Here is a 57,671-nt window from a genome sequence, read left to right as displayed (position 1 = left end):
CAGAGAGGTTTTTATCAGCCATATAATATTGCTCCTGTGGCATACCCGGATTCAATATAAATAATTGACAATCGGGTAAGGTTTGCGTATTATTTAAAAATGACGGTCTTGTAATGGGTGCATGCATCCGTGCGGATTTGGGTCTTATGCAATGAGAACCCACGAACCGTGTCAGGTCGGGAACGAAGCAGCACTAAGAGGAATTTCTCATGTGTTGTAAGGTAGCCTGGGTTCGCCGCATGCATCCTTTACAGGATCGTTTTTCTTAAAGGACAAGCCTTTAAGAAAACACTCCGTGAGGATGCGCATCGGCGCATTAGGAAATTGTTGCTTTCAGCAACTGCGCCTCGCGCACGAATTTCGCAAGCGAAATTCGATTCTATTATTTGACAATCCTGCTCCGATTTATCTTTCTACGTCTGTCATGTCGACGCCGCTCATCTGATCGAGAAGCTTCATCTTTGTATCATAGAGTCTCTTTGAAAGGTCAACGTGTACCGAGTGAGGATTGAAGAGACGTCTTGTGGCATCCCATAAGGTTTCCTGCTCTTCAAGGCAGTACTTACGAATATCCATAGTCTTGGGAGATTCATATACACATTCACCATTTTTGAAAATAGGAACCATGATCTCGCGAAGAGTAAATGAGCCAGCGGGAAGAAGTGTCTTTTTCCAGGGCTCAAGGGGATCAAAGAGAAGAAGCTGCTTGTCCTCTGTAAAGGTCTCATTCTCGAGACAGATAAGGTCAGCCTTTACCTTGCCGTTTGCCTTTTCATAAACCCTGTAAATCTTCTTGTTTCCGGGATTTGTAATCTTCTCGGAATTCTCTGAAAGCTTGATCTTGGGCTCAAAATTGCCATCCTCACCCATTACGGCAGCAAGCTTATAAACACCTCCAAAGGACGGGTTATCTTTAGCTGTGATAAGGTGAGTACCAACACCCCAGGAAGTGATTGCAGCGCCTTGAGTTTTAAGAGAAGTGATCAGATACTCATCAAGGTCATTGGATGCGGAAATAACTGCATCGGGGAAGCCGGCTTCATCAAGCATTTTTCTTGCTTCCTTAGAAAGATAAGCAAGGTCGCCGCTGTCGAGACGGATTCCGTAGAAGCTGAGGTCGATTCCTTCTTCCTTCATTTCCTTAAATACTCTGATAGCATTGGGAACACCTGATTTTAATGTGTCATAGGTGTCAACGAGAAGGATGCATGCTGAAGGATAAAGCTTTGCGTAAGTCTTGAAAGCTGTGTACTCATCAGGAAAGCTCATGATCCAGCTATGAGCATGGGTGCCCTTAACGGGAACATCGAAGAGCTGGCCGCAAAGAACGTTACTTGTTCCCACACAGCCGCCGATAACTGCTGCTCTTGCACCGTAGGTACCTGCATCGGGACCCTGTGCGCGTCTTAAACCAAATTCCATTATGCCGTCACCCTGTGCAGCGTAGCAAATACGGGCTGACTTTGTAGCAATAAGGGACTGGTGATTAATGATGTTAAGGATAGCAGTCTCAATGAGCTGTGCTTCCATGATAGGAGCGATTACCTTTACAAGGGGCTCTCTTGGGAAAATGATGGTTCCCTCAGGGATTGAATAAATATCTCCGCTGAATTTGAAGTCTCTGAGGTAGTCAAGGAAATCCTCATCGAAAATGCCTACGCTTCTTAAATATTCGATATCTTCGTCATCGAAATGAAGCTCCTTAATATATTTTATCAATTGCTCTAAGCCGGCCATGATTGAATAGCCGCCGCCAAAGGGATTGTTTCTGAAAAAAGCATCGAAGATAACAGTCTCGTTCTGAGACTTGTTCTTGAAGTAGCCCTGCATCATTGTGAGTTCGTACAGGTCAGTGAGTAGAGTCAGATTCTGTCTGTCCATAATTACCCCCGTTTGCAAAATATGTCAGAAAATTATGTGACTTAGTTCGCAAATCCTTTTTTATTTTGATTTTTCGGATAAAATATCCAAATACAATAATACTACCAGAATGCATTAACTGTCATTGTTTTTTCATTATAGTTATATTAAAATTAATAGGCTTTTGATATAATGTCAGATAGTGGTTTAGTCTGATTAATCATGAGGTTTTTGATATGGGAGAATACGATAACTTACTAAATACCGGTAATGAGATAGTCAAAGAGGTCAACAAGGCCATAAGTACCGGTGATTATAGCAGTCTTGGGGATACAATCAGAGTCCAGGTTCAGGACGCAGTCAAGAAGGCAACAGAGAATCCGGGTCAGAATTTCCAGGGTAGAGCATCTGCTCAGAGAACAGTTACATACTCCAGCGGAAGAGTAGTTCCGATGCATGGACGCGCATTTAGAACGCCGTTCTTTGCATCAATGGTTTCAAAATCAAAGGGTATAGGCAAGATAATTGCAGGCTCAATAGGGTCGTTTTTCTTTGGATTTCCTGCATTGTTCTGTATTATCGGCCTTATGGTAGATTTTAAGGAAGCAATTATTCCTTTTATAATCTTTTCTCTACTTACGGCGCTTAACCTTTTATTCTTAAGAAATGGTATAAAAGATAACAAGCTGGCTAAGGAATATAAGAAATACGGAAACATACTGGGAAATTCCGAGTACTTTGCGGTTAGAGATCTGGCAGTGGCAGCAGGAGAGATGTCAGATTCCGTTCTTACGAATATTAAGAACATGATGAAAAGAGGCTTTCTTCCTCAGGCACGACTCGATAGTGCCGAGACCACTGTAATGCTTACCCAGAGAGCTTATGAGAGATATCTCAATGCCGAGGTGGACAGACAGGAGAGGGAGCGTAAGCAGAGACAGGAAGAGATGCAGGGATCTCTTCAGAAGAGGCAGACTGAGCAGACTGATGACAACGGCCTTTCCGGAATAGTAAGGGAAGGTAATGAGTACCTCAATACGATCAGGAAAATAAATGAAGAAATACCCGGCGATGAGATGAGTTCCAAGCTTTATCAGCTTGAAAACATCATGAGCAGGATATTCTCACAGGTTGAGAAGCAGCCTGAATGTGCAGATGATCTTAGAAAATTCATGAATTATTATCTGCCTACTACAATAAAGCTTCTAAACGCATACGTTGATCTCGATAAGCAGCCTGAGGTTGGAAATAACATATCCCAGACAAAACGCGAGATTGAGGATGCGATAGATGTTATAAACAGCGCTTTTGAGAATCTGCTGGATAGTCTTTTCCAGGATATGGCATGGGATATTTCATCAGACATATCTGTTATGAAGACAATGATGGCTCAGGACGGCCTTACACAAGACGGCTTAAGAAGCGCATTACAGAATTCCGCAGCAGAGGCTCCGGTAGCGCAAGCAGCCACAGCAACACAGGCGGCGCCCATGGCAGCAGCTGCAGCACCTGTATCATCCATGCAGATGGATACAGCGATGGCTCAGGCAGCTCAGACGGCACAGGCCGTAGCACCTGCCGCACAGGAACAGGCAAAAGTAGAATTAAAATTCTAAGGGAGGATATTTTTAATGGCAGACGAATTCAAAGAGTTTGAGAACTCGGCACCGACATTATCATTTGGGGCAGTAGCAGAGGAGCCTGCACCGGCACCGGCCGCTGCAGCAACACAGGCAGCACCTGTATCACCGATAGAGGCTATGGCAAAGGAAGCTAACCTCAGCGAAGAGGAGATGAAGCAGGTAGATGCTTTTGTAGATCAGATCGATCTCAAAAACTCTCAGGCGGTAATGAACTATGGTGCAGGTACACAGAAGAAGATGGCAGATTTTTCAGAGAAGGCCATCGACAATGTTCGTACAAAGGATATGGGACAGGTAGGCGATATGATCGCAGGTCTTGTCACAGAGCTTAAGAACTTTGATGTAGAAGAGGATGAGAAGGGAATCATCGCTCTTTTCAAGAAGGGATCAAATAAGCTTAATGTTATGAAGGCAAAATATGCCAAGGTTGAGACTAATGTTGAGACTATCAGCCGCGAGCTTGAGCGTCATGAGCAGCAGCTTATGAAGGACGTTGCGGTTCTCGACAATATGTATGACTTAAACCTCAATTATTACAAAGAGCTTTCAATGTATATCATTGCTGGTAAGAAGAAGCTTGAGCAGGTTCGTGCTACAGATCTTGTTGAAGCTCAGAAGAAGGCAGAGCAGTCAGGACTTCCTGAGGATGCTCAGGCAGCGAGAGACCTTGCATCTCTTTGCGACAGATTTGAGAAGAAGATCTACGACCTTGAGCTTACACGTACAATCGCTATGCAGACAGGTCCTCAGATCCGTATGGTACAGAGCGCTGATACAACTATGGCTGAGAAGATTCAGTCTACTCTTGTTAACACAATTCCGCTTTGGAAGAACCAGATGGTTATCGCCATCGGTATCGAGCACTCAGCACAGGCTGCTAAGGCAGAGCGCGAAGTTAACAACATGACAAACGAGCTTCTTAGAAAGAATGCCGATGCTCTTAAGGTTGCATCTATTGAGGCAGCTAAGGAATCTGAGAGAGGTATCGTAGATATCGAGACTCTTAAGCATACAAATGAGACTCTTATCACAACTCTTGATGAAGTAATGAAGATTCAGACAGAGGGTAAGGAGAAGCGTAAGGCAGCAGAGGCTGAGCTTACTCAGATCGAAGGACAGCTTCGTGAAAAACTCCTTCAGGCATCCAAGAACTGATATCATAAGACGCACAGCATATAATTACAGGCAAATAGGAAGGTGTTTAAATAATGGAACAGAAAATGAAGGAAGAAGTCCTTGCCGGTTTCGCTAAGGTATTTGGGGAGACAGACGGAGTTAAGGCATATTTTGCTCCCGGAAGAGTGAATCTTATCGGAGAGCATACCGATTATAACGGCGGTCATGTTTTTCCCTGCGCTCTTACCATCGGTACCTACGGAGCAGCAGCTAAGAGAAACGACAGAAAAATGCGTTTCTTCTCAATGAACTTTGAAAATTCAAAGGTTATTGAAGGCTCACTTGATGATATAGAGAGCTCTAAGAAGGCGGGCTGGACAGCATATCCTGCAGGTGTGGTTTGGGCCTTTGAGCAGAGAGGCTTTAAGCTTGATACAGGCTTTGATCTTTGTATCTATGGAAATATTCCCAATGGATCAGGTCTTTCCTCATCTGCATCACTGGAGGTTCTTACAGGATTTATATTAAGAGACCTGTATGGCTTTGATGTTACTAATCAGGACCTTGCTCTTATAGGACAGTATTCCGAGAATAATTTTAACGGCTGTAACTGCGGTATTATGGATCAGTTTGCAGTAGCTATGGGAAAAGAGGATAATGCGATTTTCCTTGATACGGCAGATCTTTCATTTGAATATGCACCCATAAGTCTTAAGGGAGCTAAGATTGTAATAGCTAATACAAATAAGAAGCACAAGCTCACAGATTCTCAGTACAACGCAAGAAGAAGTGCCTGTGAGAAGGCTCTTTCAGAGATTCAGACCGTATGTGAGATCAAGGGTCTTGGAGATCTTTCACCTGAGGAATTTGAGGCGCATAAGGATGCTATTAAGGATGATGACCGCAGAATTAAGGCTAAGCATGCGGTTTACGAGAACCAGCGTACAATAGACGCTGTGGCAGCTCTTAAGGCAGGCGACCTTACAAAGTTTGGTCAGCTTATGAATGCATCTCACGTATCACTTCGTGATGATTATGATGTAACAGGTGTAGAGCTTGATACTCTTGCTGAGGAAGCATGGAAGATTCCCGGTGTCATCGGTTCCCGTATGACAGGCGGCGGATTTGGCGGCTGTACTGTTTCTATCGTAAAGGATGAAGCTGTTGAAGAATTTAAGGAGAAGGTTGGAAAAGCTTATCTTGATAAGATTGGCTATGAAGCTACCTTCTACACTGTAGAAATCGGTGATGGCCCTACAATACTCTAAAAAGAAAACTCCTTACAGAGATTCTGTAAGGAGTCTTTTTATTTGATCTTTACTTAGAGAGCGAAGCTCCTCTGCTACAGGTAAAAGCGCGGAGATCTTTTCTTTTTTCTCGGAGTCTGACAGCGTGAGCTTATTCTGATAAAGATCGGTAAGAAGCTTATAGGTGGCTGTTACATCTGTTCCTGTGTCGGTCGCGAATTCGAGGACAGTAGTTGCCTCATTATATAGTTCGGCATCATACAGGAGCTTGCCCCATTTTTGAAGGTTTGTAACAAGGGTAGTATAGTTTTGGTCATACTTGGTGAGCTCTGTTATATTCGGAGCTCCGTATTCAAGCTTAAGATCCGTATTGGTGAAGCCTGTCAGATTAACGACCTTTTGGTCTGCAAGGGATCTGATGACCTTCTCGCAGTATCTGGATTCATCATCATCAAGCTTTCCAAAGGGGAGAGAATCCAGAGGAATCTTTATGTAGTTTAGATTATCAAGGGGCTTTTTTCTTGTGAAATTAGCCTTGCGCTCCTTTTCCCAGAAGTCGGCTTCCTTGGATTCTATCTTATAACTTGTTCTTCTTATGGCAATCTGCGTAATCAGAACAAGTAGTATAAAGCTTGTAAAAAAAGGCATCTTCATATATAATATCCTTTCAGAAAATGAGGAGATAAATTATGTTAAAGTTTTTTAATTCCGGTAAAAATAAAAAGCTTATTTCAGCAATTATTATTATCGTACTTATCCTTGCACTCGTCATTCCTCTTGCAAGTAGTGCGCTTTCATTCTGATAATAGCACATACCGGATATAGGCGAAATGGAGAAGTTATGAAAAAATTTATTTATGGCTTTGTTTTGGTGTTAGCTTTTGCACTTTTTGTTCCCATGGGAAGCGCAAAGGCTTCTTCTGATACAATCGCCAATGGAATCTTTATTGGTGATGTTGATGTATCAGGGATGACAAAAGAAGAGGCCACCTCTGCAGTTAATTCCTACATCGAACAGTTGGGGCAAAAAAACATTACCCTCAAGGGTAAAGATGAAACTCAGAGACTGACAGTTCAGGCAGGAGCCTTCGGCCTTGGTTTTGCAAACCCCGAGGTTGTGGATGAAGCTTACGGCCTTGGAAAAGAAGGTAATATCATTCAGCGCTATAAGGCCATGAAGGATATTCAGAATAACGGTCATCGCTATGATATCCAGTACTCTTTTAATGATGATGCTATTTATCAGATTCTTGATGTTGACTGTGCATCTTTCAATGTATCCAAGGTAAATTACACACTGACCAAGACTGATTCGGGATTTGTGGTATCAGATGGACAGGTTGGATATATCCTTGATGAGAAGAGCTCACTTGCAAATATTAAAAATTATATTCAGAACGAGTGGAATCACGAGGATGGCGAGATAGATATAGCAATCGAAGAGGATGCTCCTCTTGGAAGCTATGAGGCACTTAGCAAAGTCGGTGATGTACTTGGAACATATACTACAAGCTATAAGTCATCAGGTTCAGCCAGAAGTGCTAACGTTGCTAACGGATGCTCACTTATTAATGGAAAGACAATATATCCCGGGGAGGAATTCTCGGTACTTGATACTATTACACCATTTACAGAGGCAAATGGTTATTTCCCTGCAGGCTCATATTTAAACGGTCTTGTTGTAGAGAGTGTCGGCGGCGGAATCTGCCAGGTTTCGACCACACTTTATAACGCAGTATTAAAGGCAGAGCTTGAGGTTACAGAAAGGCACAACCATTCAATGATCATCAACTATGTAGATCCTTCAATGGACGCTGCTATTGCAGAGTCGGGCGGAAAGAACTTTAAGTTCGTAAACAGCTCAGAATATCCTATTTATATAGAAGGCTACACTACTTCAGATAAGCACATTACCTTTACTATTTATGGTGTAGAGACAAGACCTGCTTCACATAAGGTAGAGTATAAGAGCGAAGTTCTTGAGACAATACCTGCCGGACCGGATCAAATAGTTGCTGATGCAAGTCAGCCCATAGGTTCTATATCATCACAGGCAGCTCATATCGGATACAAGGCACAGCTTTGGAAGATAACTTATGAAGATGGCGTTGAGACAGGCAGAGAGGTTGTTAACAGCAGTAATTACAAGATGGTGCCCAAGATCGTTACAGTCGGAACAGCTACCGGTGATCCTACTGCAGCAGCGCAGATTGCTACAGCCATTGCTACAGGCGATATTAATCAGGTTAATGCAGTAGCAGGTGCCATTGCAGCAGTTCAGGCAGCGCAGGCAACAGAAGGTGCTGATGTAGAGGCAGCGCAGGCTGCAGCCGCAGCAGCGGCAGCAGGAGCAGAAGCTCAGCTTGCGGCTCAGCAGGCAGCAGCGGCAGCAGGTGAGACTCCTGCAGAAGCTCCGGCGGAAGCACCTGCAGAGGCACCCGCAGAAGCGGATCCGGAAGCAGTAACGACAGAGGTTCCTGTAGAGACACCGGAAGGCTGATGGAGATAAGGAATGAGAATAGGTAAGGCTACAGAAAGCATACTTAACAGATCCGTATTAAAGCTTATAAGAGATAAAAATAAGAAAAGCGCAGTTTCAAACTGCGCTTATTCTATAGATGGCGAAGAAATCCTGGCAAGTGCCATCAGTACCATTACGGCACCTGTCCAAAATGTTGGATACTATGCTGTATATAATGCAATAAATAACCTTTATGCAGACGGTATCACTCCTCAAATGGCCATGATCAATATCATGCTGCCGGCAGAAGCAGAGGAGAGTGAGCTTAAGCAGATATCAAGGGATTGCAAAAGGGCGGCTGATGAACTTGGCATTTCAATAAGAGGAGGTCACACAGAGGTTACGGATGCCCTCACAAGGTCTCTTGTAAGTGCAGTGATTTCGGGCACCGGTAGAGATGCAGCTTCTATTAATAATCATCCCCGGAAGGCCAAAGCCGGTGATGCCATCATCATGACCAAGTGGGCAGGTATTGAGGGCAGTGCAATTCTTGCAGATGAGTGTCATGACAAACTTAAGGAGAGACTTCCCGAATACATTATTTCGGAGACATCAGGACTTAAGAAGTATATCTCTGTAAGGGAAGAAGCAGAGATAGCCAGGGAGTTTAAGGCATCATTCATACAAGATGTATCATCCGGAGGAGTTTTTGCAGCTTTATGGGAGCTTGGAACCAGAGCGGGTTGTGGTTTTCAGGTGGATCTTAAAGAGATTCCAATGAGACAGGAAATCATAGAGATTACGAATTGTCTGCTGGTCAATCCTTATATGCTTGCATCAAACGGATCGCTTCTTTTTATAACAGGAGAAGAAGAACCCGCCATAAGAAGGCTTGAAGAGGCAGGAATACCTGCTGCGGTCATTGGAAGAGTATGTGATGGAAACGACCGTCTTATAATTAATGACGGAGAGAAGCGATTTTTGGATAAGCCTGCAGCGGATGAGCTTTTGCGAATAGATGAATTAAGGACGAAATAGATATTTCTCGTAACATAGAGGAGGTATGCTATACATCTGCTTTATGGTAAAATAGGAAACGTATGGGCTGTGCAGGAAATTTTTCATAATATTCTATGTATGGCGGTGACCGGATGCAGTAAACTTTCCGGTTTAGAACTTCAGTAGGGGAGGCAATTATGATTAACAGAGATGAATTACTTAGAACTATCGAAAAGAACAGTCGAATCGGTATAGATGAACTGGCGGTTATACTTGGCGCGGAGGAGGTAGAAGTCGCGAATGAGCTAAAGAGCCTTGAGGAAGAAGGCGTTATCTGCGGTTATCATACAATGATAGACTGGTCTAAGACCTCCATAGATAAAGTTATGGCCTTAATCGAGGTAAAGGTTACTCCTCAGAGAGGAATCGGTTTTGATTCAATTGCAGAGAGAATTTATAAATATCCTGAAGTAACAAGCGTATATCTGCTTTCCGGTGGTTTTGACCTTATGGTCATTCTGGAAGGCAAGACCCTTAAGGAGGTTGCAGGCTTTGTAACAAATAAGCTTTCACCCCTTGATACGGTACTTAGCTGCTCTACACACTTTATTTTGCAGAAGTACAAGGATCACGGAACAATACTGACAAAGAAATATGAAGATACAAGGGAGAAGATTACGCCATGAGGAATCCTTTAGCAGATACAATCGTAGATATTAAGCCCTCTGGAATACGTAAATTCTTCGACGTTGTTAAGACCATCGACGGCGCTATCTCGCTTGGCGTTGGTGAACCTGATTTTGACACGCCATGGCATATCCGTGATGAGGGTATATATTCACTGGAAAAAGGCAGAACCTTCTATACATCCAACTCAGGACTTATGGAGCTTAAGGAAGAGGTCTGCAATTACCTTAAAAGAAAGCACAATCTTGACTATGATCCGGCATCTCAGGTTCTTGTAACGGTTGGTGGATCGGAAGCAATTGATCTTGCTTTCAGAGCGATGATAAATCCCGGGGATGAGGTGCTTATACCCCAGCCCAGCTATGTCTCATATGAGCCATGTGCTATTCTTGCAGGTGCTAAGCCTGTCATTATTGAGCTTAAGGAAGAAAATGAGTTCAGACTTACAGCTGAAGAGATTTTGGAGCATGTAACTGACAGAACCAAGATACTGGTTCTTCCTTTCCCCAATAACCCTACAGGCGCAATCATGGAGAGAAAAGATCTTGAGAGCATAGCAGAGGTTATTAAGGAAAAAGACATTTTTGTTTTGTCTGACGAGATATATTCTGAACTGACATACACTGATAAGCATGTCTCTATTACAGAGATACCGGGAATGTATGAGAGAACTATCCTGATCAACGGCTTTTCAAAGGCCTATGCCATGACAGGATGGAGACTTGGATACGCCTGCGGTCCTAAGGAAATCTTAGAGCAGATGACCAAAATTCATCAGTATGCTATTATGTGCGCTCCCACAACCAGCCAGTATGCTGCTGTTGAAGCCCTGAAAAACGGTGATGAAGACGTGGCTATGATGCGCGAGCAGTATAACCAGAGAAGGCGCTATCTTTTAAATGAGTTCAGAGAGATGAGACTTCCATGTTTTGAGCCCTTTGGAGCCTTTTATATTTTCCCCAGCATCAAGCGTTTTGGCATGAGCAGTGATGAATTTGCCACCAAGCTTCTTCAGGAGGAAAAGCTTGCGGTTGTTCCAGGAACGGCCTTTGGTGACTGCGGTGAAGGCTTTATAAGAATATCCTATGCATATTCGCTTGAAGACCTTAAGAAGGCTGTGGAGAGACTTAAGAGATTTATCTCAAGGTATGAATGAGTTTTGATGTAGTACCGGGGGAATTATGGATAATAAAAACAGCGAAGAATTAGATAAAGTTAATAGTCCAATAGCGACACCTGACTTTATGAGGGAGAAAATAAAGCAGCGTCCAATAAATAAGAAAAAGCTTCTTAGAAGGACGCTTATCACAATGACACTGGCCGTGGTATTTGGTGCAGTGGCATGTCTTACCTTTGTTTTTCTCTCGCCTGTCATAAATAATAAGCTTTATCCGGAGGAGACACCGGCGCCAATAGCTCTTACCACAGAGGATACGGTTACCGATGAGATGCAGCCGGAGGATATGTATGCCGATGATAATGCAATTGCGGCAGAGGCGGCCAGTGTTGCAATAGATATGGCATCCACGGAGATTGACAGGATGCAGCGGGAGATCAATTCCTTCAGGATAAGCTCGTCGGATTACGCAGATATGTATGCTGCGCTAAAGGACATTGCCTATGAGGGAGAAAAGAGCATTGTAAAGGTTACGGCTCTTACCTCAGATACCAATTGGTTCAACGATCCTTATGACAGCACAGATGACATCTCTGGTCTTATTGTGGCGGAGAACGGCTCGGAATATCTGATACTGGTTCAGACCTCTGCAATAAAGGATGCAGAATCAGTACAGGTTACATTTGTTGATGAGACCTCTGCAAGAGCCTATCTTAAGCTTAGTGATAAGAACACGGGACTCAGTGTTATCGCAGTCAGAGTGAACTATGTTTCGGATGACACCAAGAAAAAGATAGCTACAGCAAAGCTTGGTAAATCAAATGGTGCATCTGTTACAGGTACGCCCGTTATTGCTATCGGAAGTCCGACAGGTACACTTGATTCAATAAGCTATGGTTTTGTTACATCATCCAATGTAGATATGGGCATCTGCGACAGCAACTATAAGCTGCTTACTACGGATATCTACGGAAGCAGCAGTGCAAGTGGTGCAATTATTGATCTTTCCGGGGCTGTGATAGGCTTTACGGATATGGATTATAATTCTGAAAACCTGCCAAATGTTCTTTGTGCTATAGGTATAACAGAGCTAAGATCCCTAATAGAGGATCTATCAAACGGAACGGGAAGAAGCTATCTTGGACTCCACGGGCAGAGTGTTCCCGAGGCTGTTCAGGAGGGACAGAATATTCCATCAGGTGCTTATATTACCCGGACAGAAATGGATTCTCCTGCCATGCTTGCAGGAATACAGAGCGGAGATATTATAACCAAGATCAATGATACAGAAATCGGCGGCTATGATTCACTTGTGGAGGAGCTGATAAGGCTTCATCCCGGCGCTGATATCACACTGACTCTTATGAGACAGGCTACAGATGGTTACGTTGAGCTTAATATCGACATGGAGATAGGAAATTCAACTACCACCGATTAATTAAGTAATATTTAGAATTGAGGATTTTTATGAAATTTATTAAGGATTTTAACACCGGCGACAGAATAGCGGATATATACCTGTGCAAGCATATACAGGTAGCTACAACCAAGAACGGAAAGAACTATTATTCCGTTACACTTCAGGACAAGACAGGAACGGTTGATGCCAAGGTGTGGGAACCTAACAGCGAAGGTATAGATGATTTTTCAGATTTGGATTATATCGATGTATATGGAGAAGTAACAAGCTTCAATGGAGCTCTTCAGGTAAACATTAAGAGAGCAAGGCTCTGTCATGAGGGCGAATATGATCAGTCCATGTACCTTCCTGTTTCAGAGAAGAATAATGATGAGATGTTTAAAGAGCTTCTTACTCTCATCGATTCAGTTAAGAATGTGCATTTAAAGAAGCTTCTTAATCTCTTTTTCAGAGAGGATGAGGAGTTTATCAGGGCATTTAGAAATTCATCTGCTGCTAAATCTGTTCACCATGCATTTATAGGTGGATTGTTAGAGCATACCTTAAGTGTTACGAAGCTCTGCAATTATTTTGCAAGCAGCTATCCTGCACTTAACAGGGATTTGCTTATTACAGCAGCAGTGTGCCATGACATAGGTAAGATCAAAGAAATATCACTTTTTCCTACAAACGACTATACTGACGAGGGCCAGTTCCTCGGACATATCGTCATGGGAAGCGAGATGGTGGCTGAAAAGGCAAGACTTATTGAGGGCTTTCCTGTGCTTTTAAAGCAGGAGCTTCAGCACTGCATTTTAGCTCACCATGGAAAATTTGAATATGGATCACCCAAAATGCCTGCAATTATTGAGGCCATGGCGCTTCATCTTGCAGATAATACAGATGCTAAGATGGAAACCTTTACAGAGATACTAAAAAACACTAATGAGATAGGTTGGCTTGGCTATAACAGACTTATGGAGAGCAACCTTTTTGACACAAGAGTAGAATCATGAATGAAAAAGTATTACATGTACTTGAGTATGACAAAATAGTAGATAAACTCAGTACTTTTGCAACGTCTGAGCCCGGAAAGAGGATGTGCCGCGAGCTTTTGCCATCCTCTGATTTAAGGGAGATAGACAGAAATTTAAAAAAGACAAATGCCGCTATAGCGCGCATTTTCAAAAAAGGCTCAGTGTCCTTTGGAAGTAACAGAGAGCTTAGTGGTTACTTAAAGGCACTTAAAATCGGAAGCTCCCTGGATGCTCCGCAGCTTTTAAATATCGCAGGATTTCTTGATAACGTAAACAGAGTAAAGAGCTATGGAAGAGCAGACAAGGAAGAGGATACAAGGGATGTCCTTTCAGATATGTTTGATGGACTTGAACCCCTTACTCCCGTTGCTGCAGAGATCAGAAGATGCATCATTTCAGAGGATGAGATTTCATCAGATGCCAGCTCGACTCTGAGGTCCATCCGAAGGGATATCACCCTCACAGGAGAAAGAATCCACGCACAGCTTAATAAGATGGTTACAGGTTCTTACAGATCCTATCTTCAGGAGCCTGTTGTAACCATGCGCGGAGACAGATACTGTATCCCGGTTAAGGCTGAGTACAAGGGACAGGTAAGCGGAATCGTACATGACCAGTCATCAAGCGGTTCGACACTGTTCATTGAGCCCAGCGTAATAGTTGAGATGAATAACAAGCTAAGAGAGCTTGCAGGCTTAGAGAAGGCGGAGATCGATGTGATCCTTGCGAGATTATCGTCTGAGGCAGCGGATTATCTGACAGCCCTTTCCGATGATGCAAAGCTTATGACAGAGCTTGATTTCATTTTTGCAAAGGCATCCCTTGCACTTGATCAGGAAGCTATTACTCCTATTTTCAATGAGGAGCATTACTTCAACATCATTAAAGGAAGACATCCCCTTCTTGATAAAAAGAAGGCAGTGCCCATTGATGTTTATGCCGGAAAAGACTTTGATATGATCATCATCACAGGTCCCAACACCGGTGGTAAAACCGTTACTCTTAAGACAGTAGGACTGCTTACACTTATGGGACAGGCAGGTCTTGCCATACCCGCAGCGGACAGGTCAGAGCTTTCTGTTTTTGAAGAGATTTATGCAGATATAGGTGATGAGCAGAGTATAGAGCAGAGCCTTTCAACCTTCTCATCTCACATGACAAACACAGTAAGTATTCTGGAAAATGCCGATGAAAATTCACTGTGTCTATTTGATGAGCTTGGTGCAGGTACTGATCCCACAGAGGGAGCGGCTCTTGCGATTTCTATATTGAATCACCTTCACGAGAGAGGTATCAGGACCCTTGCAACAACCCACTACAGTGAGCTGAAGGTTTATGCTCTTACTACAGAAGGTATACAGAATGCCAGCTGTGAATTTGATGTGGAATCCTTAAGACCCACATACAGATTGCTTATCGGTATTCCCGGAAAAAGTAATGCTTTTGCTATTTCCAAGAGACTTGGTCTTTCACAGAAGATTATCGATGCTGCCGGTGAACAGATAAGTCAGGACAACAGGAAATTCGAGGATCTTCTTACTGACCTTGAAAACAGCAGGGTAACAATTGAGAATGAGCGCCTCGAAATAGAGAGATACAAAGAGGAAGTTGAGAAGCTTAAGGAAGAGCTTAAGAGTAAGCAGAACAGACTTGATGAATCCCGTGATAAGATTCTTAGAAAAGCCAATGAGGAAGCAAGACAGATTCTTCAGGAAGCTAAGGATACAGCAGACGAGACCATAAGGACCGTAAGAAAGGCCCAGGCAGGTATACCTATTCAGGAGCTTGAGAAGGCAAGGCAGAATGTCGGAGCTAAAATTTCAGACAAGAACAGCAAGCTTTCTATTAAGAATAAGCCCCAGAGCGGAGCGCATAAGGCCCTTAAGCCATCACAGATAAAGCTTGGGGATTCTGTAAGGATCATTTCAATGGGACTTAAGGGAACAATCAGTTCCAAACCTGATAAAGACGGTAATCTTGTGGTACAATGTGGTATTATGAAGTCCAGGGCAAATATTAATGATCTGGAGCTTATAAAGGAAGAGGGCGGCAAAGAGCAGATGAAGAAGTTCTACGGAAAGTACAAGATGGACCTTTCCGGAGCTAAGAACATCGGAACAGAGCTAAACCTCATCGGTATGAATTCGGCAGATGCCATTGCTGAGCTTGATAAGTACCTTGATAGTGCATACGTATCACACCTTCCTTCCGTTCGAATCGTTCATGGCAAGGGATCGGGAATATTAAGACAGGCAGTGCATGAGCACTTAAAGGCAGCTCCTTATGTTAAGTCCTTTAAGCTTGGCGAATTTGGCGAAGGAGATTCCGGAGTTACGGTAGTTACTTTTATAAAATAAACAGACAGGTGGTATGAGGTCTGAGTGTTTAGGGGGATAAATGGTAAGCAAACAGAAAATTTTGATCGTTGATGACGACAATAATATTGCAGAGCTGATCTCGCTTTATCTTGTGAAGGAATGCTTTGAGACTCTTATTGTCGGGGATGGGGAATCTGCGTTGGAGGCCTTTGAGACCTTTGCACCGAATCTGATTCTTCTTGATCTGATGCTTCCCGGTATCGATGGATATCAGGTTTGCAGAGAGATCAGAATGAAGTCACAGTGCCCCATAATAATGCTTTCTGCAAAGGGAGAAGTCTTTGATAAGGTACTTGGCCTTGAGATGGGTGCCGATGACTACATGGAGAAGCCTTTTGATTCCAAGGAGCTGGTAGCAAGAGTAAAGGCAGTGCTTAGAAGATACAAGCCTGTGATGACAGAGCCTGAGCCCACTGATGATAAGGTGGTAAGATATCAGGATCTTGAGATCAATATGACAAACTACTCTGTAAATTATCAGGGTGCCAGAATCGATATGCCGCCTAAGGAACTGGAGCTTTTATATTTCCTTGCTTCTTCACCAAACAGAGTGTTCACAAGAGAGCAGCTTCTTGATCAGATCTGGGGCTATGAATATGTAGGTGATACTAGAACCGTAGACGTACATATTAAACGCCTTAGGGAAAAGATCAAGGATCACGAGACCTGGCGCATAGCAACTATCTGGGGTATCGGATATAAATTCGAGGTACAGGTATAATTTGTCCCGTGTCGCAGATGCTGCTTCGACAGATTTTATTAATCAAAATTAAATTACTGCGGGCTTACATCCTTGCTCTTATACTGCAGAGGTGTAAGTCCGTATTCTTTTTTGAAATATGTTATGAAGCTGCTGGTGCTTGGAAATGCCAAAAGATCCGAAATAGCTGAGACGGAAAGGGATGTGGTCTCGATAAGGGTCCTTGCATATTCAAGCTTTCTGCTTCTTATGAAGGTCATGGGACGCATTCCAAGCTCCTTTGCAAAGGTATCGGAAATATAATTTGCTGAGCGGTGACTTATCTGCGACAGCGTCTTCATTGTAATGTTATCGTGAAGATGACGAAGAATGTATTCACAGCAGGACTTGGTGATGGGGCCACACTCTTTTAAGGCGTAGTCGTGAACAGCGTAGGTGAAGTCCCGAAGAGCCTTGTTGCTTAGAAGATTGATCTTCATGATGTCATTTATTTTGTCCATGTACCGCAGATATCCGTCACTTATGGCGTAGGCAATGTGCTCAGGAAGACCGCCGTCTATGGCAGCTCTTGTAGCCAGGGTAACATTAGCTATAAGAAGATATTTCGCAAAAAGAAGAGGACTCTCTGAAACATCTCCCACAGTGTCAGGACCTGCAAAGGCACCTTTGGTATAGGGCTCTATTACACTAGTTCTTGTTTTTACAATATTTTCAAAAGAGGTGGATATTATTTCATCTATTCTTACCACATCCCCGGCTGCCACATAGTAATACATGGCTTTTTCCTGAATTCTGCGGGTTCCGTTATCAGGTCCCGGAGTATCATTAGTCATGAAAATATGCTGGGAGACAGAAGCGAATATCTGCTTGGATTCCTCCTTTATCAGCTTTTCCATCTTTTCAATATTCTTTTTTATGTGTTCTTCTTTTGTTTCCTGTCTATTGTTTTCGCTCATTTTGTTATCGTATTAGCATATATGAATAAATGGTAAAAAGTATTTTTGGTAAAAATTTATCTGTAAAATCTTATATTTATCTGTTAAATATCATAGCATTTTTCCCTATTATTGTTAATATCAATTTATCGGTTATAAGAGTGATTTCGGTACTCAAATAGTTTTACCGGGAAAGGAATTAAAAATGGCGACAGATATAAAGAAACTTGTTTCAGAGATGACACTTGAAGAAAAGGCATCCCTCCTTGGCGGCGATGACTTCTGGCACACCAAGGCAGTAGAGAGACTTGGTATTCCTAAGTTTATGATGTCAGATGGACCTCACGGTCTTCGTAAGCAGGACACAGAGGGAGATCACCTGGGAGTTAACGACAGTATTAAGGCTGTATGTTTCCCTGCTGCATGTGCTACAGCTTCAAGTTTTGATACAGATATGATTGGCAAAATGGGCGAAGCTATAGGCGATGAGTGCCAGGCTGAGGATCTTTCCATAGTACTTGGCCCTGCTGTAAATATTAAGAGAAGTCCTCTTTGCGGAAGAAATTTTGAGTATTTTTCAGAGGATCCTTACCTTGCAGGTAAGATGGCAGCAGCATATATCAACGGCGTTCAGTCAAGACACGTTGGAACCAGCATTAAGCACTTTGCGCTTAATAACCAGGAGTTTTTCCGTATGAGCAACTCTTCAGAAGCTTCTGAGAGAACCATGCGTGAGATTTACTTCCCAGCATTTGAGATCGCAGTAAGAGAGTCACAGCCAAAGACTGTTATGTGCTCCTACAACAAGATAAACGGAACCTACGCTTCAGATAATGAGTGGCTTCTTACCAAGGTTCTCAGGGATGACTGGGGATACGAAGGCTTCGTAATGACAGACTGGGGGGCTGTTGATGACAGAGTACAGGGCGTGCGCGCAGGTCTTGAGCTTGAGATGCCCGGAAACACTGCTGAGAATGATGCCAAGATCGTTGCAGCAGTTAAGAGCGGCGAGCTTGATGAGAAGCTTGTGGACAGATCCTGCGAGAGAATCCTCAAGGTTGTTTATGACTATTTTGATAACAAAAAGGAAGGCGTAGTATTCGACAGAGACGCAGATCACGAGAAAGCAACAGAGATTGCTGCAGAGTGCGCAGTACTTCTTGAAAATAACGGCATTCTTCCTCTTGATGCAAATAAGAAGATTGTTTACATCGGCGAGTATGCAGAGGCACCCAGATATCAGGGCGGCGGCTCAAGCCACATCAACTCATCCAAGGTTACAAGTGCTCTTGAATCAGCAAAGGCAAAGGGCAGAAATGTAGAGTATGTAAAGGGCTTCCCGGCACAGGCAGACGAACCCCTTGATAAGGCAGAACTTGATAAGGCTCTTGCGGCAGCTAAGAGCGCTGACGCAGTAGTTATTTTTGCTGGACTTCCTGACATTATCGAGTCTGAAGGCTATGACAGAGAAGATATGAACATGCCTGCAGCTCAGAACGAGCTCATTGAGGCAGTTGCAGAGGTTAATGAGAACGTGGTTGTTGTTCTTCATAACGGAAGCCCCGTTGAAACACCCTGGGCTGATGATGTAGCAGCAATCCTTGAGATGTATCTTGGCGGACAGGGCGTAGGTGAAGCTACAGATAAGCTCCTCTATGGCGAGAAGAACCCTAGCGGACATCTTGCTGAGACCTTCCCCATGAGAGTTCAGGATAACCCTTCATACCTTAACTTTAATACAGATCCTGAGAAGTGCTACTACAGCGAAGGCGTTTATGTTGGATACCGCTACTATGACAAGAAGATGATGCCTGTACGCTGGGCATTTGGACATGGCCTGTCCTATACAACCTTCGAGCTTTCAAATCTCAGGGTTTCATCCGACAAGATGAGTGATGATACCAAGATCAAGGTATGCGTAGACGTTAAGAACACAGGCTCTGTTGCAGGAAAAGAAGTAGTTCAGCTCTATGTGGGCGATTTGAACGGAACTCCCGACAGACCCGTTAAGGAGCTTAAGGGCTTTGCAAAGGTTGAGGTAGCTCCCGGAGAGACCAAGACCGTAGAGATGGAGATCTGCTCAAGAGCACTTTCATATTTTGATGAAGGCCTTGGCGATTGGTTTGCTCCCACAGGAAAATATGAACTTCTTGTTGGTAATGCAAGTGACAACATCACTCTTCGCACAGAGATCAGCTTCGAGACAAAGAAGATTAAGCCTATGAGAGTTGATGGTTCTCTTACAGTCGGCGAGCTTATGGCTAATGCCGCAACTGCACCTATCATCGGTGAAATAATGAAAAAGGCAATGGAGAATTCGCCTTTCGAAGGAGCAGAGGAAAACGATGCTATCGGAGATAAGATGATGCAGGAGATGATCAAGTTCATGCCTGTTAAATCTCTTAAGTCCTTTGGAATGATGAATGATGAGCAGGCAGAGCAGCTCCTTGACGCGGTAAAGGCTGCACTTTCAAAATAATTAAATATGCTTCTCATTAAGGTCCTCGGGGTGGTGTAACAAGTGCCGCTCTGGGGGCTTTTTTAATTTGGGCATGTGTCGCGCAAGGATTTCGCAAGCGAAATCCTATTTTATGTTAAAATATATTTGATTACTATAAATAACAGAGGACATAATGAAACGTACACTTTATCTTAAATTTCTAATTGCATATCTGCTTTTTGGAATTTTCGGATTCATAATGGTTGCCACCTTCGTATCCAACATGACCTTTGAGCACTGTAAGAGAGAAAAAGCGGAATCTCTCTATGCGGAAGCAACGCAGATTGCCAATACCTATGCGGCCGATCTGTATAATGCTGAGACATCCCTTGATACCGTTCATCGCCAGCTCAGTGCTTTGTCGGCATACATGGCAGGTGCGAAGATATGGATAGTAAACCCTTCCGGACGTCTCGTTCTTGATTCGTCCAAGATCATCAGCCAGAACGAAGAAATCATAGTTGACGGCTTTGATCCCACAGTAACTGCCGGAAGCTATTACACCATCGGAACCTTCTGGGGCTGTTTTACAGAAGACAACATGAGCGTGTTTGCGCCTATTACAGCTAACTATAAGGTGCAGGCTTACGTGGTAATTCATCTTCCCATCAATCAGATCAGGAAAACTGCAGACGGATACCTCAACATCTCCTATCTGATGCTGGTTGTCATGTTCCTTTTGTCACTGATAATACTTATCTTTTTTACAGAGCTTGTATACATACCACTTAGAAGGATTACCCAGGCTACAGAGCAGTACGCATCGGGAAATATGGACTACGAGTTCTCCGTTGAATCAGAGGATGAGATGGGATATCTTGCGGCATCCCTTTCATATATGGCAGGCGAGATCGCAAGACAGGAGGATGATCAGAAAAAATTCGTGGCAAATGTATCCCACGATTTCAGATCTCCCCTTACCTCGATACGAGGCTATTTGTCCGCAATGCTGGATGGAACAATTCCTCCCGAGATGCATGAAAAATATCTGGGCATCGTTTTAAATGAGACAGAGAGACTTACCAAGCTTACAAACGGTCTCCTTACCCTGAACAATCTAAACGCCAGGGGCATGCTTCTTGAGAGAGCTGACTTTGATATAAATCAGGTAATAAGAAATACCGCGGCATCCTTTGAAATGACCTGTCTTGAGAAAAAGATTGCAATTGAACTTGTTTTGACGGATGATAAGATGCTGGTTAACGCTGACCTCAGTAAGATTCAGCAGGTTCTTTATAACCTTCTTGATAATGCTATTAAATTCAGTCACCACGATTCAGTTATCAAAATTGAGACCACAGAAAAAAGACGCAAGGTTTTCGTATCCGTTAAGGACAGCGGTATCGGAATCCCCAAGGAAGATCAGAAGATGGTCTTCGAGCGTTTTTATAAATCAGATGCTTCAAGAGGAAAAGATAAGAAGGGCACAGGCCTTGGCCTTTCTATCGTAAAAGAGATTATTAAGGCCCACGGCGAAAATATAAACTGCATCTCTACCTATGGGGTTGGCACAGAATTTATTTTTTCCATTCCAAAAGCCGCTTCCATGGACAGTGATGAGGAGGTTTAAAAGGCGTATTTTAGCGCCTTTTCATAATAATTGCAGTAATAGGAGATTTTTAATGCATATAGTATTGCTTCAGCCGGAGATTCCGCAGAACACCGGCAATATAGGAAGGACCTGCGTTGCAACAGGCAGCAGTCTTCATTTGATAGAGCCCATTGGCTTTGCCCTTCACGGAAAAGACATAAAGCGTGCGGGCATGGACTACTGGGATAAGCTTGATTACACCAGATATACCAACTACGAAGAATTTAAGGAAAAGCACAAGGGAGCCAAGGTCTGGCTTGCAACCACCAAGGCAAAGCGTTCTTATACAGAGGTATCCTTTGGACCTGACGATTTCATCATGTTTGGAAAAGAAAGCGCAGGAATTCCTGAGGAAATTCTTGTGGAAAACGAAGAGGATTGCATAAGAATTCCCATGGGACACGATATCAGATCCCTGAATTTATCTAATTCCGTTGCGATAGTTTTATATGAAGCCCTTAGACAGAACGGCTTTCCCGGAATGGAAGAAGAGGGAGAACTCCACAGACTTAAGTGGAAGGATTGATATATTAGTAAGGCTTATCTGCCTGATAAGAAGATATTCCTAAGGAAATACAGGAGAAATAAATGTCAAAGAAAAGTACAGCAAAGGAGAATACACCCTATAAAAAGGGTGATGTTCTCACTGTAAAAATTGAAGATATAGGAAATGACGGGGAGGGTATTGGCAAAGTTAATGGCTATACCCTTTTTGTAAAGGATGCGGTTATCGGCGATCTTGTAAAGGTCTCGATAATGAAGAGTAAGAAAAACTATGCTTACGCTCACCTTGATGAGGTAATAGAGGCTTCGGATTGCAGAGTGGAGCCTCCTTGCCCTGTGTCAAAGGCCTGCGGCGGATGCCAGATTCAGAACATGGCTTACGAAAAGCAGCTTGAATTCAAGCAGAACAAGGTAAGGAATAACATTGTAAGACTTGGCGGTTTTGATGGGGATTTTATCGATGGCATAATGAAGCCCATTATTGGAATGGATATTTCACATTTCAGGTATCGCAATAAGGCTCAATTTCCAATTGGTACAGGCAAGGACGGACAGCCGATAGCTGGATTCTATGCGGGAAGAACCCATGCAATTATCCCGGTGGAGGATTGCCTTCTTGGAACTGAAGAAAATAAAGAGATTCTTGAAATCGTTCTTGATCATATGAAAAAGTATGGCATTTCTGCCTATGATGAGACTACAGGCAAGGGTGTGATGCGACATGTACTTATCCGCAAGGGATTTACCAGTGGTGAGATCATGGTTTGTCTTGTTGTGAATGCTAAGGATGGGAAAGCAGGTAAGAGTAATGCATCCGGAAATAACAGTGATCCCAAAACTGCAGTACAGTTTCTTAAAGGACAGGACGAGCTTGTAAGCAGATTTAGCAAAATAAGCGGGATGAAGAGCATCTCCGTAAACATAAATAACGAAAAGACCAATGTAATTCTCGGAAGAGAAGTTCATGTAATCTGGGGAGAAGAAGCGATTTCTGACACTCTCTGTGGTATTAACTTCAGGATATCACCCCTGTCTTTCTACCAGGTAAACCCTGTTCAGACAGATAAGCTCTACACCACAGCTGTATCCTATGCAGGACTAACTGGAAAAGAAACCGTATGGGACTTATACTGCGGCATTGGAACCATAACCCTGTCCATGGCGAAAAAGGCTGGACACGTTTACGGAGTAGAGGTAATACCTCAGGCAATAGACAACGCCAGGGATAATGCGAAGAATAACGGAATTACAAACGCGACCTTTTATGTGGGTAAAGCAGAGGAAGTCCTTCCTGACTTCTATGATGGGAAGCTTGATGGAGGAAAGAGCCAGAATGGCGACATGGGAGCATCAGACTCAGAAGATACCGCTGCAGGCAGCAGGGCCAAAGCCTTACATCCTGACGTAATAGTAGTTGATCCTCCTCGCAAGGGCTGCGATATCGCCTGCCTTGAGACCATGCTCAAAATGTCTCCGGACAGAATCGTCTACGTCAGCTGCGACTCCGCAACTCTTGCAAGAGACCTCCGCATCCTCGTAGACGGCGGCTACGAATTAAAGAAAGTCCGCCCCTGCGATATGTTCCCGAATACGGTTCATGTTGAGACCGTAACTCTCTTGTCCCACCAACAAATCAAAAAGTCTGTAGCCATTGATTATACGCCTGATGGCAGCTATATGGATAATATCAACAAGCACGCCACATATAAAGAAATCAATGAGTACGTGCTTGAGAAATACGGCTTTAGGCTCCATTCTGCCTATATAGCCCAAGTAAAGCGTGAGATGGGTATAGAGATGGGAGAGAACTATAATCTGTCTAAATCGGACGATTATGAGCCTAGACAGGTGACTCCTGAAAAGAGAGAAGCTATTATCGATGCTTTGAAACATTTTAATATGATTGAATAAACACAAAGACCACTCTTTCTCAAGTGCAATATAGATGATACATTTGAAATAAACAACTAGGAAAAGACGCACTCTATACTTACTAATGGCAGGTATGAGTGCGCCTTTCCGTGTCTGAAAGAAAATTTATAAAATCCGGGTGCTTAATCATTTCACAAATTAAGCGAACATTAAGCTTTCCGCTTTTCAATAAATCGACAGTTTCATCATCTAATCCGAGCTCATCTACAGGAAAGGGATGTTGTTCTCTGTTTTCAGTCAGTCCCAGAAGGTAGTCAGATGTTACTCCATAAAAATCCGCAAATGATGCAAAAAGCAAGAGAAGGTAAGTGGAAGAGAGCAAATTAGATGAAAAATCAACCTGTTGGAAATTCCGACAGGTTCGGATGGAAGGCAGTAGATTCTGCGAGGTGAATTCTGCCTATATTTCAGGGCTTGTTGGCATGCCTGATAAATTATTTGTCGGTTTTGGAGGTAAGTTGTGATTCACATATTCTTGTGCTATAGGTTATTAATCGTTTCAGGGTATCAGAATCAAAGCTATAGGCATTTTGCACCAATTCAAACAGATAAGGCGCATCTTTTTTACTAATTACAAGATAATCAGGGGACATATCATCTGTTTTACCTACAAGATAATCGACAGAAGTGCATAAGCATCTTGCAATTACTTCTACTGTTTGATATGAAGGTACTCTTTCTCCATATTCATATCTGCAATATCCTATTTTAGATAAGTTTAGTCTTCGGGATGCTTCGGCCATGGTAATCCCGAGTTTTTCACGAGCCATTTTCAAACGTTCCGGAATTAATTGGTTTTCCATTTTTGTACCTCAATAATTTATTGACAGTAACCATTGGATAACTTATAATAACCATTATCCAATGGTTACTATAACGCATTGGGTAAAATTTTTCAATGGATAGGCGTATGGATTTTAAGTATAGGATTATCAAAGATGAAACAGTTTACCTGAGAATGGCAGATTGTATTAATGCCTTAGGATATAGTTCAGAACAGGTCTTTATTAAAGAGAACCCTGATGCATATGAGGTATCTGATGAATATGGACTGCTTATCGAGGAAAGCAAGTACAATAATCTTCTTAATTGCAGGCATAATAGATCGGAAGTTAATATGCAGATAACATATGTCGAAACGTTAGAGTGTCGGATAAACAATTATTGCAAACTTTACCCAATAAAGTATATGCTGGCAAAGGAATTACTTGAACACCAGGCATATCAATCGGGATATAGCAATATTGATGATTTCATAAACAAAAATGATATCCCTGATGAGATTAAAAGAATTAGCAAATCTTTTGAGAGCAGGAGTTCATCCTTAAAATCTTATAATAAAAAACTTCAGGAATTAAAAGATCCGGCATTCATCAATATGAATAGCATTGCTGAAAACGGACTAGAATTGCAATTTTTGACCGTATGTGAGAGAGGTTCTGTCGGTTTATTAGCGTTTATTATAGGTGAGAACTGTATTAAAGAGATTCTATTTGATGACGAATATATCTATACAGATTTCGGAGTGTTATCGGGTGAAGTATATTGGAAAGAATATTGTGACGATACAGATTTCGATAATGTTAAGATTAGTGATGTGAAACTTGGCAGAGACTTTAGAAAGTTCAATATATTAGAGAATTTAATATGGACGCTCAATAAGGTTGATTTTGATGATGAAGGGGATTGGTTGTATTGTGATAAGCCAGGTGTGTCTTTAGGAATTAACAAGGATATAGCAATGAATCTATTATCAAATGGTAATATTGCAAAAATTGTGTTGATACCGGGGATAGTAGACTGGAGACGAAACGTAATCTTGACTAAAGCTGAAATTGGGGCTTGACATGGGGAAGAAAGATAAGTTGATTGCGGTAGCTCGATTTAATACTGAGCTTAATCGGTATTTGGATACTGATTATGATGCTTTTATTATTTTTCGCTCTAAGGGACTTCTTGCTCATCTGATTAAGAGACAACATTTTCAAGCTGCGAAATATTATGATTATTTGCCGGATATTATTACAAACCCGGATTATATAGGCTTAAATGGAAGTGTACTCGAGATGGTGAAATGCTATAAGGACAACATTTTTATCACTATAAAACTTGATGTAAAGAAAAATAGGTATTATGTAGCCACAATGTTTGACATAAAGGAGGCAAAGCTTGATTCTTACATAAGGTCAGGAAGGCTCGTTAAAACCACTTGACTACGCGAAATATCTGATGTTATACTCCGGATATAAGAACATTTGACGAGCAGGAAAGGCACCCTGCGCTCCCTAAGTGGAATCTGATATGATGGATACGCCGCCCATCCAAATGTTTTTATGTTTTCACAGCGGATAATGTCAAGATCCTGATTGATGCTGCTGCGTAAGAAAGAATTCTTTGGGAACGGGTTTTTACCGCGGATCATGTTACAGTGTGCGGGTTGCTCGTTCTTTTTCTTTGTTACTTTGGTTTGTACATTAGAACACATGTCGAGACGGTTGTTCTTTTAAGTAGGGAAAAGGTCGATGGCTATGTTGATATAGCAATCACTTCATTTTGTGTATAACATGTAGACCTCATTACGCTTTTCTCATCAGTACAAAATAAGTCACAGCCAGCATTATAAAGGCGCCTATCCATGCTGAGACTTCAGATACGGCGATCCCTCTAAAGGACATTCTGCCCAGGGTAAAGCCGAATCCAAGGCGCATGGCAACCTCGAGAAATCCCGAAAACATGGGAACAACAGTGTTTCCAAGCCCCTGCACGGCATAACGAAATACAAAAAGCCAGCCAAGGGCGAAAAGGCTTATTCCGAGAATGGGCATGAATTCGCTGCAATATCCGATGGTGACAGGGTCACTTAGCATAAGCCTTGATATCAATCCGGGGATTATGATCTGAATAAGGGCAAGAGGAATGTTTACGATGATGGACAGAAAAAGTCCCTGCAATACACCCTTACGTATTCTGTCATATTTACCGGCACCTTTGTTTTGACCGACAAAAGTAAGAATGGCAAGACCTACGGAGATTCCAAACTGTTCAAACAGTCCGGCGAACTTCATGCAGACTGAATAAGCGGCAACGTAGGCGCTTCCCATGAGGTTTACGAAATATTGTAGGATCATTCCGCCGGCAGCAGTTACAGAATTCATAAATGCGACAGGAAGGCCTATTTTCAAAAGCTCAATACACAGGTCAGACTGCGGCAAAACAAGGAATCCCTTACCTGCTTTATCCTCGTCTGTCAGAACAGGAACCTTACTAAGGCCAATACGGCAGTATATATATGAGACAGCTTGAGCTATGACAGTGGCTATAGCTGCGCCAACAACTCCAAAATGGAAAACTATAACAAGTAGAATATCCAGAAGGATATTTGTTATGGATGAAATTATCATGGCTGTAAGAGGTGTTTTGCTATCTCCAAGAGACTGAAGTATGGTAATCGCAAGATTGTTAAGCACAGTTACAATTATTCCCATCAGAATAACTGCAAAATAGCTATAGGCATCATCAAAAATATCTGACGGGGTGTTTAGAAAAATGAGCATACTCTTTAGAGCCATCAGGCATAATATTGTAAATACAATGCTCATGCCAGAGCTAATAAACTGCGCAGCCAGTATATATCCGCGAAGAAGCTTTGAATCGCCTTTGCCAAATGACTGGGAAAAGCTGATTCCAAAGCCTCTTGTAAGTCCGACAACAAATCCCAATATGAGAAAATTCAAAGTGCCGGAAGCTCCGACTGCAGCAAGTGCCTTATCGCCGATACCTTTTCCTACAATTATGCTATCCACCAGGCTGTAGACCTGCTGGAAAAGATTTCCAAAAAGAAGTGGCAGGAAAAACAGTACAATCTGCTTCATACTGTTTCCTGAAGTCATATTATTTGTTTTCAAAATTTTATTCCTTACATTTTTAGTTTTTTGTAACAAGCTTATATTCTATATTGATGTGAACAAGTATTCAACTGAGTTTTTGACATGACAGATTATTATTTTTTGTTTCATATAAATTTATCAAAAAATGATAACTCATATTTCAAAGTGTAAGAAGTATGGAAATTTAAATACTGATATCATGAAAATTGGATTTATGTGCGTTTGGCAAAGCACTGCGAAATTCATGTTTTATAGTAGGTATAGCACTTGAAGGGAGAAAAATTATGGCTATTGATTTAAGCACTATGCCAAAGAGCGTATGCCCTCAGCATCTGCCCATCATAGAGCTGATGAAAGAAGCAGCGGAAATATTAGATAAATAAGTGATGATAAAATGAGTGAAATTTTAGCGGCCATAAGAAATGGCCAGAAATTAACAACCAGGCAGGAGGCTGCGCTGATATTAAAGCTCAGTCTTCCTGCCATTCTTGCGCAAATATCTTCAATAATTATGCAGTACATAGATGCATCCATGGTAGGACACCTTGGGGCTAATGCATCTGCATCCATAGGTCTGGTTTCCAGTACCACCTGGCTTGTAGGAGGAATTATTACAGCGGCTGCCATGGGCTTTTCTGTGTGCGTTGCCCACAGGATAGGTGCAAAGGACGAAGCAGGTGCCAGAGTCATAGTAAAATGGGGGCTTGTATGCTCCCTTATTTTCAGTATTTTCATTATGGCTATAGGTGTTCTGGTAAGCAGTTACCTACCCACATGGATGGGTGGCGACATCGCCATAAGGAAGGATGCATCGTCATATTTCCTTATCTATGCCCTTTCAATTCCTGCAAGAGAGCTGCTTTTCGCGTCTCAGGGTATGATTCAGTCCAGCGGAAATATTCGCATTCCCAGCATTTTGAATGTGGTAATGTGTGCGTTGGACGTTGTTTTTAATGCGATTTTCATTCCCAGGCTTGGAGTTACCGGAGCAGCCCTTGGTACGGCGCTATCCTTTGTGATAATTGCGACGGTGATGCTCTATATACTTCTTGTAAAGTCACCTGCCCTGCACCTTACAGGCAGAAAAGAAAAAGATACGGCAGGCTTTATGGGATTTGCCGAAAGAGAGCTGCCCGCTTCCCTCAAAATAGCCATTCCTGTTGCTATAGACAACATCATAATGGGATTTGCATACGTTGCATTTACCAGAATAGTATCTCCCTTTGGAACTGTATCTGTTGCGGCAAACTCATTTTCCATAACTGCAGAAGGCCTCTGCTACATGCCGGGATTTGGTATCGGCGTAGCTGCCACAACAATCGTTGGTCAGTGCATCGGTGCCAGAAGAAAAGAGCTTGCAAAAAGACTTGGCTGGATGGCTGTTATTCTTGGAATGCTTATCATGGGAGCAAGTGCAGTTCTTATGTGGATTTTTGCACCCTTCATGATAGGTATCCTTACACCTGATGCAGAGATTAGAAGAATGGGAACCCAGATACTTAGAATAGAAGCCTTTGCTGAGCCCCTTTACGGCGCTTCTATTGTGGCGGCCGGAGTTTTCAGAGGGGCCGGAGAGACCCTTCTTTCAAGTATTCTTAACCTTATGAGTGTGTGGGCTGTAAGAATTCCTTTGGCGTATTTTCTTGGTGCAAGGTATGGTTTAAAAGGCGCGTGGATTGCCATGTGCACGGAGCTTTGCGTAAGAGGAACACTGTTCCTTATTCGTCTTGCTCTTTGGGATACCGGGAAAACCAAAGTCATGACAGACTAATTTGCAGCATCAATATTTCAAACAGTAAACAAACATCTCAAAATCTGCTAAAATTCTGAGTATGAGTACACATACATCTTCCGAAAAATCGAATAAGAAAATGCATGGGCACAATTTTCTGCTCTTCTCAACTGTGCTTTTTACCATAGCTACGCTGGTGGTAGGAGCACTTGTTTTTCGTTTTTATATGGAAGACTTCAGAAAAGCCGGTGAAGTAAACGAGTATGACAGATACTATGTCATGATAACGGATAATTACAAGGCGGACTTCTGGAAGTCTGTATATAAAGGCGCTTTTGAAGCGGCAAAAGAGCAGAGCATCTATATAGATCTTCTTGGCGAGAATTTGGACCGTCAATACAGCTGCGAGGAGCTTATGAAAATGGCAATCGCATCTAAGGTTGACGGAATAATCGTTTACGCCAACGAAAGCGATGAGATGACAAGCCTGATAAACGAGGCCACTGAGGAAGGGATCCCGGTGGTAACTCTTTACGGAGATAATACCCACTCAGGAAGAATCAGCTTTGTGGGTGTCGGAAGTTATAACATCGGACGTGAGTACGGCAGACAGGTTTTCAACATCATCAAGGAAAAACGCCGCGAGGACTTCAAAGACTCTGAGAAAATGAAGCAGAGAAAGAGCATGGAGGTAACCGTGCTCGTTAATACCGACGCTCAGGACAGCGGTCAGAACATCATCATTTCTGCGCTACAGGAAACTCTTAGCCAGGAAAATGCCACGAATTCCGAGTTCAACATCTCGGTTGTGCCTGTTGATAATAAAAATGCCTTCTCGGTTGAGGAATCCATCAGAGATATTTTCCTTAATGAAAAAATCCCTGACGTGATCATCTGCCTTAATGAGCTGAACACTGTCTGTGCTTATCAGGCGGTAGTTGATTTTAATAAAGTTGGAGATGTCAGCATCCTTGGATATTATGACTCTGAATCAATCGTAAGTGCCATAGATAAAGGCATAGTTTATGCCACTATTTCAATTGATACGGCGCAGATGGGCCAGTACTGCGTGGAAGCCCTTAGTGACTACCATGAATTTGGTACCACCAGCCAGTATTTTACAGCGGATGTAACACTTATTAATGGCAGCAATGTGGCTGATTTCCTGAAAAAGGAGGAGATAGATGAATAGATTCTTTAACCTCCCTCTTCAGAAAAAAATCGTAGGCATCTACATGGGTGCCAATATACTAATTTTCATAGTTAATATTTTCCTGATTTTCGGGATCAACATCATGGCTCAGGAAATGGAGATGGTTTATCACGACAACAGACAGCTGAATGCCCTCTCCGAGGCTATAGCGGACGTACAGGATTCCATGACCGTTTACCTTAGCTCCAAGACCACTGATTCCCTGGAAAACTACTATAACAGTGCGCAGAAATTCCAGAATCTGTCGGAAGCCATAGGCGTTCAGGTTACGGATGAGTCCTTTAGCCGCATGAGACGTAATATCAAGTACATGTCAGAGAATTACTTAAGTGAAGTATCTCTCACAATTGAAGCCAAGCGCGGACGAAATGTAGAAAAATACAGAAACCACTACGAGAAGTCAACTGAGCTTTATGACTACATAAATGCCTATATCTCAAGTCTTAATATTGAGCAGTTTGTCAGTAACTCAGAGCACTACACCGAGCTAGCCAGCGCATTCAGAACCTTCGAGCTGGTCAGCGTGGCTGTTCTTACTCTCGTTATGATAGGAAACATCATAAGCATCATAATCATCGTAGGCATGCTCATAAGGCCGCTTAAGGACCTCGCAGATTCTGCGGATGAAGTCGCAACAGGTAACTTTGATACAGACCTTCCCGAGCCCCTCTACCATGACGAGATCGGTATAGTTATCGGTGCCTTCAACAAGATGGTGGTCAGCATCAAGGAGTACATTGTACGACTCAGGGAAAGTATGGAAAAAGAGCGTGACCTCCAGGAAAAAGAGCTTATGATGGAGACACACCTGAAGGATGCTCAGCTAAAATATCTGCAGGCGCAGATCAATCCACACTTCCTTTTCAACACATTAAATGCAGGAGCTCAGCTTGCCATGATGGAAGGTGCGGACAAGACCTATGAGTATGTCCAGACTGTGGCTGACTTTTTCAGATACAATGTTAAAAATCAGGAGACAGAGGTTACCATAAAAGAGGAAGTAACCCTCGTTGATAACTACATCCAGATCCTTAACGTCCGTTTTTCAGGGGACATCAAATATGAAAAACAGGTGGATAAGCGCCTTCTTAAGACTGCGATGCCCTCTATGACCCTGCAGCCAATCGTTGAAAACGCCGTAAATCACGGCATCAGAGAGATGGGTGATAAAGGTGTTATTAAGCTCAAGGTCTACAGAGAGGACAGCAATGTCTGCATCAGTATCGGCGATAACGGAAAAGGTATAAGCCAGGAGGATATCGACAAGATCCTTGGCGGAAGCTTTGCCCACAAAGAAGAGCAATATGAGCACAACGGAATCGGAATGGACAACGTTATCTCGCGGCTCAGACTGTTTTCGGAAAGACCGGATGTTGTGGACATAAAGAGCGAAGGCCCGGGAAAAGGGTGCGAAGTCATTATCAGACTGCCGCTTCCTGCTGATGAGTGATCTTGATCAATACATCTGCCGGAGTATTGGGATATTCAAAACAGAATTATCTTTTAAGAAAAGAGGAGTAAGCCATGTATCGAATCATGCTTGCGGATGATGAAGGAATCGTAATTGATTCTCTGAAATTTATAATAGAGAAGGAATTTGGTGATACCTGCCAGGTGGAGTTTGCCAAAACAGGAAGAAGCGTAATAGAACTGGCAGAGCGCTTCAGGCCTGACATCGCCATCATGGATATCCACATGCCCGGCATAAATGGTATCGATGCCATGAAGGAGATAAAGCAGTTTTCAGCGAATACTGTTTTCATAGTAATGTCCGCCTATGACAAATTTGACTATGCAAAAGAAGCCATAAAGCTCGGGGTTCTCGAATATATCAATAAGCCTATGGATCGCATGAAGATCATAACAGTTATCAAAAAGGCCATGGTGCAGATCGACTCGGAGAGAGAAAAGCGCAGTAACGAGCTTCTTATTAAGGAAAAGCTTGAGACAGTAGAGCCCATAATAGAGAACGGACTTATCTACGACATCCTTTTAAAGGAACAGTTTGAAGAGGATGTCGACAGCTACAGAACAATCCTTGGAATTGAGGAAAATTATGGATATATGCTGGCTATCGTAAGCGGTGATACCCAGGAAGGAAATCACATGACCAACGCAGTCGGAAGCTCAGTTAAAATTTCCGGAAAATACCAGGAGATAAGAGAAGCCGTAAAGGAATTTTTTGACTGCAAGATCGGTAACGTAATGGCTAATAAGATCGCTGTCCTTATCCCCTATGAAAAGACAAAGATGGAGCTTGATGAGAGAAGTTCCCTCATCGAAAGGGCAAGAGACCTTGTAAGGTACTTAAGAAAAAAGACAGACGTAAACTTCCGCATAGGAATAGGCGGGGTTAAACCTTTAAGGGAGCTTGGCGATTCCTACAGAGATGCGCTTAATGCACTCATTGCCACAACAGGAGGAGTGGCCCATGCAGACGATCTGCCACTTAGTCCTGCCTACGAGGAGGATTATCCAAGCGACCTTGAAAAGCCATTGTTTGAGGCTGTTGGAAAGGGAGATGTGAACAGTGCACTCACAATAGCCGGTAAATATTCTGACTGGATGGTTAAGATGGCGGAAGAAGGCGACATCATGGCCATGAGACTTAAGGTACTGGAGTTTTCGCTTTATGCAGAGCATATAATGTACAAAAGCGGAGGCCAGACCTACAGATATTCTTCAAGAAACAGCTATCTGCCTGAGATAATGGACCTTGATACGCCGGAAGCGCTACGAGAGTGGTTTTTGGAAAAAATCACCTCCGCCTGCCACGACATAGCCAACAGGCGCGAGGAAAAATCCACGGATATCATCAAAACAGCCAAGCGCTACATCGAAGAGAAATACGCAAGCGACATATCACTTGATGACGTATCCAAGGTAGTCAACATCTCTCCCTACTATTTCAGTAAGATATTTAAGGAAGAGAGCGGCGTGAGCTTTATTGAATATCTCACCAACATACGCATGGATAAGGCAAAAGAGCTCCTTAAAAACTCAGACTACTCCATGAAGGAAATCTGCTCAATGTGCGGTTATACCGACCCCAACTACTTTAGCAGAAGCTTTAAGAAAAATGTGGGAGTCACACCTACAGAGTACAAAGAGAATCCAATAGCATAGAATCCTGTTTTTCTCAGAAAGACGGAAAACTATAAATTTGCGGATTCCTATCTTATATTAAAAAAATCCGGGACGGACTTAAACGATGAAGCATTTTTACAAAACATTACTAAAGAGATTTGCATCATGCCTTGTTATTGCCACACTAGCAGCAAGCAGCTTATCAGGCTGCAGTCAGGAAAATAACAGTAGCAAGAACGAGAGCGAGACAGAAGAGAAAAAAATTCAGATCGGAATGTGCTTTGATTCCTTTGTAATCGAGAGATGGCAAAGGGACAGAGACGTCTTTGTGTCAATGGCAAAGGAGCTTGGAGCAGAGGTAAATATCCAGATTGCCGGCGGTGATGTGGATGAGCAAAAAAAGCAGATTGATTACTTCATTAAAAAGGGAATGGACGTAATCGTAATAGTTGCCATAGATTCTATTCATATGAAGGATGCAGTAAAAAAAGCACAGGACGCAGGTATCAAGGTCATAGCCTATGACAGAATGATCGCTGATGCAGGAACTGATCTGTATATATCCTTTGATAACGAAATGGTCGGCGAGCTCATGGGACAGGCTCTTGTGGATGCAGGTCTTACAGACAAAAAGGTGGTAATGATCTGCGGATCTCCCAATGATACCAATGTTCCCATGGTGGAAACAGGCTTTGAAGCAGTCATGGAGGAAGCAGGTAACGAAATCATAGATAAAACCTATGCAGATGGCTGGAAGGCAGAGCTTGCCGGTGATTATGTCTACAATAATATAAGTACCATAATCAGATGTGATGCCATAATGTGCGGCAATGATGATCTTGCAAGCCACACCCTCAGGGCACTTTCAGAGAAAAGACTTGCAGGCAGAAAGCTTGTAGTCGGACAGGATGCAGACCTTGAGGCCTGCCAGAGAATCGTTGAAGGAACCCAGCTTATGACAGTTTATAAGCCTATTGAGAAGCTGGCACAGACAGCGGCTATATGCGCAGTAAAGCTTGCAAATGGCGAAGAGCTTGATGCAGAAAGCCTTGAGTCTGAGGGATGCGAAATCTCAACAATTAACGATGGGAGTAACACTATACCGTACCTGAAAATACAGCCGGTAAGCGTAACTGCTGACAATATGAATGATGTAATAATTAAGAGCGGATTCCATTTGAAAGAGGATGTTTACTTAAACGTTCCCGGAAAGATGCCTGAAAACTAAATAAATCCAGTGTTTGTGGGCGTTTTGCCACTTTTATAGAATACGCAAAACCGTAAACTATAGCACATTTTTATAATAAATCGATTGTTTATAGCAAAAAAATGCTAGCACAATCGATTTTTTATTTCACTCCATGATAAAAATTTGAAGAATGTCGTAAATTATTCCTAATGCTTTTATGATAGATTGTTTACTGTAAGGAACGGAAAACAAATTCCGTAAAATTTTTCATAATTTCTCATAGGGAGGGAAACAAAATGAAGAGAAAACTTTTAGGTACTTTTCTTTCAGTTGCTATGGCAGCTTCAATGCTCGTAGGATGCGGCGGCGGAAGCTCAGCTCCGGCAACAACTGACACAGGCGCAGCTGAGGAGACAGCTACAGAAGCTCCTGCTGCAGAAGAGACAACTGAGGAAGCTGCTACAGAGGAGACAGCTACTGAAGAGACAGCTACTGAAGAGACAGCTACAGAGGACACAGCTGCAGGCGGCGGCAAGGTTGGTGTGGCAATGCCCACTAAGGACCTTCAGAGATGGAACCAGGATGGTGCAAACATGGAGCAGCAGCTCAAGGATGCAGGTTATGAAGTAGATCTTCAGTATGCATCAAACGATATCGCTACTCAGGTTTCTCAGATTGAGAACATGATCAGCTCAGGCGCACAGGTTCTTGTAATCGCTTCTATCGATGGTGATTCACTTGGAACAGTTCTTGAGCAGGCTAAGGAAGCAGGCGTTTCTGTTATCGCTTATGACCGTCTTATCATGAACTCTGACGCTGTTAGCTACTATGCTACATTCGATAACTACATGGTTGGAACAAAGCAGGGTGAGTACATCAGAGATCAGCTTGATCTTGACAACACAGATGGCCCTTACAACCTTGAGATCTTCACAGGTGACCCCGGTGACAACAATGCAAGATTCTTCTACGGCGGTGCTATGGACGTTCTTAAGCCTTACATCGACGAGGGCAAGCTTGTAGTTAAGTCCGGACAGGTTGAGTTCGACGACGTTGCAACAGCTAACTGGGCAACAGAGACAGCACAGTCAAGAATGGATGCTATCATTTCTGCAAACTATGCTGACGGAACAAAGCTTGATGCAGTTCTTTGCTCAAACGACTCTACAGCACTCGGTGCTACAAACTCACTTGAAGCTAACTACACAGGTGATTGGCCGATCATCACAGGTCAGGACTGTGACGTAGCTAACGTTAAGAACATGATCGCAGGCAAGCAGTCAATGTCTATCTTCAAGGATACTCGTGATCTTGCAGCTAAGACAGTTGAGATGGTTGACGCTATCATGAAGGGCTCAGAAGCTCCTGTAAACGATACAGAGACATATGACAACGGCACAGGTGTTATTCCTTCATACCTTTGCGAGCCCGTATTCGCTGATGTAAATAACTACAAAGAGCTCCTTATCGACTCCGGTTATTACACAGAGGATCAGCTTCAGTAAGCTAATCTAAAACAAAATACTTATAGGGCGGGCCTACTTTAGACCCGCCCATTGTATGAAAAACTTTTAAACCAGTAAAAATTATTAACCTATTGTGTAAAAGGAGGGGTAATCTTGGCGAAGATATTATTGGAAATGAAAAATATCACCAAAACCTTCCCCGGTGTTAAAGCTCTGGATAACGTAAATCTTCAGGTGGAAGAGGGCGAGATTCATGCGCTTGTTGGTGAGAATGGCGCTGGTAAGTCCACACTGATGAACGTACTTAGCGGTATTTATCCGTACGGAACCTATGAAGGGGATATCAAATACGATTCTGAGGTTTGTAAGTTCAACGATATTAAGGACAGTGAAGCTAAGGGTATTGTTATCATACACCAGGAGCTTGCACTTATTCCTTACATGACAATCGCTGAAAATATGTTCCTTGGAAACGAACGGGGAACCAAATTTAAGATCAACTGGAACGAGACCAGTTCACTTGCTCGTAAATATCTGGATATTGTCGGACTTAAAGACAGTACACAGACACTGATTAAGGATATTGGTGTTGGTAAACAGCAGCTTGTTGAGATAGCAAAGGCACTTTCAAAGGATGCCAGACTGCTTATCCTTGACGAGCCTACTTCTTCGCTTAACGAGACAGATTCAAAAGCACTTCTTGATCTGCTTCTCAAGCTGAAAGCGGAGCGCAATCTTACTTCAATCATCATTTCTCATAAGCTCAATGAGATTTCTTATGTAGCTGATAAGATAACAGTCATCCGAGATGGTTCTACAATCGAAACTCTTACTAAAGGCGTAGATGACTTCTCGGAAGACAGAATCATCAAGGGCATGGTTGGACGTGAACTTTCCGATCGTTTCCCGAAGAGAGAGCATCACGTTGGCGAAGAGATCATGATGGAAGTAAAGAACTGGAATGTTTACCATCCTTTATATAATGAGAGAAAAATCGTTAATAACGTAAGCATCAAGGTAAAGAAAGGTGAAGTTCTTGGTATTTCCGGACTCATGGGCGCAGGAAGAACTGAGCTTGCAATGAGCGTATTCGGAAAGAGCTATGGCGAGAACATCTCAGGACAGGTATTCATCAAGGGACAGGAAGTTCATCTGAACACTGTTCAGGATGCGATCAAGCACAAGCTTGCTTACGTTACTGAGGACAGAAAGGGTAACGGACTTATCCTTTCCAATCCTATCAAGATAAATACAACACTTGCTAATCTTGATGCAGTCAGCAGCCACAAGATCATCGATAAAGATAAAGAGTATAAGGTTGCTGTTGATTACAAAGAAAAGCTTAAGACCAAAGCACCCACAGTTGAACAGAACGTTGGCAACCTCTCAGGTGGTAACCAGCAGAAGGTTCTTCTTGCAAAGTGGATGTTTGCGGATCCCGATATTCTCATACTTGATGAGCCTACAAGAGGTATCGATGTCGGCGCTAAATATGAGATCTACTGCATTATCAATCAGCTCGTAGCTGAAGGTAAATCAGTTATTATGATATCTTCAGAGCTTCCGGAAATTCTGGGAATGTGTGACAGAGTTTATGTCATGAACGAGGGTAGGATAGTTGGAGAGCTCGATGGCAAAGAAGCAACACAGGAAAAGATAATGACTAAGATATTACAGTCATCCGGAAATAAGGAGGTAAACAATGGATAAGAACCAAGTACTTGGCTTTTTAAAGAAAAATACTATGATAATTGTTCTTCTCATAGTAGTAGCATTCTTCTCATGGAGAACAGGCGGAGCAATTCTTCTGCCTATGAACGTAAGTAACCTGATTTCACAGAACGCATACGTATTCGTACTTGCAACAGGTATGTTACTGTGTATCTTAACCGGTGGTAACATCGATCTTTCAGTTGGATCAGTTGTCTGCTTTGTAGGTGCTGTAGGTGCAACACTTATGGTTAACCTCAATGTGCCGATCCCGCTTGCAATTCTTTGCATGATCCTCATCGGTACAGCAATCGGTGCTTTCCAGGGATTCTGGATCGCATTTGTAAGAATTCCTCCTTTCATCGTAACACTGGCAGGAATGCTTGCATTCAGAGGTATCTCAAACGTAGTACTTAACGGACTAACAGTTTCCATCAAGGATAAGACATCATTTGTAAACCTGTTCGGTGGCGGTGCAGACTGCTATGTACATGACATCTTCGGAAACGGTGCACTTAACCTTACATGTCTCTTTGGTGGTATCCTTGCAACAGCAATCTATGTAATCCTCAGAGTATCAGGACGTGTTAAGAGAACAAAGAATAACTATGAAGTGGAAAACTTCGCAGGATTCCTTGCAAAGACAATTGCTATCTCAGCTGTAATCATTCTCTTTGCTTACAAGCTTGCACAGCACAAGGGTATTCCTACAGTTCTTATCTGGGTTATGATCGTAGTCCTTGTTTATGGCTACATCACAAACAACACAACAGTTGGACGTTACTTCTACGCAGTAGGTGGTAACGAGAAGGCTACAAAGCTTTCAGGTATCAACACAAACAAGGTTTACTTCCTTGCTTACACAAACATGGGCTTCCTTGCAGCACTTGCAGGTATGATCACAATCGCACGTCTTACATCAGCTCAGCCTACATACGGCCAGAACTATGAGATGGACGCTATCGGTTCCTGCTTCATCGGTGGAGCATCTGCTTACGGCGGAATCGGTACAGTTCCCGGAGTTATCGTTGGTGCGGTTCTCATGGGTGTTATCAACCTTGGTATGTCACTTATGGGCGTTGATGCCAACATGCAGAAGGTGGTTAAAGGTGTCGTTCTTCTTGCAGCCGTTATCTTCGACGTAGTATCAAAGCGCGGCGGAAAGATGATCGCAAAGAACTAAGAAAAATAATTGTTTTAAGCATATTATCCTCGGAAGAGTTATCTCTTCCGGGGATTTTTTGTACTGTAAATATGATTAAAAAGCACGATAGACTAACGTGCGCGAAAAGATATATAATTAGGTTTGATAAATCGTTAAAGATTTATTTAGAAACAAAACAGCTATGATAGGAGCACCAAACGTGGCGGATCGTAAAAGTAGACAATCAAATATTGAATTATTGAGAATCCTTGCAGCCAGCGGAGTAGTGTGGCTCCATTACAATAACGCTTCCATCGGCGGTGGATTTGGCTTTGCGGCATCCGGCAGCGTAAATGAGTTCATCATGGTTTTATTTGAGACGCTTTCTATCTGTGCGGTTAATGTCTTCGTACTTATTTCAGGATATTTTCTTGCTGACAATAACAAGAGAGATCTGCTAAAGCCTGTAGAACTCATTTTGCAGGTTTTGATATTGGGCCTTGTTTTCTTTGGAATATCGGTATTGGCAAATGGCGGCGGATTTAATATTGATGTTTTTTTATCATTCTTCATGTCCGTAAACTGGTTTGTATTTATTTATGCGGCGCTCTATATTTTTTCGCCCTATATAAATCTTGTATGGAAAAGCCTTGATTCGGCAGGGAAAAAGAGACTTCTGACACTTATGCTCATCGTTTTCTCGGTTTATCCTACACTTCTTGAGGTCGCAAGAGCTGTATCCGGAAGGTCGATGAACGGCCTTAGCACTGTTGGAGCGACCGGTTCCCAGTCAGGATATACCATTGTGATTTTTGTATTTATGTATCTTATTGGGTGCTCTCTCAGGGACATGGATAAAAATGGCGCGGCGGGAGCATCAATTGAGCTTAAGACTTCAAAGCTTCTTATCTGGTTTTGCATCGATGCGGTGCTTATCATCCTCTGGACATACTTTGATAAGCTTGTTCTTAAAAAGAACGTTTTTGAAACGATAGCCTGGAACTACGATAATCCTCTTGTGATCATAGAAGCGGTGCTTATTTTCCTTATTTTCAGGAATATGAAAATCGAAAACACCAAGGTTATCAATACACTTTCAGCAGCATCCTTTACTGTGTATCTGGTACATGTAAGGTTCCTTCCTCTTTGCAATATCGAGTTTTTTGCTTCGGGAAGCCCTGTGCTCCTTGTTATTTCCATGCTTATTTCGGCGGCAGGAATTTACGTGGCAGGCTTTGTGATTTATATTATCTATAACATTTGCACAAAGCCACTTATCGTCTTTTTGGATAATACCTGGCAAAAGGGAAGAAAGTATACAGCATAACCTAAGTTTCCGCAGAAACAGTGACTCTCGGGATTATTTAGATAAATTAAATACTCAGTTTATCGTATTTTTATTTCTATAATGCAAATTATGATAGAATAATAATATCTATCAGACCGCCCAGGAGGTGCAGAATGAGCTCCAATAATCCGGATTATGAAAAGCTTAAGATAATAGCTGAGAGCTGTGTTGATCCATGTGCAGTTATGAGTGTTGAGAAGAATCCTGATGGAACCTGCGGAGAAATCAGGATTGTTGCAGCTAATGACAAATTCAGCATGACAGGAGAAAACACAGAGGGCGAACTATATACCAAATTTATCAGACAGGAAGCAGAGTTTGACGACATGTGCTTTAAATCTGCCTTCGAAGGTGAGCGTTTTCATACGTATATCGACACCACGGAGCTCTATGGCGGATGGTCTGAGAATCTTATTCTTCCACTAAAACCTTCATCAGATGGAAAAACTGGCTATTGCCAGTTCATATATGGATTAGACGAAGAGATGCAGCCGGATAAGTTTTCCGCTATATCTCCCATTGTCGCAGGCTTTGTTATGAAAACCAGCGTAAGCCTTAAAAAAGGTGCAGATTTTAAGGCTAACCTCAACGAAGTATTGGATGATCTTCGAAATTTTGCAGACGCTGTTTCTGTTTGTGTCGTTTCTGCAGATAACGAGAAAAAGATGGCGGAGATCATAGGACAGAGCATCAGAGATGGATCCATTGCAGCAGAGCAGCTTTTCAGTGAGGTTCCTTTTGAAATAGTTGAAGCCTGGGATGAGATCATTGGTGACAGTAACAGCTTCATAATCAGGGATATGAGCGAAATTGAAAACAACAGTAGAATTCCCGATAAGTGGGCTAACCTTCTTAAAACAGAAGGCGCAAGCAATGTGTGCCTTGTTCCTCTTTCCCATGAGCAGCAGACAAAGGGATATCTTATTATCAGCAGTTTTGATGCGGAGAGAGAAAGTGAAATAAAAGAAACAGCCAAGCTTATGGCTCTTTTCCTTGCATCTGAAATGGCTAACAGCGAGTTCTTAAAGAGACTTGAATGGCTTACAAGCCTTGATATGCTTACAGGCGTTCGAAACAGAGCTGCCATGAACAGAGTGGTTGATGAATTGGATGCCAGATTAAAATATCAGAAGGCTCCTTTTGGAGTTGCAATATGCGCCATGAACGGACTTAAAGCGCTTAACGCAGAGGATGGTCATGATGCAGGTAATGAGGCGCTTGCCAAGGCAGGTGAGATTTTTAGGAGCATATTCAAGGAATCTCAGGTTTTCCGCTCAGCAGGAGAGGAATTCTCTGTGGTTGCGGAGGGAGTAAGCAAAGAGAAATTCGAAGAAAAGATAGGAAAGCTAAGAGAGCTTGGAAGTGATCCGGAGGGTGTTCATCTTTCCATAGGCTGGTGTGCCGACGACGGAGCCGGAGATATCAGAGCTGCCCTTAGAGATTCTCATAAGCAGATGCTGGATGAGAAAAAAGATTTTTATGAGAAATATCCGGAAAAGAAAAGATAAAACTACCTTGTAAGGCACGAGGAGGAATGCACTATGAAAAATAGAACAGGCAGTTTATTTATAGCCGGGGTACTTGTGGTAGCAATGCTTTCAGGATGTGCGGGAGGAGAACCGATACCGGCAGAGGATGAAGCTACCGGCGATACAGGGAGCTTAGAAGCTTCACAGCAGGAGGCATCAGCCGAAAAAAGTAATGACATTTCTCAGAAAAAAATCGGTATCTGTATTTATAACTTTGATGATAATTTCATGACACTTTACAGAAATGAACTTGTAAACTATCTGGTGGACCAGGGATTTTCTGAGGAAAACATCACAGTAGAGAATTCAGAGCTTAGTCAGGAAAAGCAGAATAAGCAGATTCAGGACATGATTGATGGCGGCATTGATGTTCTTATTATAAATGCGGTCAACACTTCAGAGTCTGCCACAATCACAGACATGGCAGTGGGGGCGGGAATACCCCTTGTTTATATAAACAGAGAACCGGATGCCGAAGAAGAGCAAAGATGGGTGGATAATGGCTGGGAAGTAACCTATGTTGGCTGCGATGCCCGTCAGTCAGGAACGCTTCAGGGCGATATCATAACAGATATTGGTCTTGAGAAGATTGATAAGAACGGCGACAGTATTGTTCAATACATCATGATAGAGGGGGATCCTGAGAATATAGACGCCCAGTACAGAACGCAGTTTTCCGTAAAGGCCTTAGAGGATAAGGGATGGAGTGTAAAATGTCTCTTTGATGAGGTTGGAAACTGGGATATGGAGACGGCAAAGGCACTTTCCAAGGAGGCCTTAGAGAAGTATCCCGAAACAGAGGTGGTTTTTTGTAACAACGATGCTATGGCACTTGGGGCTCTTATGTCCATTAAGGCAGCAGGCAGGACTGTTGGCGATGATATCTACCTCGTTGGAGTTGATGCCCTTACGGAAGCCCTTGATGATGTCATTGACGGATCTATTACGGGAACGGTTTTCAATGACTACTTTGATCAGTCGCACCGGGCAGCAGCCGCAACCATCAACTATATGAAGGGGGCAGGCAACGATCACTACATAGGCTGCGATTATGTAAAGGTTACAAAGGAGAACGCCCAGGAAATTCTGGACAGGATAAAGTAAGATATATAGCGTGAAAGCTTTTAGGCAATAATTATTATACTGAAGCATAATCGTGATATAGGCATAATATAGAATATAGGATTATAATGTAAGGCAGATGGTAGCTAATATCATCTGCCTTTTATAATGATATAGTGTTAAAGATATATGAAAAGCTGATCATAAAATGGAGTGGTCGTGGAATTATGAAAAAATGCGTCATCATAGCAGGGGCTGAGATTAAAAACCATGAATGGGTTAAATCACATATAGATGAGAATATGTTTTACATTTACTGCGATGGTGGTCTTTATCATGAGGAAAAGCTGGGCTTTAAGCCGGACCTTATAATAGGTGACTTCGATTCGCATCCGGTGCCTGAAACTGATGTAGAGCTGATAAAGCTTCCCACGGAAAAGGATGATACCGATAGTGTTTTTGCAGTAAAGGAAGCAATAAAGCGCGGATTTACTGATTTTTATCTTGTGGGAGTTCTCGGAAAACGGTTCGATCACAGCCTTGGCAATATGGCAATTCTTATCATGCTGGAAATGAAGGGGCTTTCCGGGATGATAATAGATGATTATTCTGAGATCACATTAATTTCCGAAAAAAGGTCTGAAACTATAGGAAGCGATTTTAAATATTTTTCTGTGCTTCCTGCAGGGGGCGATGCCCATGGTGTCACCATAGAAGGTGCAAAGTATAATGTTAAGGATGCAGAGCTGACCATGGATTTTCCTGTCGGAGTAAGTAATGAAGTCCCGGATGGAGGCAGTGCCATAGTTTCAGTAAGGGAAGGCAGACTTTTTATAATAAAGGTAAAAAGTGAAAACGCTTAATTATTTTTTCAATAAAACCATCAAAAGGGTATCAATTAAGCGGTTTTGGCTATATAGTAAAAATGAATGTGGGTAAATTCTATGATCAGTATAAGATGCGATCTGCGGACTCATACATTTTTTACCGCAGGCGGACAGTCGTCTTTACAGGAAAATATAGATGCAGGGATAGAGGCAGGACTTGAGCTTCTGGCAGTAACAGATCCATTCAGTTCGCTGGTTGTTGACAGAGATCCGGAGCATCCGGAAACGGAAGAAGATTCATCATCCGAAGGTGATAACTCGGAAACATCAAGCTTAGAGGATGATGAGCAGGAGATTCTCCCCAGGGACGTATCCGGGGTAAAGCTTCTATATGGCTGCGTTGCGGATATCGTAAGTCCGGAGGGCTATCTTTTTGGAATAGGTCTTCCCGGTGAAAAGAAGTTTTGGGGTGATACCGTTTTTATGCCGGATTTTATAATCGCTTTAGCCAGCGGCAAATGGAAGCCTATGGAAATGAGCTCCGCTAAGGCAACGCAGATGTATATAAATGCTGTAAGCGATGAAAAGGTGCTGATGCTTGGGAATCTTTGCAGAACAGATTTAGAATTTGACTATACGGAGCTTATAAGAGCATGCAGAAGCCTTAATAAGCCTGTGGAAATAGATGAACAGACCCTTTTACTTGGGGATGAAGTAAGGGAGAAAGCAAGAAAACTCCTTATAAAATGCGCTGAGGAAGATGTTATGATATGCGCTGACTCCGGGGCTCTTAATGCGAAGGAGATAGGGGGGCTGCCACTTTTACAGGCAGAGCTTAAAGAGATAGCATTTCCTGATAATCTGATAATGAATTCGGACATTAGAATTTTTCTGGATAATTATCATAAAGCAGGATTCAGAGTATAAATATACCTTGGGGGATTTTTTATGAAAATAGTTTTGGAGCATCTAACCAAAAAATTTCCAAACAGAAACAAGAAAATAAAGGAATATGTTATCGCAGTTAACGATTTTGACTACGAGATTCCGGATGGCAAGCTTGTGGGGCTTCTTGGCCCTTCGGGATGTGGAAAGAGTACCGTTCTTAATCTTATAAGCGGCCTTGAAAAGCCGACACAGGGCAAAATTTATTTTGGCGATGATGATGTTACGGAGCTTCCTGCTGAAAACAGGGGAGTTGGACTTGTTTTTCAGAATTACGCACTTTATCCTCATTTGAACGTCAGAGAAAACATCAGATTTCCTCTTGAAAACCTTAGGGGGAAGGATAAGCTGACAAGGGATGAAATGGACAGGAAGGTCTTTGAGACTGCAAAGCTTGTACAGATAGAGGGGCTTCTTGACAGAAAGCCTTCTGAGATGTCAGGCGGACAGCAGCAAAGAGTTGCCATAGCAAGAGCTCTTGTTAAAAAGCCCAAGGTACTTCTTCTGGACGAGCCATTATCTAACCTTGATGCAAGATTAAGACTGCAGACCAGGGAAGAGCTTAAGAGAATTCAGGTGGAGACAGGAATAACTACGATTTTTGTAACCCACGATCAGGAAGAAGCCATGAGTATCTGCGATACCATAGTAGTAATGCAGGATGGCAGGATCATGCAGCAGGGTAATCCTCAGGATGTCTATGACAAGCCTGATAATCTCTTTGTTGCCAAATTCCTCGGAACACCTCAGATAAATGTCTTTAAGGGTGTTGTCAGAGCAGGATCTGTTTTCATTGGAACGGACAGAGTTTATAGAATGGAAGAGGACCTTGGTGACAGGGATGTTTATGTTGGCATAAGGCCTGAGGGCTTTATACCTGATGATAGCTGGAATGGCAGAAGCGAAGCCTCTGATGATAAAGAAAGGCTTATCTGCGAGTTCAGAAAGCTTGAAGTAATGGGCAGAGATTCCAGTGTTCTGTGCGCAAATGAGTTTTTTGAAGGCACTATGATAAGAGCAATTGTGGCATCCGGCACGGGAATCAAGACTCCCGGCGGAGAGGTTGCTTTTACAATTAAGCCAAACAAGATTCATATTTTTGATGCAAAAACAGGGAAGGTGCTTCACTAAATGAATAATAAAAAACAGACCTTAACTGCCTGGCTATGCTTATTGCCGGCGATCATATTCCTGGGAGCTTTTTTGGTCTATCCCATGATAGATGTTTTCATCTATTCCTTTGAGGAGGGGTATAATTTTGCATCCCAGAGCTATTTTGGAATTGGTGGCTACAACTATTCTTATGTGCTGCATGATCCCTATTTTATTCAGGCGCTTAAGAATACGTTTATCATTGTGCTTATAACTGTGCCGCTTTCTACAGGTATTGCGCTTATAATCTCTCTGGCCCTTAGCTCAATAGATAAGCTTCGTGAGCTTTTCCAAACGATATACTTCCTTCCGTATGTGACAAATACTCTGGCGGTTGGACTTGTTTTCATGATCCTTTTTCAGAAAACGGCCTACACGGACGGAATGGTAAATGTGCTGATCAGATTTTTTGGCGGCGAATCCGTGGACTTTATCGATGGTCCATATTCAGCCAAGATGTTTGTTATGTGTTTTTACACAATCTGGGTAGTACTGCCCTTTAAAATTCTGATCCTCACAAGTAATCTGGCATCCGTTGACCCTATTTATTATAAGGCGGCAAAAATTGATGCCACACCAAAATACAGAATCTTTTTCAAGATCACACTTCCTATGATATCGCCAATGGTATTTTATCTTGTAATTACGGGATTTATCGGGGCATTCAAGGCATACAGCGACGAGGTTGCTCTTTTTGGAACGGACCTTAATGCTGCTGGAATGAACACCATTGTAGGTTACATCTATGACATGCTGTACGGAAACAGCGGCGGCTATCCTTCCTACGCATCGGCAGCAGCCATAATTCTTTTTGCCATAGTGTTTACGATTACAATTATTAACCTTCTTGTCAGTGAGAAGACTGTATATTATCAGTAATTTTTTGACTTTAGCATAATTCATCATGAAAAGAGGAAGCTTATGTCTTCAAATACAGATGGAAAAACGGGGGCAAAGCCCCATGAAAATTCAGAATATAAACTAATAGAGCAGAGGGCTACGGCGGCTAATATCACAGGACTTATTCTTCGATATCTTCTGTTGGCATTTTGGGCGCTTATAGTACTTTTCCCATTTTATTGGATGATCCTTACATCCTTTAAAAGCTACAGCTCCTATAACAGCGAGTATGTACCAAAGCTCTTTGTTACTTCACCCACATTTCAGAACTACGTGGATGCCTTTACGGAGGTCTCTCTTGGCAGATACCTGCTTAATACCTTTGTGTTTACGGCAGTTACAACGGCTATCATGCTGGTTATTGTGGTGCTGTCGGCCTTTGCCTTTTCAAGGCTCGAGTTTAAGGGCAAAAACATACTGTTTGCTCTGTTTTTATCACTTATGATGATTCCTAACGAGCTGGTTATCATTACCAATTACGTTACGATCACCAACATGGACCTTAGAAATTCCATGCCGGGTCTTGTGCTTCCGTCAGTGATCTCGGTTTTCTATATTTATTTATTAAAGGAAAATTTTGAGCAGATCCCGGACGAGCTCTATAAGGCCGCAAAGGTTGATGGAACATCAGATTTACGCTATTTGTGGCGGGTTATGATTCCTATAGCAAAGCCGACACTTATTACAATTACTATCCTTAAGGTAATCGAGTGCTGGAATTCCTACGTATGGCCAAGACTTATAACCGACGATCCGAACTTTTTCCTTGTTTCAAACGGAATTCAGGAAATAAGAGAAAACGGCTTTGGAAGAGAAAATATTCCTGCCATGATGGCAGCTGTTGTCGCAATATCAGTGCCCCTTATGGTACTGTTCCTTGTTTTCAGGAAAAAGATAATGGCAGGCGTTGCAAGAGGAGGAACCAAGGGATGAGACTTCTTTCATTTGGGAAAAAATCCTGGAAGGCCGCATCTTTCATGGCAGCAGCGCTTGTTTTGATGTCTGCGCTGCCACTTACCGCATGCCATGGATCAAAAGAGTCTCTGGGCTTTGAGATTCCGGAGGCTTTCGATGAGACTTCAAAATATGAGATTACCTTCTGGGCGAAAAATGATACCAACAAAACTCAGACAAAAATCTATGAGAAGGCCATAACTGATTTTGAAAAGCTATATCCAAACATTGATGTAAACCTTAGGCTTTACACAGACTACGGAAAAATCTACAACGATGTAATTACCAATATTTCCACAGATACGACGCCAAATGTATGTATTACATATCCGGATCATATCGCTACCTATCTTACAGGAGCAGATACGGTGGTACCGCTGGATTTTCTTATGGAGGATTCAAGGTATGGTCTCTCCGGCTCTGAGCTTAAGTATGATGCTCCCGCAAAGGATGAAATAATTCCAGAGTTTTTATCTGAGGGAATTATAGGTGATCACTACTATGCAATACCCTATATGCGCTCCACGGAAGCATGTTACGTTAACAAAACCTTTATAGAGCAGCTTGGCTATGAGATGCCGGAGGTTCTTTCCTGGGATTTTGTCTGGGAGGTATCTGAAAAGGCGACAGAGAAAAATGAGGATGGGACATTTAAGTTAAATGGTCAGAAGGTTCTGATTCCCTTCATTTATAAGTCCACCGACAATATGATGATCACTCTGCTTAGACAGGAGGGTGCGCAGTATTCGGACGCTCTTGGAAATAACTGGCTTTTTGAGGATGTAACAAAGGAAAACCTGATTGAGATTGCTTCTCATGCTAAAACGGGAGCTTTTTCCACCTTTAAGATTTCCGGATATCCTGCAAACTTCCTTAACGCTGGTCAGTGCATTTTTGCTGTGGATTCCACGGCAGGTGCTACCTGGATGGGAACAAATGCGCCCCTTTGCGACATTGCCAAGGATAAGATAATGGATTTTGAGACTGCTGTTTATCCTATTCCTCAATTTGTGGACAGAGAAGGCCTTGAGATTTCTGATAACAAGGCATCGAGGCTTGCTCCCGGTGAAAAGAAGTTTGCCATGATGTCGCAGGGACCATCCATTTGTATTTTTAATAAGAAGGATCCGCAGGAAGTGCTTGCGTCATGGCTTTTTGCCCAGTATATGCTGACGAATGATGTGCAAATAGCCTATGCAGAGACAGAAGGGTATGTTCCCGTAACCTCTAAAGCTCAGGAATCGGCTGAATATCAGGACTATCTGGGACGCGCAGGAGAAGACAACAGCACTTATTATGATGTAAAAATAGATGCGACGAAGCTTCTTTTGGAAAATCAAAGATATACATTTATAACAAGCGTATTCAACGGTTCAACTTCCCTAAGGGATGCAGCAGGAACGCTTATTGAGAATGCCACAAAGTCGGTTCGAAGAAAAGCTACTGTGGATGAAGCCTATATCGAAAAGCTCTATGAGGATACAAAGAGTCTGTATCATTTAGATCAGGCATCTGCTGCAGGCAGCGGAAAAGCTGAATTCGGCGAGCTTCCAAGTGAGTCGAAGTGGCTCCTTAGATTACTTGTGACCACATGGTTATTTATAGGAATTTATATTTTTAGGACCAAAATTTTAAAATAGTGGTATAATACGTCTGTTACATTAACATGTAAAAGCAAAAGAGGAGAAAAAATTATGAAAAAGGTAATTGCCACAGTTTTGACAATGGGCCTTGCTCTTAGCATGGCAGCATGCGGCAGCAAGACAGCAGAAGGAACACAGGATGCAGCTACTGAGGCTGTATCAGAGGTAGCAGAAGAGGTTAGCGAAGCAGCTCAGGAAGTTGCTGAGGATGCATCAGATGCAGCTGAAGAGGCTGTTGAAGAGGTAGTTGAAGAGGATTCAGAGGGCGAAGAAGCAACTGAAGAGGCAGCAGGCGATGTTATGACACACGAAGACTACGTTGCAGCTGAGCTTGATTCAGAAGTAACAGTTGAGACATACGTACAGGCTAAGCAGGGCTGGTGGGAGAACGAAGGCGTTGGTAACGCTACATTCTACACACAGGCTGAGGACGGTGCTTACTTTATTTACAACATGCCTTGCTCAGAGGAAGAGTACGAGCAGCTTACACCCGGCACAAAGATCAAGGTTACAGGTTATAAGTCTGAGTGGTCAGGCGAAGTTGAGATCACAGATGCTAAGTTTGAGATCGAGGATGGCAACTTTGTAGCAGAGGCACTTGATGTTACTGATCTTCTTGCAGATGATGCTATTATCGATCACCAGAACGAGTTCGTAGCATTCAAGGGTATGACAGTTGAGGCTAGCAAGGATGCTGACGGAAATGATGTAGCTTTCCTTTACAACTATGATGGTTCAGGTTCACAGGGTGATGACCTTTACTTCAACGTTTCTGCAAATGGCACAACATATACATTCACAGTTGAGTCTTACCTTTGCGGTCAGGATTCAGACGTTTACAAGGCAGTTGAAGGTCTTAACGTTGGTGATACAGTAGACATGGAGGGCTTCCTCTACTGGTATGAGGGTGTTAACCCCCACATCACATCTGTATCTGTACAGTAATTATCTAAAGTATTTGGCATATGTGTAAGGCAGCTATAGTGGGAGCTGCAGAATAAAAATGCATGGTGCCAAAAGCCGCATAGAATCTACAAGAACCGTTACGGCATGGCTTAAAACCAGAACTGTAGCGGTTCTTTTTTGTGATTTAAAAGGTTAAAATACATCAAACAAAAAGCTGTAAAAATGTGAGATAATATCAAATAAAGCAATATATGGAAAGAGTTTTTGGGGAACCACAAGATATTGTGGATGTTGGGGGAGTCATGGACTACGATTATCTTTCTTCAATTGTTTCTAATTACACAAATTTATCAGCACTTAGTAACAAAATAGGAAGTGTATCAGGCACCTCATCAATAAGTGATGTGGTTAATACACTGTCTTCAGGCGATACCTTTAGCGGACTGCTTAATAATGCTCTGCAGTCTGTTTCTAATAATGCTCCGGAGACAAGCAATGAAGAATTGATTGATTCTGCTATAAGAGCAGTGACAGCAAGCTCCGGGTTAAACTCTATTACAGGTGTGCTGGATTCCATGGTTAAGACCACAGGAGTGGATGAGGATACAGCTGAAAGGCTGGCAGGCCTCGCAGGTGTTGATACATCAAATGGAACCGAGAAGGAAGCAAGAAGCAATCTGATTATGCAGAATTATCTTACAGCTTCAATCATGAAGGATACACTTCAAAATTCCCTGACGGATTCGGCTGATTTTACCCAGGCACTTTTCAGCGGTCTGGCGGTTGGCGGTACCGGTGATGACGGATCATCAAACAGTACACTTTCAACTCTTCAGAATTCAACTCTCTCTGCCATCTCAAATCTGGGAGCCTATGAGGACTATCTGGACAAACAGGTGGTATAAAATATGATAGGAAACTGTATTATAATGCGTGTGTGCAAACTGTTATGTTGTATATGCGCATTATTTATGTTGTTCGCTGCTTTGATAGAAAAATATCAGAAGTGCCAAAATAGAAACTGATAAAAAAATTAATCTTAATAACGTAATTTCATATTCATTAAGACATCAAAAATATATCTTTTTTGAAGGTCAAATCAAAAATTTTCTTTAAAACCAAATTTTTGATAAGCTCAGAATTCATGCTTGATTTTTAAAAATCATAATGCGTTCTCAAAATGAAAATCGAGGTTAAATTATAATTTATTTATTGACGAAACTTTTATCTGATGATACTATCAGTGAGCATTAAGTTTCCGATGCATTCAAGAACAAGATGATCATCTTGATTATTCCTAAAAGTTGTACCTGGGGAGTTATCAAACTATGGGCTTGAAGAGTAATAATTTAAAAAGAGATAAAAGAAAATAAGGACAATAGGATTAGTTATTACAAGTTCGCTGCAAAGTCAGTTTAGGGAAATAATTTGCCGGGAACATATGGGAACATGTAAGGATTTAATGCAAAATGCCTGTTTTTATCATGGTATTCACCAATAGTACATATATCGATCGATTAAAGAGTGTTCACTCGTAGTACTAAAAAACAGAAAGCAGGTCAAAAGGAGATTATTGTTATGGAAGCTTTAATACAAGGTAAGCGCAGGCTCGACTGCGATATACCCTGGTTATTTTCCCAGGAATGCGGAGACGATTCCCGGAAAATAATAAAACCATGGGCTGGAACCCCATGGCTGTATTAAATAGAAACTATCAATTTTCTAGGGTATTCACCCAAAGATGTATTAAATAACAATAATAAAAAAAAATCAAGATGTTTTATCCAATTGTTTTGAACATTGAGATAGAAATGTCGAATTACAAAAATAAAGATAATTATAAAAACATGAGAAAGTAGCGGCGCGGTAAAGGGGTCGCTGCTTTTTTATGGATTATGAAAAAACTGAGAGAAAAAAAGAACCGGAATGCTGTCGCCCCGGTTCCCTTAGTAAAAGCAATATAGATTTTGGTGATAATTATTCAGGCTTAAATTCATCCTTACCTACACCGCAAAGAGGGCATACCCAATCTGCCGGAAGATCGTCAAATTTTGTTCCTGCTGCGATTCCGTTATCCGGATCGCCTGCTGCTTCGTCATAAATATATCCACATGTGCCACATACGTACTTCATAAGAAAAGCTCCTTTCCTGTGAAAAAATTCTAGTTGGTTGATGAGAAAATTATAACATGATTACGAGAGATTAATTATTATAATTTCGTAAACTATTTTGTCACGGGAAGACTAGGAAAATATGCTATAATCAAGATGTTGTATGAATATTTAAAATCGGGGAATAATAAATGACTTATTCGGACAGCACAAAGAAATCAAATGTGCTTATAATCATCCCTGCCTACAATGAAGGCGAGAACATCAAAAATATAGTTGAGGAGCTAAAGAATGGATATCCTCAGTATGATTATGTTGTGGTAAACGACGGTTCATCTGATAACACATCCCGGATCCTTATGGAGAACGGCTACAATCATGTGACCTGTCCCATCAATTTGGGAATCGGTGGTGCCATACAGACAGGATATCAGTATGCGAAGGAGAAGGGCTATGATGTGGCTGTACAGCTTGACGGCGATGGTCAGCACGATCCTGCATACATAGGTGATATTGTGCAGCCTATCCTCGATGGTGAAGCAGATTACGTAATCGGTTCAAGGTTTGTAAATAAGGAAGGCTTCCAAAGCTCAGTTACAAGGCGTATCGGTATAAGATTTCTAAGCGGACTTATAACAGTTCTTTGTCTTACGAAAATTAAGGATGTGACCAGCGGCTTCCGCGCAGTGAACAAATTTTTCATAAATGTATTTGCAGTAAGCTATCCCATAGACTATCCTGAGCCGGAGGCTATTATGGACGCCGTTATGCGAAGAAAAAGAATCATTGAGCTTCCTGTAATCATGCGGGAGCGTGAGACCGGCACCAGTTCCATAAACCTGAAAAGGTCAGTCTACTACATGATCAAGGTTACATTGGACATCATAGTCTGCAGAATAAGCTATGGTATCAGAAGATAGGGGAAATAGAAATGGGTACAATAATACCACCAAGGCTTACCGCGGTACTTATAACCGCGATAGCTATCTACTTTATTATAATATTATCACTTCTAAAGCATAGAATGCTCAACATGAAGTACACGCTTCTGTGGCTTTTTACAGGAGTTGTGATGCTTGTGCTTGTGATAAATCCAATGCTGATGTTTTATATAATTCAGCTTCTTGGCATAACCAGTGCAATGAATGGACTATACATAATGCTGATAGGTTTCCTTATCATGCTGGTTTTATCTCTTACAAGCATTGCGTCAAGACAGGCCGGGCGCATCACCAAGCTCATACAGAATCAGGGACTTCTTGAGAAGAGAATTCGTGAGCTTGAGGAAAAAGTTGAGGAATCTACCGGGGAATAAGATTTTTGGGGCGTGGCTTTCAGTAATATAGTTACAGGAGATTACCATGTCAAAAAATAAAAAAGTTCCCAAAAGACAAATGTCCTTTGAAACTAAAATAAAGATAATGCAGATGAATCTTGATTCTGGTCAGGACCTCTTAGAGAAGAAGCTTTCCTATGAGGAAAAGCTGAAAGTCGTAAGATTTTGCCTGGATCACAACAGAAACATCCGTGAAACGGCAGAGCTTTATGGACTTCGCTATGCTCACGTTTATCAATGGGTTCGAAAATACGAAGCAGGCGGCGAGGATGCCCTTATCGACAGGCGAGGTAAACGCGGAAAGGGCCGCAGAACGCTGCTTCTTGAGGAAGAACAGGCTGAGTACGACAGGGAGAATGAGCTGGAGAGGTTAAGGAAAGAAGCTGAAGGAGAGAATTCTATATGGAACTAATACTTAAAAACATATTAAAGGTAGTAGATGCCACTATAAAAGTTGACGGAATAACGGTTATAGCCGGCAGCAATAACATGGGTAAAAGTACTGCCGGTAAAGCTCTGCTTACAGCTATATCAGCCTTCGCCGATATGGATCAGTTTATTGAAAAACAGCGAATTCTGAATCTTAGAAAAGAACTGGTCAAACTCGGAGACGCACTTGATTTGTTTTGCAAGAAAAACACCAACATAGTTCGCAAAAAAACCGGAAAAATAAATTCCACAATCGATTTATATATTCCTCGTATATTAGAAGAAGAGTCAGGAGAGGCAGTTCAAAAGGATATAGATCTATTTATAAGAGACATCTGTGGATTATATGGCTTAAACATCGATTATATCAATTCAGAAAGTTTCGATGCAGCTATGCTGGCGTATTCAAATATAATGGAAAGCTTTGAGTTGGATGATGATGAGATAGGTTATCGTCATGTGACTGATGAGTTTAGAAAGACCTTTGGAGATTCGGTAGTCAATTTTAATGCTTCTGCGGGAAGTATCATTGTAGAGGAAAATGGAGCTGCTGCCGGATTGACTTTTACGAGAGATAAGAAAGATTATTGTTCAGAAATCATTAGAGAATATCCGATGAAATACAATGCGCTTTCTGTTGGAGAGCCTGATGTTTTGAACCTATTTGGATCACTTGCTGCTTCCAGAGCTGTGAAATTCAGCAAAAAGAAGCTGTTAAGAGGTCTTCTTCAGATGGATAGATATAAGTCATTATGGGAAGCGTACGAAGAGGATGGGCCCGATAAAAGTATAATTGACGAAATAAACCTGGAAAGAAAGTTTTCTCAGGCGTTAGAGAAGGTTCAGCAAGTGTTGAACGGATATGTAGTATATGACAGTAATGGCTTGAATTTTGTTGAAAATGGTTTGGAAGGGAAAATTCCAGTTGAAAATATGTCAACAGGACTTAAGTCTATGGTTCTTTTAGAGCAGGTCATAAAACTTGGATTATTAACGGATAATACTGTGTGGGGCCTTGATGAGCCTGAAATTCACCTTCACCCTGAGTGGCAGATACGCTACGCAGAGATAATAGTTCTTCTTCAAAAATATGTAGGGCTTAAAGTGGTGATAGCAACACATAGTCCATATTTCTTAAAGGCAATATTGTACTTTTCAAGAAAATATGAAGTGATTCAGAATGCTAATTTTTATACAACTGTGAATACTAATGGAGGCGTATGCTTTGAAGACGTTACCAATAAGGTAGATAGTGTCTTTAAACAGCTTACAGTTCCGCTTTTCGAAATAATGGAGGATACAGAATTTAACGACTTATGAGCAATAAATTGGAAACTGAAGTAGGAAAAAATCTGACTCAGGAACAGAAGGATTATTTTTGCAGATCGCTTAAGGAGATCTTTCGAAACACAGCCTCGAAGGATAAAAAAGCTCGTATAGGATCCGTTGAATACCCGGTAGTATCTGGATATAAAGCGATAGATTTTGATAATATTAAAACAATTTATGTTAATAACAGAAGGATGGAAGGAGTTAATGGTACAGCCATCAACTACAGATCAAACGATGCGCTTATACTTACTCCGGCAGGTGAATGGGTTTTCGTTGAGTGCAAGGATGGTAAAATCAGTGACGAAGTAGTAAGAGAGATTACCGAAAAAATAGAGGACAGCTGCAACATTTTCCTGGACATGGATTTTTTGAATAAAGGATACCTTGTAGTTGATGATAGAAGTTCATACCTTGATAGAGGAAGACAACCAGATTTTGAAATTAAAACAAAATTAGAACAACTGGGAGTAACGTTCAGCCCACATTTTTTATGGGACAAAATGAACTATTGTCTTATCTATAATAAAAAGATACACGATGCGGAAGCCATAACTGAAGCTGACAAGAATGGGTGGAGAGATCTTCTTAAGCGGGGTGAGTTTAAAGAGTTAGAGGATTTTATAGATAATCATTCATATCTTCATGGGGAAAGCACCGCAAAGGAGTTCCTTGAAAACTGCCTTGATAATGGTAAGTATCCCAATTTTCATGATGTTTTAGATGTGTTTTACTCTATAGATGATATTATTTTAGAGAATAAGAAGCTTATGGGATTCTTCAATGATCCGAACGAGAGGGATCATTTCCTAACTGGTTTTAGAAGACTGAGCCAGGAGTATAACAATAGAAGAAATGATATTAACTCAGGAGAGAAGTTTATTATCTTTCTACGTGTATATAGGAAGTGGAATCCCGGAATTTTGAAAGCGCTTAAGCAAAAAGAATTAACTTTGAATGAAGCGAACACCGCTTCCGAAACGCCAAGTATGAAGATATTTTTCCAATTGATGGCGAAAAATTCATCTCCCAAAAAGCAACCGAGGAGACTGTTTAATCTTCATGCTTATGAAGGAAAAAGATTTAAAGAGGTAGTGACGCTGGCTGAAGAAGAGTTCCTTGGATATTTTGGAATTCCTTCATGATTGTGATAATATCTGTCAGACTAATCAATGCATTTTTGAAAGTATTGGCTTTATGAGTATAATATTAGTGAAAACTTGCTATGTGTTTAGAAAGGAACTGAACTTATATGCGCACATATTTAGTAACAGGTGGTGCCGGATTTATCGGCTCTAACTACATTCATTACATGTTTAAGAAATATGATAATGAGATCCGCATTATCAATGTGGATGTCCTTACATACGCAGGTAACCTTGAGAACCTCAAGGATGTAGAGGATAGAGACAATTACACCTTTGTCAAGGCAAATATCTGTGACAGAGATGCTATAAACAAGATTTTTGAGGAGAACGATATTGACCGCGTAGTTCACTTTGCGGCTGAGAGTCATGTTGACAGATCAATCGTTAATCCTGAGATCTTTGTAGAGACCAATGTACTTGGTACAGCTACAATGCTTAATGCAGCTAAGAAGGCATGGGAGCTTCCTGATGGCAGCTTCAAGGAGGGAAAGAAATTCCTTCATGTAAGTACCGATGA

Annotated in this window: 50 protein-coding genes and 1 other RNA gene (1 of these 51 running past the window's edge); 44 read left to right on the top strand and 7 right to left on the bottom strand. The window is 42.1% G+C overall.

The features are described 5' to 3' along the window. Window positions 1-22: the start of a tRNA adenosine(34) deaminase TadA gene (gene tadA, locus G608_RS0111980; protein WP_051209261.1), read on the bottom strand. Its footprint begins 527 nt before the window's first position; the window shows 22 of its 549 coding nt (coding positions 1-22); the start codon lies at window positions 20-22; the stop codon falls past the left edge of the window. A 113-nt stretch (window positions 23-135) separates the two neighbouring features. On the opposite strand from tadA, the gene ffs reads away from it, so the two are divergent. Next, an RNA gene (ffs, locus tag G608_RS22900) (signal recognition particle sRNA small type) lies at window positions 136-235 on the top strand. Window positions 236-405: 170 nt separating this feature from the next. Here ffs and G608_RS0111975 read toward each other — a convergent pair. After that, complete coding sequence (locus tag G608_RS0111975) at window positions 406-1,881, bottom strand: nicotinate phosphoribosyltransferase (RefSeq protein ID WP_026496232.1); 1,476 nt, start codon at window positions 1,879-1,881, stop codon at window positions 406-408. Between the two features lie 215 nt (window positions 1,882-2,096). Here G608_RS0111975 and G608_RS22520 point away from each other — a divergent pair, with 215 nt between their 5' ends. The 3 genes from G608_RS22520 to G608_RS0111960 all read left to right on the top strand — a co-directional run bounded on the left by G608_RS22520 (window position 2,097) and on the right by G608_RS0111960 (window position 5,887). Continuing rightward, entirely contained in the window at window positions 2,097-3,476 is a 1,380-nt protein-coding gene (locus tag G608_RS22520) for a 5-bromo-4-chloroindolyl phosphate hydrolysis family protein (protein WP_051209259.1), read from the top strand. A 15-nt stretch (window positions 3,477-3,491) separates the two neighbouring features. Next, window positions 3,492-4,658 (top strand): toxic anion resistance protein, encoded by a 1,167-nt coding sequence (locus tag G608_RS0111965; protein WP_026496231.1) that lies wholly within the window; start codon window positions 3,492-3,494, stop codon window positions 4,656-4,658. Window positions 4,659-4,723: 65 nt separating this feature from the next. After that, window positions 4,724-5,887: a galactokinase gene (locus G608_RS0111960; protein WP_026496230.1), complete on the top strand. Its 1,164-nt coding sequence runs from the start codon at window positions 4,724-4,726 to the stop codon at window positions 5,885-5,887. Between the two features lie 12 nt (window positions 5,888-5,899). Here G608_RS0111960 and G608_RS0111955 read toward each other — a convergent pair whose 3' ends face one another. Beyond that, window positions 5,900-6,520 carry a hypothetical protein gene (locus G608_RS0111955; RefSeq protein WP_026496229.1) on the bottom strand — a complete coding sequence of 207 codons (621 nt, stop codon included), beginning with the start codon at window positions 6,518-6,520 and terminating at the stop codon, window positions 5,900-5,902. 187 nt (window positions 6,521-6,707) lie between these two features. Between G608_RS0111955 and G608_RS21025 the strand changes: the two genes are divergently transcribed. The 8 genes from G608_RS21025 (at window position 6,708) to G608_RS0111910 (ending at window position 16,665) form a co-directional block, all read left to right on the top strand. After that, window positions 6,708-8,366, top strand: a complete 1,659-nt coding sequence (locus G608_RS21025) for a VanW family protein (protein WP_081677411.1) — start codon at window positions 6,708-6,710, stop codon at window positions 8,364-8,366. A gap of 12 nt (window positions 8,367-8,378) precedes the next feature. After that, on the top strand, window positions 8,379-9,365 hold the full coding sequence (locus tag G608_RS0111940) for an AIR synthase-related protein (RefSeq protein WP_026496228.1): 987 nt from the start codon (window positions 8,379-8,381) through the stop codon (window positions 9,363-9,365). A 158-nt stretch (window positions 9,366-9,523) separates the two neighbouring features. Next, window positions 9,524-10,012 (top strand): Lrp/AsnC family transcriptional regulator, encoded by a 489-nt coding sequence (locus G608_RS0111935; protein WP_026496227.1) that lies wholly within the window; start codon window positions 9,524-9,526, stop codon window positions 10,010-10,012. Continuing rightward, complete coding sequence (locus tag G608_RS0111930; protein ID WP_026496226.1) at window positions 10,009-11,169, top strand: aminotransferase class I/II-fold pyridoxal phosphate-dependent enzyme; 1,161 nt, start codon at window positions 10,009-10,011, stop codon at window positions 11,167-11,169. The genes G608_RS0111935 and G608_RS0111930 overlap by 4 nt, the downstream gene beginning before the upstream one ends. 25 nt (window positions 11,170-11,194) lie before the next feature. After that, window positions 11,195-12,568 carry a S1C family serine protease gene (locus G608_RS21015; RefSeq protein ID WP_051209257.1) on the top strand — a complete coding sequence of 458 codons (1,374 nt, stop codon included), beginning with the start codon at window positions 11,195-11,197 and terminating at the stop codon, window positions 12,566-12,568. A gap of 29 nt (window positions 12,569-12,597) precedes the next feature. After that, entirely contained in the window at window positions 12,598-13,545 is a 948-nt protein-coding gene (locus G608_RS0111920) for a 3'-5' exoribonuclease YhaM family protein (RefSeq protein ID WP_026496225.1), read from the top strand. Continuing rightward, the gene (locus G608_RS0111915; protein WP_026496224.1) at window positions 13,542-15,923 is read left to right on the top strand and encodes an endonuclease MutS2; all 2,382 of its coding nucleotides are present in this window, start codon (window positions 13,542-13,544) and stop codon (window positions 15,921-15,923) included. The genes G608_RS0111920 and G608_RS0111915 overlap by 4 nt, the downstream gene beginning before the upstream one ends. 40 nt (window positions 15,924-15,963) lie before the next feature. Next, the gene (locus tag G608_RS0111910; RefSeq protein ID WP_026496223.1) at window positions 15,964-16,665 is read left to right on the top strand and encodes a response regulator transcription factor; all 702 of its coding nucleotides are present in this window, start codon (window positions 15,964-15,966) and stop codon (window positions 16,663-16,665) included. A 53-nt stretch (window positions 16,666-16,718) separates the two neighbouring features. Here G608_RS0111910 and G608_RS0111905 read toward each other — a convergent pair whose 3' ends face one another. Further along, window positions 16,719-17,600, bottom strand: coding sequence for a helix-turn-helix domain-containing protein (locus G608_RS0111905; protein ID WP_026496222.1), 882 nt, complete (start codon window positions 17,598-17,600; stop codon window positions 16,719-16,721). 184 nt (window positions 17,601-17,784) lie between these two features. Here G608_RS0111905 and G608_RS0111900 point away from each other — a divergent pair, with 184 nt between their 5' ends. From G608_RS0111900 to rlmD, 4 genes are all read left to right on the top strand, one after another. Beyond that, a complete protein-coding gene (locus G608_RS0111900) occupies window positions 17,785-20,058 on the top strand; it encodes a beta-glucosidase (RefSeq protein ID WP_026496221.1) in 2,274 nt (757 codons plus the stop codon). 154 nt (window positions 20,059-20,212) lie between these two features. Beyond that, on the top strand, window positions 20,213-21,649 hold the full coding sequence (locus G608_RS0111895; RefSeq protein ID WP_026496220.1) for a sensor histidine kinase: 1,437 nt from the start codon (window positions 20,213-20,215) through the stop codon (window positions 21,647-21,649). 52 nt (window positions 21,650-21,701) lie between these two features. Continuing rightward, window positions 21,702-22,196, top strand: a complete 495-nt coding sequence (locus G608_RS0111890) for a tRNA (cytidine(34)-2'-O)-methyltransferase (protein WP_026496219.1) — start codon at window positions 21,702-21,704, stop codon at window positions 22,194-22,196. A gap of 62 nt (window positions 22,197-22,258) precedes the next feature. After that, window positions 22,259-24,085: a 23S rRNA (uracil(1939)-C(5))-methyltransferase RlmD gene (rlmD, locus tag G608_RS0111885; RefSeq protein WP_051209253.1), complete on the top strand. Its 1,827-nt coding sequence runs from the start codon at window positions 22,259-22,261 to the stop codon at window positions 24,083-24,085. Between the two features lie 455 nt (window positions 24,086-24,540). Here rlmD and G608_RS0111875 read toward each other — a convergent pair whose 3' ends face one another. Beyond that, window positions 24,541-24,909 carry a helix-turn-helix domain-containing protein gene (locus G608_RS0111875; protein ID WP_026496216.1) on the bottom strand — a complete coding sequence of 123 codons (369 nt, stop codon included), beginning with the start codon at window positions 24,907-24,909 and terminating at the stop codon, window positions 24,541-24,543. A gap of 107 nt (window positions 24,910-25,016) precedes the next feature. Here G608_RS0111875 and G608_RS0111870 point away from each other — a divergent pair, with 107 nt between their 5' ends. Further along, complete coding sequence (locus G608_RS0111870; protein ID WP_026496215.1) at window positions 25,017-25,952, top strand: hypothetical protein; 936 nt, start codon at window positions 25,017-25,019, stop codon at window positions 25,950-25,952. A 1-nt stretch (window position 25,953) separates the two neighbouring features. Beyond that, on the top strand, window positions 25,954-26,319 hold the full coding sequence (locus tag G608_RS0111865) for a PBECR2 nuclease fold domain-containing protein (protein ID WP_026496214.1): 366 nt from the start codon (window positions 25,954-25,956) through the stop codon (window positions 26,317-26,319). A 363-nt stretch (window positions 26,320-26,682) separates the two neighbouring features. On the opposite strand, the gene G608_RS0111860 is transcribed toward G608_RS0111865, so the two are convergent. Further along, window positions 26,683-28,011 carry an MATE family efflux transporter gene (locus tag G608_RS0111860; RefSeq protein ID WP_081677410.1) on the bottom strand — a complete coding sequence of 443 codons (1,329 nt, stop codon included), beginning with the start codon at window positions 28,009-28,011 and terminating at the stop codon, window positions 26,683-26,685. A gap of 376 nt (window positions 28,012-28,387) precedes the next feature. Between G608_RS0111860 and G608_RS0111850 the strand changes: the two genes are divergently transcribed. The 20 genes from G608_RS0111850 (at window position 28,388) to G608_RS24140 (ending at window position 52,504) form a co-directional block, all read left to right on the top strand. Beyond that, the gene (locus G608_RS0111850; protein WP_035795487.1) at window positions 28,388-29,764 is read left to right on the top strand and encodes an MATE family efflux transporter; all 1,377 of its coding nucleotides are present in this window, start codon (window positions 28,388-28,390) and stop codon (window positions 29,762-29,764) included. Window positions 29,765-29,825: 61 nt separating this feature from the next. Then, window positions 29,826-30,917: a substrate-binding domain-containing protein gene (locus G608_RS0111845; protein ID WP_081677409.1), complete on the top strand. Its 1,092-nt coding sequence runs from the start codon at window positions 29,826-29,828 to the stop codon at window positions 30,915-30,917. Next, window positions 30,910-32,388 (top strand): sensor histidine kinase, encoded by a 1,479-nt coding sequence (locus tag G608_RS0111840; protein ID WP_026496210.1) that lies wholly within the window; start codon window positions 30,910-30,912, stop codon window positions 32,386-32,388. The genes G608_RS0111845 and G608_RS0111840 overlap by 8 nt, the downstream gene beginning before the upstream one ends. 74 nt (window positions 32,389-32,462) lie before the next feature. Next, window positions 32,463-34,064 (top strand): helix-turn-helix domain-containing protein, encoded by a 1,602-nt coding sequence (locus tag G608_RS0111835; protein ID WP_026496209.1) that lies wholly within the window; start codon window positions 32,463-32,465, stop codon window positions 34,062-34,064. Between the two features lie 85 nt (window positions 34,065-34,149). Then, entirely contained in the window at window positions 34,150-35,253 is a 1,104-nt protein-coding gene (locus G608_RS0111830; RefSeq protein ID WP_026496208.1) for a sugar ABC transporter substrate-binding protein, read from the top strand. A gap of 257 nt (window positions 35,254-35,510) precedes the next feature. After that, window positions 35,511-36,719, top strand: coding sequence for a multiple monosaccharide ABC transporter substrate-binding protein (gene chvE, locus G608_RS0111825; RefSeq protein ID WP_026496207.1), 1,209 nt, complete (start codon window positions 35,511-35,513; stop codon window positions 36,717-36,719). Window positions 36,720-36,833: 114 nt separating this feature from the next. After that, entirely contained in the window at window positions 36,834-38,390 is a 1,557-nt protein-coding gene (gene mmsA, locus G608_RS0111820) for a multiple monosaccharide ABC transporter ATP-binding protein (protein ID WP_026496206.1), read from the top strand. After that, entirely contained in the window at window positions 38,383-39,573 is a 1,191-nt protein-coding gene (mmsB, locus tag G608_RS0111815; RefSeq protein ID WP_026496205.1) for a multiple monosaccharide ABC transporter permease, read from the top strand. Before mmsA ends, mmsB begins: the two co-directional genes overlap by 8 nt. 181 nt (window positions 39,574-39,754) lie before the next feature. Then, window positions 39,755-40,861, top strand: coding sequence for an acyltransferase (locus G608_RS0111810; protein WP_026496204.1), 1,107 nt, complete (start codon window positions 39,755-39,757; stop codon window positions 40,859-40,861). Window positions 40,862-40,995: 134 nt separating this feature from the next. Continuing rightward, a complete protein-coding gene (locus G608_RS0111805) occupies window positions 40,996-42,390 on the top strand; it encodes a GGDEF domain-containing protein (RefSeq protein WP_026496203.1) in 1,395 nt (464 codons plus the stop codon). Between the two features lie 33 nt (window positions 42,391-42,423). After that, the gene (locus G608_RS0111800) at window positions 42,424-43,515 is read left to right on the top strand and encodes a substrate-binding domain-containing protein (RefSeq protein WP_026496202.1); all 1,092 of its coding nucleotides are present in this window, start codon (window positions 42,424-42,426) and stop codon (window positions 43,513-43,515) included. Between the two features lie 185 nt (window positions 43,516-43,700). Continuing rightward, entirely contained in the window at window positions 43,701-44,336 is a 636-nt protein-coding gene (locus G608_RS0111795) for a thiamine diphosphokinase (protein ID WP_026496201.1), read from the top strand. Window positions 44,337-44,417: 81 nt separating this feature from the next. Further along, a complete protein-coding gene (locus G608_RS0111790) occupies window positions 44,418-45,227 on the top strand; it encodes a hypothetical protein (protein WP_026496200.1) in 810 nt (269 codons plus the stop codon). A gap of 21 nt (window positions 45,228-45,248) precedes the next feature. Continuing rightward, window positions 45,249-46,376 carry an ABC transporter ATP-binding protein gene (locus tag G608_RS0111785; RefSeq protein WP_026496199.1) on the top strand — a complete coding sequence of 376 codons (1,128 nt, stop codon included), beginning with the start codon at window positions 45,249-45,251 and terminating at the stop codon, window positions 46,374-46,376. Beyond that, window positions 46,377-47,276 carry a carbohydrate ABC transporter permease gene (locus G608_RS0111780; protein WP_026496198.1) on the top strand — a complete coding sequence of 300 codons (900 nt, stop codon included), beginning with the start codon at window positions 46,377-46,379 and terminating at the stop codon, window positions 47,274-47,276. 42 nt (window positions 47,277-47,318) lie between these two features. Further along, the gene (locus G608_RS0111775; protein WP_081677407.1) at window positions 47,319-48,230 is read left to right on the top strand and encodes a carbohydrate ABC transporter permease; all 912 of its coding nucleotides are present in this window, start codon (window positions 47,319-47,321) and stop codon (window positions 48,228-48,230) included. Further along, window positions 48,227-49,891: an ABC transporter substrate-binding protein gene (locus G608_RS0111770; protein WP_081677406.1), complete on the top strand. Its 1,665-nt coding sequence runs from the start codon at window positions 48,227-48,229 to the stop codon at window positions 49,889-49,891. The genes G608_RS0111775 and G608_RS0111770 overlap by 4 nt, the downstream gene beginning before the upstream one ends. A gap of 54 nt (window positions 49,892-49,945) precedes the next feature. Continuing rightward, complete coding sequence (locus tag G608_RS0111765) at window positions 49,946-50,839, top strand: hypothetical protein (protein WP_026496195.1); 894 nt, start codon at window positions 49,946-49,948, stop codon at window positions 50,837-50,839. Window positions 50,840-51,051: 212 nt separating this feature from the next. After that, a complete protein-coding gene (locus G608_RS0111760) occupies window positions 51,052-51,705 on the top strand; it encodes a hypothetical protein (protein WP_196810191.1) in 654 nt (217 codons plus the stop codon). Window positions 51,706-52,378: 673 nt separating this feature from the next. Beyond that, entirely contained in the window at window positions 52,379-52,504 is a 126-nt protein-coding gene (locus G608_RS24140) for a hypothetical protein (protein WP_255345340.1), read from the top strand. A gap of 273 nt (window positions 52,505-52,777) precedes the next feature. On the opposite strand, the gene rd is transcribed toward G608_RS24140, so the two are convergent. After that, entirely contained in the window at window positions 52,778-52,933 is a 156-nt protein-coding gene (gene rd, locus G608_RS22895; protein WP_081669826.1) for a rubredoxin, read from the bottom strand. A gap of 170 nt (window positions 52,934-53,103) precedes the next feature. On the opposite strand from rd, the gene G608_RS0111745 reads away from it, so the two are divergent. The 6 genes from G608_RS0111745 to G608_RS0111720 form a co-directional block, all read left to right on the top strand. Next, on the top strand, window positions 53,104-53,832 hold the full coding sequence (locus tag G608_RS0111745) for a glycosyltransferase family 2 protein (protein ID WP_035795483.1): 729 nt from the start codon (window positions 53,104-53,106) through the stop codon (window positions 53,830-53,832). 11 nt (window positions 53,833-53,843) lie between these two features. Beyond that, a complete protein-coding gene (locus G608_RS0111740) occupies window positions 53,844-54,227 on the top strand; it encodes a DUF2304 domain-containing protein (protein WP_026496192.1) in 384 nt (127 codons plus the stop codon). Between the two features lie 46 nt (window positions 54,228-54,273). Next, complete coding sequence (locus tag G608_RS21010) at window positions 54,274-54,660, top strand: helix-turn-helix domain-containing protein (protein ID WP_051209251.1); 387 nt, start codon at window positions 54,274-54,276, stop codon at window positions 54,658-54,660. Next, on the top strand, window positions 54,651-55,997 hold the full coding sequence (locus tag G608_RS0111730) for an AAA family ATPase (RefSeq protein ID WP_026496191.1): 1,347 nt from the start codon (window positions 54,651-54,653) through the stop codon (window positions 55,995-55,997). The genes G608_RS21010 and G608_RS0111730 overlap by 10 nt, the downstream gene beginning before the upstream one ends. Next, window positions 55,994-57,151 carry a hypothetical protein gene (locus G608_RS0111725; protein ID WP_026496190.1) on the top strand — a complete coding sequence of 386 codons (1,158 nt, stop codon included), beginning with the start codon at window positions 55,994-55,996 and terminating at the stop codon, window positions 57,149-57,151. Before G608_RS0111730 ends, G608_RS0111725 begins: the two co-directional genes overlap by 4 nt. A 107-nt stretch (window positions 57,152-57,258) precedes the next feature. After that, a partial coding sequence (locus G608_RS0111720; RefSeq protein ID WP_026496189.1) for a GDP-mannose 4,6-dehydratase occupies window positions 57,259-57,671 on the top strand: 413 nt, incomplete at its 3' end.

The organism is Butyrivibrio sp. WCD3002, assembly GCF_000424265.1.
Lineage (GTDB): Bacteria > Bacillota > Clostridia > Lachnospirales > Lachnospiraceae > Butyrivibrio.
This window is presented reverse-complemented; position numbering and strand designations above follow the sequence as displayed.

Coding starts and splice junctions, on each gene's coding strand:
- G608_RS0111975 (WP_026496232.1), bottom strand. CDS start 1,881: ATGGACAGACAGAATCTGACTCTACTCACTGACCTGTACGAACTCACA.
- G608_RS22520 (WP_051209259.1), top strand. CDS start 2,097: ATGGGAGAATACGATAACTTACTAAATACCGGTAATGAGATAGTCAAA.
- G608_RS0111965 (WP_026496231.1), top strand. CDS start 3,492: ATGGCAGACGAATTCAAAGAGTTTGAGAACTCGGCACCGACATTATCA.
- G608_RS0111960 (WP_026496230.1), top strand. CDS start 4,724: ATGAAGGAAGAAGTCCTTGCCGGTTTCGCTAAGGTATTTGGGGAGACA.
- G608_RS0111955 (WP_026496229.1), bottom strand. CDS start 6,520: ATGAAGATGCCTTTTTTTACAAGCTTTATACTACTTGTTCTGATTACG.
- G608_RS21025 (WP_081677411.1), top strand. CDS start 6,708: ATGAAAAAATTTATTTATGGCTTTGTTTTGGTGTTAGCTTTTGCACTT.
- G608_RS0111940 (WP_026496228.1), top strand. CDS start 8,379: ATGAGAATAGGTAAGGCTACAGAAAGCATACTTAACAGATCCGTATTA.
- G608_RS0111935 (WP_026496227.1), top strand. CDS start 9,524: ATGATTAACAGAGATGAATTACTTAGAACTATCGAAAAGAACAGTCGA.
- G608_RS0111930 (WP_026496226.1), top strand. CDS start 10,009: ATGAGGAATCCTTTAGCAGATACAATCGTAGATATTAAGCCCTCTGGA.
- G608_RS21015 (WP_051209257.1), top strand. CDS start 11,195: ATGGATAATAAAAACAGCGAAGAATTAGATAAAGTTAATAGTCCAATA.
- G608_RS0111920 (WP_026496225.1), top strand. CDS start 12,598: ATGAAATTTATTAAGGATTTTAACACCGGCGACAGAATAGCGGATATA.
- G608_RS0111915 (WP_026496224.1), top strand. CDS start 13,542: ATGAATGAAAAAGTATTACATGTACTTGAGTATGACAAAATAGTAGAT.
- G608_RS0111910 (WP_026496223.1), top strand. CDS start 15,964: ATGGTAAGCAAACAGAAAATTTTGATCGTTGATGACGACAATAATATT.
- G608_RS0111905 (WP_026496222.1), bottom strand. CDS start 17,600: ATGAGCGAAAACAATAGACAGGAAACAAAAGAAGAACACATAAAAAAG.
- G608_RS0111900 (WP_026496221.1), top strand. CDS start 17,785: ATGGCGACAGATATAAAGAAACTTGTTTCAGAGATGACACTTGAAGAA.
- G608_RS0111895 (WP_026496220.1), top strand. CDS start 20,213: ATGAAACGTACACTTTATCTTAAATTTCTAATTGCATATCTGCTTTTT.
- G608_RS0111890 (WP_026496219.1), top strand. CDS start 21,702: ATGCATATAGTATTGCTTCAGCCGGAGATTCCGCAGAACACCGGCAAT.
- rlmD (WP_051209253.1), top strand. CDS start 22,259: ATGTCAAAGAAAAGTACAGCAAAGGAGAATACACCCTATAAAAAGGGT.
- G608_RS0111875 (WP_026496216.1), bottom strand. CDS start 24,909: ATGGAAAACCAATTAATTCCGGAACGTTTGAAAATGGCTCGTGAAAAA.
- G608_RS0111870 (WP_026496215.1), top strand. CDS start 25,017: ATGGATTTTAAGTATAGGATTATCAAAGATGAAACAGTTTACCTGAGA.
- G608_RS0111865 (WP_026496214.1), top strand. CDS start 25,954: ATGGGGAAGAAAGATAAGTTGATTGCGGTAGCTCGATTTAATACTGAG.
- G608_RS0111850 (WP_035795487.1), top strand. CDS start 28,388: ATGAGTGAAATTTTAGCGGCCATAAGAAATGGCCAGAAATTAACAACC.
- G608_RS0111845 (WP_081677409.1), top strand. CDS start 29,826: ATGAGTACACATACATCTTCCGAAAAATCGAATAAGAAAATGCATGGG.
- G608_RS0111840 (WP_026496210.1), top strand. CDS start 30,910: ATGAATAGATTCTTTAACCTCCCTCTTCAGAAAAAAATCGTAGGCATC.
- G608_RS0111835 (WP_026496209.1), top strand. CDS start 32,463: ATGTATCGAATCATGCTTGCGGATGATGAAGGAATCGTAATTGATTCT.
- G608_RS0111830 (WP_026496208.1), top strand. CDS start 34,150: ATGAAGCATTTTTACAAAACATTACTAAAGAGATTTGCATCATGCCTT.
- chvE (WP_026496207.1), top strand. CDS start 35,511: ATGAAGAGAAAACTTTTAGGTACTTTTCTTTCAGTTGCTATGGCAGCT.
- mmsB (WP_026496205.1), top strand. CDS start 38,383: ATGGATAAGAACCAAGTACTTGGCTTTTTAAAGAAAAATACTATGATA.
- G608_RS0111805 (WP_026496203.1), top strand. CDS start 40,996: ATGAGCTCCAATAATCCGGATTATGAAAAGCTTAAGATAATAGCTGAG.
- G608_RS0111800 (WP_026496202.1), top strand. CDS start 42,424: ATGAAAAATAGAACAGGCAGTTTATTTATAGCCGGGGTACTTGTGGTA.
- G608_RS0111795 (WP_026496201.1), top strand. CDS start 43,701: ATGAAAAAATGCGTCATCATAGCAGGGGCTGAGATTAAAAACCATGAA.
- G608_RS0111790 (WP_026496200.1), top strand. CDS start 44,418: ATGATCAGTATAAGATGCGATCTGCGGACTCATACATTTTTTACCGCA.
- G608_RS0111785 (WP_026496199.1), top strand. CDS start 45,249: ATGAAAATAGTTTTGGAGCATCTAACCAAAAAATTTCCAAACAGAAAC.
- G608_RS0111780 (WP_026496198.1), top strand. CDS start 46,377: ATGAATAATAAAAAACAGACCTTAACTGCCTGGCTATGCTTATTGCCG.
- G608_RS0111775 (WP_081677407.1), top strand. CDS start 47,319: ATGTCTTCAAATACAGATGGAAAAACGGGGGCAAAGCCCCATGAAAAT.
- G608_RS0111770 (WP_081677406.1), top strand. CDS start 48,227: ATGAGACTTCTTTCATTTGGGAAAAAATCCTGGAAGGCCGCATCTTTC.
- G608_RS0111765 (WP_026496195.1), top strand. CDS start 49,946: ATGAAAAAGGTAATTGCCACAGTTTTGACAATGGGCCTTGCTCTTAGC.
- G608_RS0111760 (WP_196810191.1), top strand. CDS start 51,052: ATGGAAAGAGTTTTTGGGGAACCACAAGATATTGTGGATGTTGGGGGA.
- G608_RS24140 (WP_255345340.1), top strand. CDS start 52,379: ATGGAAGCTTTAATACAAGGTAAGCGCAGGCTCGACTGCGATATACCC.
- rd (WP_081669826.1), bottom strand. CDS start 52,933: ATGAAGTACGTATGTGGCACATGTGGATATATTTATGACGAAGCAGCA.
- G608_RS0111745 (WP_035795483.1), top strand. CDS start 53,104: ATGACTTATTCGGACAGCACAAAGAAATCAAATGTGCTTATAATCATC.
- G608_RS0111740 (WP_026496192.1), top strand. CDS start 53,844: ATGGGTACAATAATACCACCAAGGCTTACCGCGGTACTTATAACCGCG.
- G608_RS21010 (WP_051209251.1), top strand. CDS start 54,274: ATGTCAAAAAATAAAAAAGTTCCCAAAAGACAAATGTCCTTTGAAACT.
- G608_RS0111730 (WP_026496191.1), top strand. CDS start 54,651: ATGGAACTAATACTTAAAAACATATTAAAGGTAGTAGATGCCACTATA.
- G608_RS0111725 (WP_026496190.1), top strand. CDS start 55,994: ATGAGCAATAAATTGGAAACTGAAGTAGGAAAAAATCTGACTCAGGAA.